Origin of the sequence: Qingrenia yutianensis (assembly GCF_014385105.1) — a bacterium.
GTDB classification, from domain to species: domain Bacteria; phylum Bacillota; class Clostridia; order UMGS1810; family UMGS1810; genus Qingrenia; species Qingrenia yutianensis.
Genome location: NZ_JACRTE010000008.1, coordinates 1 through 55,770, shown reverse-complemented (window position 1 = coordinate 55,770; position 55,770 = coordinate 1). Strand labels below are relative to the sequence as shown.

Genomic DNA, 55,770 nt, shown 5'->3' with positions numbered 1-55,770 from the left:
ATTATTCTGCTTTGGTTTCGGTTCCGTACGTCGCAGGCTTTGAAGCGTTGATTGCGGCATCGTTGGTGAGAATTTTAACACTTTTTGCCCAAGTTAAAATCTCGTCCTCAAACAAAGCGTTCTGAAGCTCCGATTTTGCGTTCTGAATGTCGGAATCGGAAAGTGTAAGCGGAACGCGTTTTATGATGTGTATGCCGTAATCGGTTTCAACAAGGTCGCTTACTTCGTTATCTTTAAGCGCAAACGCTGCTTTTTCAAATCCTTCAACCATTTCCCCTTTGCCAAAGGTGTATCCGTTGGGATACTGTTTGAGTCCCGGATCCTCCGAAAGCTCGTTCATAAGCTTGTCAAAGTCCTCGCCGTTTTTAATTTTATCGAGAGTTTCCTGTGCTTTCTTTTTAACTTCAGCCTTTTTCTCGTCCGGAAGGGGCTGATATGTCTGCTGGTCAAGCGTTGTAAACAAAATATGCTTTGCGGTAATTTTTTCGCCGTTTGCTTTCACATAAGCTTCAACCTGCTCGTTTGTGAGATTGTATTTATCCTCCTCGCCTGTAACCTGCTGTGCAAGCTTTGAGGTGAGGGTGGAACCTTCGAGAATATACTTAACCTGCTCTTTTGTAAGCTTCATCTGCTTTAAAAATTCATCGTTTACATACGAGCTGATATACTGGTCGATACTGCTTTTTTCTTCGTCGGTAAGCGTAATTCCCTTTTCGGCGGCTTTCTGTTTTGCCACAACAAAGGTGATAACATCTCTTTTTGCGTTTGTCAGCGCGGTTTTTGTGTTTTCGTCATTATCCCAGAATTTGTTGATTTCGTCGTTTGATGCCGTGCTCATACCGTTTTTCATAAGGAGCTGATACTGTGCGCGTTCGTAGAAATATTCAAAAAGCGACTTGTCGATTTTTTCACCGCCGATAATCATATCCGCGTCGGGATTTTTTGCAAATTCAATCGACGACTGAATGAGAGTGAAAAGGTTTGTGCGTTTGCTGATAACCTTTGCTTTTTCGCCTGCGTTTACCACCGTTGCGGGTTTGTAAACAGCGTCGTCTTTCTTGAACGGAACAAAAAGCACTGCCGACACAAGCACCGCCGCACCTGCAACCGCTGCGGTTATTGTGATGATTTTTTTCCTTTTCGCCTCTTTTTTGCGTGCCTCTTCTTCAAGCGCGAGAATTTCTTCTTCGCTCAAATTTTCGTCGGATTCCAAGCCGCCGTCGAACGGTTCGCCCTCGCCGTCAGCGTCATCGTCGGTATTTTCGTCGGTTTCGGTGTCGTCCGCCGTTTCGCCGACGCTCATTTCTTCCGCTGTGTTTTCAATTTCGTCAATCGTCAAATCGTCCTGTTCCTCCGCCTGTTCGTTTTCACATTCGGGGCAAATTTCAGCGTCCTCGATTTCTGTTTCAAATTCGCGTCCGCAAATTTTACAAGTTTTCTTTTCCATATAAAAATCTCCATTTCTGCCTCAAAAACCGGCATTGCATAAATTCTTAAATTTAATTATACACAAAAATTACACAAAGGTCAATGAAAATTGAAAAATCGGACAAAATATTTACACTTTATTCATAAAAAATATAGATTTGACAAAACAAGGCAATATAATGTATAATAACTTTTTAAAGGCGGTGATTTTTATGAATATGGTTGAAAGAATAAACTACCTTGCAAAAAAGGAGAAAGAAAGCGGTCTTACCGACGCGGAAAAAGCGGAGCAGGCAAAGCTTCGCAGGGAGTATATCGACAAAATCAAGAAAAATCTGCGCTCGGAGTTAAGCAACGTTTACACCGTTGACGACTGCGGTGTGGAGCATAAATTAAAGAAGAAAGACTGATTTATCAAAGAAAATTGATTTTTGAAAAAATCGTTTCATATATCTAATATGAGGTGATTTTTTTGCGAAAGGTTCTTTGCTTAATTTTGGCGTCGGCGGTTTTTTTGTGCGGTGCGGACGTTTCGGCGCTGTCGGTTTCCGCAAAAAGCGCGGTGCTTATCGACTTTTATTCGGGTGACGTTTTGTTTGAAAAAAACGCGTCGCAGCGCCTTTCTATGGCGAGCACCACGAAGATTATGACGGCAATATGCGCCATTGAAAACGCGGATTTGTCCGAGGTTGTCACCGTGGACAAACGCGCTGTCGGGGTGGAAGGCTCGTCAATGTATCTTGGGTACGGCGAAAAAATTACCGTAGAAAACCTTGTTTACGGGCTTATGCTCTCGTCGGGAAACGACGCTGCGGTGGCGCTTGCGCTTCACGTTTCGGGTTCGGTTGAGAATTTTGCGCGCCTTATGAATGATACGGCGGAAAAAATCGGCGCGGTCAACACGTCGTTTAAAAATCCGAACGGTCTGGACGAGGAGGGGCATTACACCACTGCGTACGATTTGGCAATGATTACGCGCTATGCTATGCACAACGAAAAGTTTTGTGAAATTGTGTCGTCGAAGCAGAAAAAAATGCCGTGGGAGGGCAGAACCTACGGGCGGACGCTCCGAAACCACAACAAGCTTTTGTTTTTGCTGGATTATTGCGACGGTGTGAAAACCGGCTTTACAAAGCGGTCGGGGCGGTGTTTGGTGTCGAGCGCGAACAAAGACAATCTGCGCGTTATCGCGGTGACGCTTTATGCACCCGACGACTGGAATGACCACAAAAATATGATGTCGTATGCTATTGACAATTACAAGGCTGTAAATATAGTTAAAAAGGGCGATTACGCCTTTACCGCGCCCGTTTCGGGTTCGGATAAAGAATATGTAAAATGCGTTTTTGCAGACGATATTTTTGTGACGGCAAAAAAAGATGAAAATGTTGAGATTTCGTTTGATTACGGAGAAAAAATACACCTTGACGCGCCCGTGAAAACCGGTGCGGATATAGGAAAAATTAACATAAATGCAGGAAACAGACGCATAAGCGCAAGGGTTGTATCCGGCGGGAATGCGGATAAGAAAAAGAACATAAAAGAAAAAATAAGCGGCGGCGCGTTTTCCGAAAATGCCGGGAGAATTTTTGAAATCTGGCTCGGGCGCGCTTTTTAGAGAGGATTTGAAACACATATGGATAATGAAATGAGATTGCAGAAGTATCTTGCAATGGCGAATGTTGCGTCGCGCCGTGCGTCGGAGAAAATCATCACCGACGGCAGGGTTAAGGTCAACGGCAAAATCGTGACCGAGCTGGGCACAAAGGTTACGGACGGCGATGAAGTTGAGGTTGACGGCAAGAAAGTTCAGCTTGAAAAGAAAAAATATTATATTATGCTCAACAAGCCGTCGGGATACGTAACCACCGCGAGCGACGAGTTCGGCAGAAACACGGTTCTCGACCTTCTGGGCGACGTAAACGGGCGCATTTATCCCGTCGGCAGACTGGACGCGGACACCGAGGGACTCTTAATTCTCACCAACGACGGCGATTTTGCATACACTCTCTCGCGCCCGTTTCGGGTTCGGATAAAGAATATGTAAAATGCGTTTTTGCAGACGATATTTTTGTGACGGCAAAAAAAGATGAAAATGTTGAGATTTCGTTTGATTACGGAGAAAAAATACACCTTGACGCGCCCGTGAAAACCGGTGCGGATATAGGAAAAATTAACATAAATGCAGGAAACAGACGCATAAGCGCAAGGGTTGTATCCGGCGGGAATGCGGATAAGAAAAAGAACATAAAAGAAAAAATAAGCGGCGGCGCGTTTTCCGAAAATGCCGGGAGAATTTTTGAAATCTGGCTCGGGCGCGCTTTTTAGAGAGGATTTGAAACACATATGGATAATGAAATGAGATTGCAGAAGTATCTTGCAATGGCGAATGTTGCGTCGCGCCGTGCGTCGGAGAAAATCATCACCGACGGCAGGGTTAAGGTCAACGGCAAAATCGTGACCGAGCTGGGCACAAAGGTTACGGACGGCGATGAAGTTGAGGTTGACGGCAAGAAAGTTCAGCTTGAAAAGAAAAAATATTATATTATGCTCAACAAGCCGTCGGGATACGTAACCACCGCGAGCGACGAGTTCGGCAGAAACACGGTTCTCGACCTTCTGGGCGACGTAAACGGGCGCATTTATCCCGTCGGCAGACTGGACGCGGACACCGAGGGACTCTTAATTCTCACCAACGACGGCGATTTTGCATACACTCTCTCGCACCCGAAACACAATGTTGAAAAGGTTTATCACGCTTATGTGAACGGCGTTCCCGACAGGTTTGCGCTTTCCAAGCTTGAAAACGGTGTTATTATCGACGGTGTGCGCACAAGAAAGGCAAAGGCTGACGTTATTGAAGTCGGCAAAAACAGCTCTGTTGTGGAGATAAAAATAAAAGAGGGCAGAAACAGACAGGTGCGAAAAATGCTCGAGGCGGTCGGACACCGCGTTATGCATCTTCAGCGCGTTGCAATTTCGACGGTCACGCTGGGAAATCTTCCGCTCGGAAAATGGCGTCATTTAAACGACGCGGAAATTAAAATTCTTGTCGGAAACGGGGGCAAAAACAGTGATTGAGATTAAGCCTTATATGGAGCTGGACGGTTCTTTTGCGGAAAAATCGGGATTTGAAAAAAAGACGGACAACACGTTTTATATGGTTGCAAAAGATAAAGACGAGCTGATAGGAATAGGCAAAATGAAGGTTTTTGCCGATTTTGCCGAGATTTGCGATGTTTACATTGCGGACGAAGGTTTTAAAATGCTTGCCCACGGAATAGGAAAGTCGATGCTCAATTTTATCGAGCGCCGCGAAATTTATCCCGTTATTTGCAAAAATGAAAATCTTTCAGACCTTATGCGTCTTTTGAGGTTTAAAAAGGTTGACGAAATAACACTCGGCGGCAGGGTTGAAAAAGACGTTTACTATGTAAATCTCAAAGGCTATTTTGACGCAAAATGCCACAATGAAGAAAACTGAATAAAAAATTTTTGAGTTTGCAAAGGAGTGGCTTTATCTGCTCCTTTTTTTGTATAAAAATAGTTTAATTTTTTCAATATCCTTTTATAACTTCTTAAATGCCGTTAAGTCTTTATTTTACAAGGCTTTGCGGCATTTTGGTTTTTAGCCGATATTCTTATAATTTCTTAAATGTTTTTATGTTTTCGCTTTCAAAAGTAGTAAATTAAGTAGTAAAACCTATGTTTACAACTTATGCGGAAATGTATTTCACCGCCCGTTTTGGCAAATTCGTTATCGGCTTCGTACCCGTTATCCTGTCAAATTCATCTTTTGTGGACTCGTATGTAGCGTGAGCGTAATAGTTCAGCGTCATAGTGATATTTGCGTGTCCCATAAGATATTGAAGCGATTTGGGATTCATTCCGGCGTTTGCCATTTTGGTACAGAATGTATGCCGCAGCGTATGAGCCGACATAGCTTTTGGCAGTCCTACATCTGAATATTTCTTAAATCTTTGTCTTGAACGCTTAAACACCGTTCCATAGCAGCAGGAGGTAAGCGGCTCGCCGTTCTGCTTGCAAAATATGAAATTTGTCAATATTTTTCCTTTGTACTCAATTTCATAGCTTGAAGGTCTGCGATTTTCAATCACTCTCGAAAATGCGTCATATACCGTTTCCGACATAGGAATCTGTCTGTCTCCGTTTTTTGTTTTAGGCTCCGAAACATAATATCCGTTATCTGCATCGTAAAGTATCTGATGATTAACATTTATTATGCGGCGTTCCATATCCACATCTTCATAAGTCAATCCGCACAGCTCCGAAATACGAAGTCCCGTACCGAGTAAAATGACTAAATCATAATAATGCTTGCCGAATGTTTTGTCATTTCTTATGAAGTCGAAAAACTGTCGCTCCTGCTCGTAAGAAAGCGCTTCTTTGGGCTGCGTGTCATCTTCGATAACGTCGGCAATTTCAAATTCAAACGGATTTTTTCGTATGAAATCGTTAATCACCGCCGTATGAAAAGCCGCGCTTAACGAACGCTTATAGTTTTTAATCGTCTTAAAAGCAAAACCGTTTTCTTTCATTCTCAAAACCCATTCTTTTGCATCTGCCGGTTTGACATTTTCAATAGCACAGCTGCCCAGCCTGTCCTCGGAGATGATTTTCATAAGATGATTGCGCCCCGCAACGGTGTTTGGTTTAACATTGCCGTTGTGTTTGGTGTGCATTTCGTAAAGCTCGCATACCGTCATCTTTTTGCCGTCAGGGTTTATCCCGTCGTCAAGGTCTCTTTGTATTTCTTTTTCCTTTTCACGAAGCGATAAATCCTCGCGCTTCCCGTTCGGCGTTTTGTCTGTCGGCACAAGCCTCCACGAATAGACAAATTTTGATTTCCCGTTTCTGTCAACATATTTATAAGCATATCTGCCGTCTTGTCTTTGGCTCTCGCCCGTTTGCAAAATACGATTTTTATTATCGCGTCTTTTTTCCGACATTTTGCAACGCTCCTTTCCGCAACGGAAAGAGCCTTTGATATAACTTATAAATATTCTACCGCGCTTTAAGCGAAAAATCAAGGCTCTTCGTTAAATTATGTCAACATCGTCAATTATCTTTTCAAATTTTTTGCGTTTTATCTGAATACGGTTGCCGTTCATAATAACCCAGCCCGAATTTAGATTTTCTTCCGCAAGTTTTCGCAGTTTGTTTTCGCCGATACGAAAATATTTTGAGGCTTCCTCAATCGTCAAAGTGTATTTTTCCCATACGGGTACATCAATAGTAGTTTCCACATATTTCACCTTCCTTGAAAACTCAATTTATTATTTAATCGTAGTTTGCAATTTCATTTTGTTTAACGACAGTCTGACAGCCGATGGCACGGCTCACGGGACTTTCACCCTCTGCGTAGGTCTTACGCAACCGCCCAATGCAGTGACGCGTTCAAGACGGGAGTATCATTATTTCATCATAGCGTCGTCGCAATGCAAAATTGCCTTTTATTTTGCGTTTACGGTAAAAATGTTTCTCGCTCCGGCATAAAGGAAAATGAAGCCCAAAATCTAAGCCTGTGCCATTATCGCGCATTACTGTATAAGCTCTGCTATGACTGAATGTTGAAAGACTGCCTATACTGCGGTCGAGTCGCTTTCTTTGTCAAAGATCAGTAAAAGCTGTTATCAGCCTGTAAAAACACATTTCTTAAAATGTGCTTTTACGGAATGATAAATTGTTGTCCATAGCGGAAAGTGCGGAAAGGGGAACGCACTTCCGCATGAACTAAACTTACTTAGCTTACACGAAAAGCAAGTGTACGAGTAATCAAACGCACTTGCAACCTGTTTCTCATTTCTTCATCTACATAGAAATGGGTATTGCCCGCATCGTCTTTCATCGTACGAGTGCAAAGTTTTGCTATGTAACCCTCATAATGTTTGAGAATAGCGCACATTGCTTCGGTATCGCCATTTGCCGCAGCCGAAATGACAGGGAACGGCAAAAGATTTTTAGATTTCCTAACGGTGTTCATCATCTGCTTTTCCCTCCAAATACTGTTTGATTTTCGCAAGAGCGAATTTCCTGTGCCGGAAAACCGTCGTGCGTACAACACTCAGCAGTTCGCCAATTTCTGCGTCGCTCATATCCAAGAAGTAGGACAAGAGAACAATATCGCGTTTCCTTTCGGGCAAAGCGTTAAGGGCTTCGGCAAGCAGTTCATTTTTGACGAGTACATCAAAGCCGGACACTTGAAAACGGAAATAATCACTTTCATATTCGTCCGTTGTAAAAAGCTGCGCAAGTTCACTTTCGCTCAAATCCGAAAAAGTTACTTCGCGTGCTGCGCGTTTCGCAAGGGTGCGGCGGTAGCTTTTTGCTTCGCCTACCAACGTTTTCTTTGCCAATGCGTCGTACTGATGTTGTATTCTTTCCTTGTCGGAAGAAGATAGCCCCATAGAGTTCACCTCCTTCCCGCGTGGAGTAGAGGACAGGAGTTAAAGGTTTGTCCCCTCTGCCCCTTTCGCTCCGTACCCGTTCGGGAGATGGCTCTTTGTTGCGTTTTTCAACTTCAAATTGAGAAATAAAAAATGCACCTATCCCCAAAATATAGATAGACGCATTAGAATTATATAATATATTTATATGATGTGACAGTTCATATTCAGGACCAAAGTATTCCGTTGACAAGCACAAGTTTTTTTTCAGTATAAAGTTTGTTATATTTTGTTGTGATATTCTTTGCTTCATGGCGATTCCTCCTGTGAGCCGCCACTTTATACGGTCGTCATTAGGGTTTCGAAAACAAAAAATGAAGGCAGCGGCCTTGATTATTCAAAGCCGCCGCAAAATTAGAATAGCACACAAAATGACATCTACTGTACAACGGCTTTTTTTCTTTTTCCGTTGTACGGCAGATATTTGATAATTATGAATTTACAAATTGTTAGATATATTTTGATATTATTTTATCTATCTTAGGTAGTCAGATTCATCTATTGTATGTATAATATAAGTAACATCATCATATCTCGATGAGTCTGATTGAGAACCTAAACTACATATCAAAAACTCCTTATCATACTTTTTATAAAGTATAACTAAATGATAATCATCAGATAGAGAGCCTGTTTTAACCCCAATTACATTCTCGTTATAATATTCTGAATTAGGATCAAGAAAAGTGTTCGTATTTTTCCATGTTTGCGTACTGCCGTCAGGCAAGGTAGCCATATAAGAACTTTGAGATACAATATCCCGAAACCATTGATATTCCAAAAGCTGATTTACAACAGCATTAAGGTCTAAAACATTAGTAAGGGCATCCATATCATATCCGCTGGGATCGTACAGAATAGTGTTACTATATCCTTCCTCTTGTAAGTGGATGTTTAAATTGTCCATAAATACATTGACACGTTCTTGTCCTCTTGCGGCTTGTGGAGAAAGAATACCTCCACAATAATCAGCAACCACATAGGCAGCGTCATTTCCTGAAGGAACTAACATTGCAGCAAATAAGTTATGTAGAAAATAATCTTTTACCTCTATGTCTGCAACAGATGAACCGGGGTTCGTCATTGAAATTGCTTCATCGCTGACTGGAACAATACTGTCCAAATCCGCAATTGTTGCAGCATATTCAATAACAAATAGCTTTGCTAAGCTGGCGGGAAGTTGTTGCTCATTTTCCTTTTTAGAAATGAAAATTTCATTATTTGAACGGTCTACCAATATTAACGATTTTGCATTGTATGAATCTTGCTGAAACCCGCCATATAAAAATGAATAGATCGCATTTTTCTCGTTTCTAAAATTTTCAGGCTTCATCACCCACGGTATGAAAAATACACCTGCTATCGTTACAGCAGTAAGGAAAACAAAAAATATTCCGAAACGAGACGTCCTTCTCTTGTATTTTCTTTTCATAAATTGCACCTCCGACAGTAATCAGTCAGATTTAATAGGTAAATCTAATTGGCATAATTTGCTCTTATACTTTCTGTAAATCCAGAGGGGTCACCTAATTTTGCTTTATCTATATTTTCGCGCAAATAATTACGAGTTGCGTCATCACACCGGTCTATTCCCATATATGGCATGTCGAAGGCTTTTTCCAATTCTTCTAATGCTTTTTCGGCTCGCTCTGGATCTGTATTATAAGTATCAAGCCATTCTTTCATCCATGAATATTCCCACAAATAAGAAGCTCTCGTTTCTCCATAACCAACCTGAAAGGAAGCTCCTGTATCTTCATCTTCCAGTTTATCAGGAAGTGTAATGCCATCAGGCCAATTCAAACTGTCAATGGTTGCAAGATATTCTTCTTCAATGTGTGCAAAATCCGTGAGTCCTCTTGAAGTAGAATTTGTTTCAGAATTTGAACAACCTGTAAACATCAGACATACCAATAAAGAAAGCATTGCTCCTAAAAAAATCGTTGTTTTCATAGATAATATTTTCATGTTTTTCCTCCAATTTTATAAAATTTATTTTATCTAAGCGCCAATGCAGGTTCAAGCTTTGCAGCTTTTAACGCTGGCAATAGTCCTCCAAGCAACGCTACAACAACGGATGTTATAACAGCTACCACTGCCGAAAGAATAGGATATTCCAGTGCCGCTACGGGAGAATCCACAGGCAGAAATAACCCCATGCCTTGAACCAAGAAAAAGGATATCAGGATTGAAACAATACAAACAAACACTGATATAGTTAATTGTGCGCCTAACACTAAAGTAACAATATTCGCACGAGAAGCGCCAATCGCCCGTCTAATTAGTAATTCGTGAGTACGTTGTTCCAAGGATGATAACCCTATGTTAATTTGTCCTAATACAGAAACAAATAACAATAAAAATGATGTTACCAAAAGTCCTAATTGAAGTACAGAAAGTACGGAATTATAAGTATCTCCAATATCACTTTTCCCTATGATATCCAAATTTCCTCCTATTGTATCTTCTAAAATGTCATGTAATGACGAATACATCTGTCTCATGGTAATTCCCGCTTCTGAATGCCAATGAACAGTTGCATTTTTTACTTTCCACATATTCGGAACAAGTAGTTCTATTGAATGGGCGTCAAGATATACAGTTGGTATATCTGTCCCGTCATTCACAGTACCTACCACATTAAATGGTGTTAATGAAAGACTACTTTCTACATTTCCAACAGCATATGAAGTATCAAAATAATTCTGTGCTGCTTTATTTACTACCATGCACAGAGTTTTATTTATTTCCGAAGAATCAAACCAATCCCCTGATGACATAGGCAAATTATAGATTTTGTTATATGTGCTTGTAGTAAAAACAACATCTACGGGTACAGTCTTTTTGTAAACAGTGTCACTTATGTCTTGTAGAGAAGAGACAGACGCTACTGGAGCAACTGTTATCTCTTCCAGCATGGAAAAGGTAACAGCCACAAAATGATCAGTATTGTAAATTTCTCGAAAAAAATTCTCCATTTTAATGGTATCTTGAAAATCTGATCCTGTAATTGAAAAAGAATATGTAGGACTCCATCCATACATCTGTGCATTGACAGAAATCAAATATTCTTTACCAAGCGTTCCCACCAAGACAGAACTAATCATTGCAATAATTCCTACAAACATCGATATACCTGTTAAGATATTTCTTAGAGGAGAGATACGAAGGTCTTTAAGGATCATATTTAACACATTGAATCCTCCCTTCGTCCATCTCATATATAATATTACAAATATTTGCAACATCAGAATCATGTGTTACAAATAGAAGCATTATGTCACGTTCATGCACAAGCTGAAATAAGAGTTCTATAATTTGCTGACCGGTTTTTTTATCTAATGCACCTGTGGGCTCATCGCATAAAATTACTTCCGGTGATGTTGCCAGTGCACGAGCAATAGCAACTCTCTGCTGTTCGCCACCAGATAATTTAGAGGGATAGTCATTTTCTTTTTCTTCCAACCCAACACTTTTCAAGAGACTTTGTATCATTTCTTTTCGTTGCCTCTTATCTAAAAATTTTTTTGCATAAAGTAATGGCAGCTCAATGTTTTCCCAAACTCTTAAATGCTTGATTAAAGAATAATTTTGAAAAACAAATCCAATATTATTAGCACGCAACATAGATAACTGGCGATCTGTGAGCGAGGAAACAGAAGTCCCATTGTAACAATACTCTCCCTTATAAGAACGGTTCAGCAATCCTATAATAGATATTAAGCTCGTTTTTCCAGAACCGGATTTACCAGTAACAGCATAACTATAACCTCTTTTCAATTCCATATTAGCATTATTCACTGTTACTAAAGTATCGCCGTTATTTAATTTAACCGTAGCTGACAAATCTTTTATTTGAATTATATTTTCATTAATGATTTTTCCCATATTATGAATTACTCCTTGGGTCAAGATTTGGGGGAATAGACGAGACCACATCTCCTTCTTCTACGCCGGATAATATCTCTATATATGCTCCGTCTGTTGCACCTAACATTACATCTGTTTGAACACGCTCCCCGTTTTTTATAACTGTTACTGATCCTTTGCCTTGTCTGCCTGCAATCACAGAAAGTGGTAACAACAGCACGTCTTTTTCTGTTTCTGCGGTCAAAACAACCGTAGCACCTTGTCCCGGCTTTACATCAACATCTCTGCCAATCAAACATTGCAATACAATGTTTTGCTGTACGGGAGAGGTCGTTGATATATTTTCATTATTTTCTGATACCGGTGCTACAACAGCGACTGCATCTGTGGGACCAACACCGTCAAAAACTTGAAATTTTGCTTTTAATTCGGCATTTTCCGGTAAAGTGTTTAAAAAATTTTCTGCTTCAATATTTAAAGCAAATCCTGTATATCTTACAGTTGCTATCGGATAATTATTGGGAACAGTTTCATCAGATGAAATGACAGATATAATTGTTCCGTCAACAGGGGATCTGATTTCTGTTTCGGAAACTTTTCCAATTATGTCTCCAGCAGCAATTTTATCTCTGCTTGTGACATGTGCTTCAAAAACGCCATGTTCAGAAGAAGATACAACAAAATCCGAAGATTTAACAATCATAGTTTGAGATGATAGTGTTGGTGTAAGAGTCCCTCGGTTAACTGTTACTGTATCGTCAAGTTGTTTAGTATTAACTGAATCAACATTTTGTTCTGTTTGTTCATTGACGGAACATGCAGACAGAATAATTGCCGTACATAATATTAGCAACATTGCAATTCTTTTTTTGCTTTTTTGCATCATATACCCCCTTGTTATATATTCTTTGAGAAAAAGCAATAAAGGCTTTTGATCTAATATAGTAATTATATCAGATTAAAAGCCTTTATTTATAAAATTGCCCACAAGAAAACTCTCTTTTTTACTATAGAAATTCTTACGATTTTCCTACGAAAGAGGGAGTGTAACTGTAAATATAATTTTTTCATCTTCGCTTTCTGCAAGAATAGTTCCTTTATGAAGTTCTATAATTTGTTTTGCTATGGCAAGCCCCAGACCAGCGCCGCCGCTACTGGTACTTCTCGCACCATCAAGCCTATAAAACTGTTCGAATATTCGTTCCAGCTTTTCTTCCGGAATGGTGTTTCCATGATTTTGGAAAATGATCATAGCATCCTTTTCTTGAACTTCAACATTAATCAGAATTTCTGTATCATTGAAACTATATATTACAGCGTTGCGCAAAAGATTATCAAATACACGCTGAATTTTATTTGCATCACATTGTAGTGTTATATCCTCTTTAATTTTGAGATTACAAGTCAAATTTTTTTCTTTTAGCAATGGCTTAAACTCATATACAAGCTGCTCCAGTAGTCGTGTAAGATTTATTTTACTATATTGTAATGTAATATTTGACAGATTAAATCTTGTAATTTCAAAAAATTCATTGATTAAATCTTCAAGTCGTTCCGCTTTGTCTAAGGCAATTGAAAGATATTTTGTTTGCAATTCTTTTGATATTTGTGTTTCATCACGTAATAAGGTAAGATAACCAATAACAGATGATAGAGGCGTCTTTAAATCGTGCGCTAAGTACATTATCAAATCGTTTTTTCTTTGTTCATTTTCTTTTGCAAGTCTTGCGTTATCTTCCGATTCTTGCTTTAAATGATTCAATTTTATTGCTATGTCACCAAGCTCCGGTGATAATTCGACATAATTTATATCTTTGTCAAATATCTGACTCATGGCATGCTGCAGCTCATCCACATAAGCAACAACTTTTTTCAGAAGTTTATAAGTAATATTTATAATACAAATTACCAATACAACGATAGCTGCCATGCCAAGATAAAGCGATCTGTACACAAGATAATAGTTTGGAACATATTTATCAAGAACTTTTTGCAAAACTGATCCTAAAATAGTAGCAACAACAACAATAATTACTGTCCAAATCACACATTGTATAATATAACTTTTGAAAAGGTTAGTCAGCAAATTGTTTTTCTTATTCAATTTCATACCCAACCCCCCAAACTGTTTTGATAAATTTTGGCTTTTTGGCAGGTTCATTCATTTTCTCTCTAAGTCGACCGATGTGAGCCATTACAGTATTGTTATTGTCCAAATATTTTTCCTTCCATACAGCTTCAAATAATTCCTCAGATGAGACGACCTTACCTTGATGTTCACACAGATACCAAAGAATCGAAAACTCAATAGGGGTTAATGATATTTCTTTCCCAAACAAAAAACATTTATGACTATCCCTATTGATAATTAAACCTCTTATGTCATATTCATTCTTTACAATAGTTTGATTTTGTTTAGAATTATTATATCTTTGATAACGTCTCAGTTGAGTTTTTACTCGTGCAACAACTTCCAGAGGATTGAATGGCTTTGTGATATAATCATCTGCACCAATAGTAAGCCCCATTATTTTGTCGCTATCGTCTATTTTGGCCGTGAGCATAATTACCGGAAAATAAAATTTCTCCCTGATTTTCTGACAGATACGGAATCCGTCAATATCCGGTAGCATTACATCCAAAATTGCCAAATCAATTTCTGTTTCCTCAATGCATTTTAACGCATCAACACCATTATAGAATTTATAAACAGTATATCCATCATTATTCAGATAAACTTGAATTAAATCGGCTATCTCTGTTTCATCATCTACCACTAAAATTTTTTCGTTCATTATCAATGCTCCTTTTTAACCTCTTATCAATAGGCTTTTCTGAATTTTTCGGAATCAGCCACATATAGCCGATTTTTGAAACACCCGGTATACGGTTTTCCTCGCAAAGTTTCTGTACCCGTCTTTCAGAAATTCCCCATATTTTTGCCGCTTCTGGACAAGACATATATTCCATACTACAACCTTCTCCTTGTTATAGTTTATCAATATTTATTATATACGGACATACGAATAAAGTCAATAGAAAATAAAAGAATATTCGAATTATTTAAGCTAATAATAAGAACTGTATAGACATATACAAAACATAACATGAACTGTAAAATATAATAGGGTGAACAAATATGTCAAAGCGACCATTACCATTATACGATTTTAGTTCTTTCGGGGCAGCTATAAAGGCCGCAAGGAACGAGCGTGGAGAGAGCCGAAAAAAAGTAAGTGACGCACTATATATTTCTCCTCGTTATCTTGCTAATATCGAGAATAAAGGACAGTAGCCAAGTTTACAGGTATTTTATGACCTTGTAACCCGTTATTATATTTCAGTTGATCAATTCTTTTTTCTTGATAATGCTGCTGAAAAGTCAACGCAAAGGCGACAACTCGACAGTCTGATTGATACTATGAACAGCAAGGAATTAACAATTATGACAGCTACTGCGAAGGGAATATTGAAAGCCAAAGAGCCGGAGGAATAAGTCTCCGGCTTCCTTTTGTCATTGCAAAGTCATTTTTGAAGATTATAGCCGATTACAGGCTATTTTTTTATTGGTTTTAACCGTAATTTGCGCAACAAAATCAAGATTTTAAGCAGATATTGAATATAGGGGAAAAACTAATTTTCACGGAATAGCAAGCAAAGCGAGTGAGTACCCACTCACGATTTTTACGGCGGTCATTTCTCTAAAATTGCCGTAAAAATATTTTTGGGATATTCCCAAACCCTTTAATCTGAAAATGCGGAGGTTTTTATGAAAAACAGGAAAAGAAATATACAACTGAAAATATGGGTGACGGCAGAGGAACGAAAGCTGATTGAACATAAAATGTCGCTTGTGCCGACAAATCAAATCGGGGCATATTTGCGGAAAATGGCGATTGACGGATATATCATATACACCGATACGAAAGACATTCAGGCTATGAATAAGGAATTGCAGAGGATCGGCAGAAACATAAATCAGATTGCAAAGCGTGTTAATTCCACAAGCAGCATGTATATGACCGATATTGAGGAATTAAAAGAGGATTTACAGAATATATGGCGGTTACAAAGAACACTCCTATCAACTCTACGCTAAAAAAAGCAATTCAGTATATCTGCAATCCCGAAAAGACCGACGGAACGCTGCTTATCGACTCATACGGCTGCACACCCGAAACTGCCGATATTGAGTTTGAATGGACGAGAAAAAAAGCAAAGGACAACAGCAAAGAAAGTCATCTTGCAAGACACTTTATACAATCATTTTCACCGGGCGAAACAACGCCGGAACAGGCTCACGAAATCGGAAAAAAATTAGCTGATGAAATTCTGGGCGGCAAGTACGAATACATTTTAAGTACGCACATTGACCGGGGGCATATTCACAACCATATCATTTTTAATGATGTGAATTTTGTTGATTACAAACACAGTCATATCAATAAAAAATGGTATTACGATACACGCAAAATAAGCGACCGTCTTTGTAAGGAATACGGGCTATCGGTTATTCCGCAGAATGAGAATAAAGGCAAAAGCTATATCGAATATACGGCGGCAAAACAAGGTACAAGCTATAAGGCACAGCTTAAAGCGGATATTGACAGAGCTGTCCGAAAGTCGCTCGACTATTCCGATTTTCTGCTGCGTATGGAAATTGCCGGATATGAAGTAAAACAAGGTAAATATATTTCATTCCGAGCCGCAGGGCGAGAACGGTTTATACGGGGCAAAACTCTGGGCGGTTATTATACAGAGGATTCTATAAAAGAATGCATTGCAAAGAACGCTATACACCGTCCGAAAAAAGAAAACCGCCGTATCAACCTTATTATCGACATTCAGAATTGTATCAAGGCACAGGAAAGCAAAGGCTATGAGCATTGGAGCAAAATATATAATCTGAAACAGGCAAGCCGAACACTTAATTTCTTGACCGAAAATAATCTGACTACCTATAAGGATTTAGAAGCTGCCGCAAATAAAATACATTCCGATTTTGACAGTACGGCACAAAAGATAAAGGCGGTCGAAAAAGCTATCGGCAAAAATGCGATACTGATAAAACAGCTTGAAATATATCGTCAGTATCGACCTATATATCTGAAACTGCAAAAGGTAAAAAACAAAGAAGGCTTTACACGAAAATTCCAAAGAGAACTGATTTTATATGAGGCTGCCGAAAGAAATCTGAAAGGCAAAAATCCGCCGCCGCTTGAAACTCTTATAAAGGACAACGGGGATCTGTCGGAACGGAAAGCGAAACTGTATGAGGAATACAAAAAGTTGAAATCAAAATCTGCCGAAATCGAGGTTATCCGTTCAAATGTTGATACGCTTCTTAACCGTCCGAGAGAACGCAATCCCGAAATCGAAAAATAAATTGTAGCGCAAATGTAGCCTTATAGGGCTGGGCGCGGCAAAAGTAATATGGTATAATGAATATAACTAAAAAGGTTTAGGAGGTACAGCCTTATGAAGAAAATCAAAACATTTTTAACGGCAGCGGCAATTTTAGCCGCAATTACACAGTCGGCATACGCTGCAGAAATCCCGGTCGAGTGTGCGCCGGAAAACGCAACGGCTGAAAGCATTGCAATAACGGAAAATCTGATTAGCCCGATTCTTGATGAGGTGCAAAACGGTTTAGGTTATCAGCCTGCTTGGTGCAATGCTCATAACGCAGTATTTAACGCCGTGCTTGCCGGGAACACAAACGGTTACGGTTATCTTGATTTAGCCGCTGTCGCACGGAATGCACTCATATATTACCGCGATGTTTATTTAAGACCTGAATACTATGCGGAAAAGGAAGCGGCCGCAAAAACTCTTTTGTCAGACTTGATATGTGAGGTTGAGAATGGCACAAAAAATTATGATACCGCACTCAAAGAGGCATACACAAAAATCTATCAGACAATAAATCCCACCTATGTTCCGAATGAGGAAATCGGTATTGACCGAATATATTTAGATATTCCCGCCGCCGATACCGTAATGTTTACACAGGCAAGAAAGCTGCTCAAAGAAGCGCAGACAAGGAGTGTTCAAAAATGACGAGAACGGATATTTTAATACGGTTTATCAAAAAGAGCATAGCTCCGATAATAACCGCCATACTTTTGTATAACCTGTTCGCCGGGCTTTGCATAGCAAACGGATCGGTCAATTATATGTATCTTTTAATGCTTTGCGGAATACCTTTCGGAATACGGTTTATGTTCACACTGCCGGTCTTTATCGGAAATCCGGGCGTCGGCATTTTTATGACTGCTGCCAACATAGCAATAGGCACCGTAATCGGCGGCATAATCTTAATATGGAAATTGCTTGTCGCCGTCTGCTATGTGCCGTACACGGCTGTTAAGCTGATAACCGCATAAAAAAATAAACCGTGATACGCCTATCGTTTAAGATAGAATGTATCACGGTATTTTTATAGCAATATTCACTTTTCCTCGATTCCGCAGGTCTTTGCATAAGCCTTAACCATTTCCAAAAGGTTTGTTGCCTGCTCGTTTGTCATTTCTTTAATGTACTTATTCAGTATCGTTTCAACATTATGAGTTGATACACCGAAAAGAATATAGTCGGCGTCAATGTCAAGTGCCGTGCAAATATCCTTAAACTTTGCAATAGACATACCCGACAAACCTCTTTCGATATTGCTTATCTGCTGGGGATTGCAAACACCGGCTTTCTCTGACAGCGTTTCCTGCGTCATACCTCTTTTTAATCTGACTTCCTTTATTCTTTCGCCGATTTCAGCATTGTTTTTATCAAATTTATTCATTCAACCACTCCTATCATATCGCAAATCTAAAAAAATAATGCTTACAGTATTTATTATAAACTCAATACCTTTATTTTAGAATGTGCCGTAATAATGAATACTAAACCTCTGACTTGACTTAAAGGGCGGAAAATGGTATAATGCTAAAAGTACATACCAAAAGGAATGGATATAATGAATGATAAATTACATTGCTGCTGCTTTTTCGGGCACAGGAAAATTAAAGAAACAAACGAACTGAAAAAAGCTGTTTATGACGCTGTTGAGGATTTAATCACAACGCACGGCGTCGATATTTTTTTGTTCGGGAGCAAAAGCCGCTTTGACGATTTATGCCACAGTATCGTTACGGAGCTGAAAGAAAAATATCCGCATATAAAAAGAATATATGTGCGCGCTGAATTTCCGTACATAGACGATTCTTACCGAAACTATCTTTTGGAACGCTTTGAAGATACATACTATCCCGAAAAAATGATAGACGCCGGAAAAGCCGCATATATAGAGCGAAACTATGAAATGATAAACAAAAGCAAATATTGTATTGTGTTCTATGATGAAAACTATGTACCGCCCAAGCGGAAACACAGCCGTAAAGATTTAATAGAATATCAGCCGCAAAGCGGTACAAAACTTGCATACGAATACGCTGTCAAAAAATGCGTGGTAATCAACACAAAAAAATAAACCGTGATACACCTATCGTTTTCGATAGAATATATCACGGTATTTTTGTGTTTTGGATTGAGCAAATAGAGGTCTGTTTTTAAGGGTACAAGGGAAATTGTATTACCCTTGTATTTTTCACGGTTAAAATCCCTTATTTTACGGCATTTCATAAGCCCTATTTGCTCAATCTTTACCCTTGTTTCTCTTGTACCTTTGCTGATACTGCACCTGTTTTCTGCGCCGTACATATATTTTGCATACGGAACAGTATTTTGCTCTGTTTCCCTTTGAAACAAAGCCTTTGCCGCAGACAACGCAGTTTTTTGAATTTTTCGGTCTTGCAAGCTCAATATACAAATCCTTATCTGCCGGAAGTACGGCAATTCTAAACCATTTACAGATAATATGCGAATAAGTAATACATTGAACGCACACGCACGGATCGCCGTCGTCAAGCCTTATGCAATTTCCGTTATCATAATTACAGCATAGCCGTTTTATAAGGGCGTTTACCTTTCTGCTTTGTTTCGGAGTAAGGTCTATTCTGTCGTTCATAGCTCCGGCGGCTTGTGCGAGGGCGGTTTTTTGTCCTCTCGTTCGCCTTGCTCCTTTTTCGCTTGATTTAACTGCTGCTTGATAGAGGGCTTTTTGCTATCCTCCGACGGCTCATTATTGATAATGCCGTCGATTTTATTATAATTTTGCTCTGTCTGCTTTTCAGCCGTTTCAAGATAATTAAAGGGCTTATCCGCAAATCGTATTTCTCTTATCTGTTCAAATTGAGATAATACACCCTTTTGCAGTCTGTCAAACTCTGCATAAATTTCTTTTGTAAAGCTGCCGTTATCGAGCATTTCCTGCTGACTGCATACCCAGCCGCTTCCGTACAGGAACGGGTAAAGCGTTAAATTATCCGTTATGTAGGTGAGCGATTTATCGCTGTTATCATAGTATGCAAAGCCGTTATCGCCGAAAAGATATTTTTCGCTTTTACCCAAATACAGCTTATTATCATAACCGACAAATGCCGTCATACCCTTGTAATTGCTTATCGCCGCCGAGCGTGTGTGAACATAATCGAAAAATTTATCGACCTTTTCCCAGCCTGCTTTATCGCAGTAATAGGCGTTATTTTTTCCCTTATCGGACAATACAACAATATCCGAAACGCTTAAACTGTGCCCGTAAAAATCATAAGGGCGGTTTGTGTTAAATTCCGTGAAAATGCTTTCCAATGTTGTATCGGCTTTCATTTGTGCGGAATAAATAAGCTCATAGTTTTCGATAACGGGCAGCTGCTTATCTTTTTTAATCTGCTCCAAGCTCTCAAAGCGCAGTCCTCTTGTGCTGTCGTCATCTTTGAGCTGATATATCATAAAAAGCCTTTTCGGATAGTTTTTCTCAAATTCGCACAGGCTCTTATACGGCTCATCGGCAGAGGTCAAGCCCATTTCATTAAAAACCTGTTTTAATCTGTGAGTTTTACCGTGCAGAATATTGTCCGACAAGTCCTGCTGCATTTCAATAATTTCAGAATACACACGGTCATAGTCGAGGTGATTTGCCCTTAAATACTCGTCAATCCGAACAGCCAGCCCCATAGAATCCTCAATTTCGATTTCCGATAATGCGTCTGTTGTTATGGAATATTCTTTCGGAATTGTATTTAAGTCGCCGTTGTATTTTTCGGTAAATTCCGCACAGCCCTTTTCCAAAACTCCGTAGCTGTCAAGAAATACGGCTTTGTTGTCTTTTTTGCACCATTCGCCATAGTCCCAAAAGTTCACAAAGTCCTCCAAATCGCCAAGCTCGCCGATTTTTATTCCGCTTTCTTCAGCCTTGTATCTGCCGTAGTCGTCATAGTCGGATATATCGGGAATAAAGCTGTAACACTCTGTATTCAAGGCAAGGTTTATAAGGTCGGCAGCGCTCCTTGTATGCTCCTGCGCCCCGACCGCAGCTGTAAACACCTGATATTTGTTGTCGTCAAGATTAGATAAAATATCCGCCAAGTAATTAAGCTCGTCAATGTTTTCGGTTTCCTTGAACAGTCTTTTTGCATTGACACCGGGTAAATAAAAATCCGCAATTTCAAAAATATACTCACCGGGCTTTGCGTCAAGCTCAAGCCCGATTTCCTTAAAAATATATGTCAGTTCCTCTTTGTTTACGGGTAATTCCATTAAAAAATGCCGGTAATTATCCGGCGTATTCCTGTATTCGTAGCCGTTTGCGATTGCCGCCGTAAAATAAAATTCCGCCATCATCACACCTCCAAATCCGCAAACTCTTTATCGGTCATACCGACCAATTTTGAAACAATATCTGCCGCCGTATCTTTCAAATCAGTGTCCTCAATATACGGAATTGCTTCTTTGATTTTAACGATAAGCCACACACGGTCAGCGGTATTATACATTCCGATTATGCTTTTTTCTTCGTCCGAAAATTGTGTCATAGTGATATATCCTCCTTTTTCCTTGATTTTGCCGGCTTTTTCGGCGCTTTTTCAGTTTTAGCCTTTTCTTCATTAAGCTGCTTGCGGATTGAGGGCTTTTTTTCCGTTTTCTGCGCCGTCTTTGCTTTCTGCTCTGATTCTGCCATAGTAGGTGTACCGATAAAATCCTCTTTTTGCGGCGGCTCCGGCAATTTAACCTCACCGAGAGAAGTATTCAAAGTTACTCTGCTGTTGTGAACATAATCACACATTGCGCTGTAATACGCCTTATCCGTTTCGGGAACGGTTTTATCTTTCAATGCCATATTTGCCGTTTCCTCAATTTCAGACATACTGATATGCAGACGCAGATACGGAACGAAAAGGTTTAATGCCGTATTTGCACTGTCCGTCACTTCATCGACGCCCTTTTGTCCTGTTGCCTGCCGTACAGATTCCAAATACTCCGGCGTAAGACTTCCCTTAAAATGATTTTCTATATGATTGATAAGCCCATTTTCTCGGTCGCCTATATCGTATCTGCCTATATAATTATCACGCATGCCGTTATACATATAATCAATGCGGAATTTTGTTTTATCGTAGCCTTGATTTTCGGGATAGCTTTCGTCAAGATATGTAAAAAGTTTATCAGCCTTGTTAAGCGGCATTTTCTGTCCCGTTTCAAAATGCGGACTTTCCGACCACAAAATTGTAACTACCGGCTGTTTTGTGGGATTTAACATATCGGGAATTTCCGCATTAAGCCACTTTTCATAAATAACCGAATAATCAACCTGCATAAGCTCGGCAAGTTTTGAAAAACACCGTTCTCTGACTACTGTATCGTCAATTCCGATAATACTATATAAATCATTAGAGGATAACATATCATACAGCTTTTGAAAAGAAACACCCGTGTAGATTTCATCTTTCATCTCGTCGTCCGAAAATTCCGCAGCGTACCAAGCGGAAATATCGGAATTTAAGTCAACGGATTTTTCCTTTTCAAGCTCCTTTAATTTTTCGGATATATCCGTAATCATTTCGTCCGCAGTAGTGCGTATCACTTCAAGCGACGCCTTTAATTCCTCCGTTTCCTTGCCGCTGCTCCAGCCTGCCACATACCCGAAAGAGTAGTCGGAAGTGTCAATTCCGAAATGCTGACATACGGTATATGCAACGCTTTCCGCCTGCACTTCACGGGTGCGGTTATCCGGTCTGTCGTCCTCGATAACCTCGTTTTCTTCCTTTTCGGGAAGTGCGTGCAGCTTTGCGTGGGCGATTTCGTGAATGGCGGTTTTTATCGTCTGCATTTCCGACAAATCATTACGCACGGCAATTCTTTTTTCGGTCAGGTGATAATATCCGTTTGCCGCACGGTCTATCTTTTCAAGCTCAATGGGGACGGGGGATATTTCCTTTAACGCTTTGAAAAACTTTTCGTAGTCCTCAACATTGCCCGTAAGCTGATTCGCTATTGTGGGGATCTCTTTTCCGTCCGTCTGCGACAGGTCAAATACCGTTGTTATCTTAAACGCCGGAACGGTGATTGTTTTTGTGGTTGTTCTGTTGCTGCCGTCTGCGTTCAATATCGGATTTCCGTTTTTATCGTGTGCCGTTTCCTCAATTTCTTTTTTGTACGGAGCAGGGGCAAGAATTTTGATACCCTTTTCGCCCTTTCTGACCGCACGCTTAAATTCATTTTTCCAAGTGTTAAAACCGGCTATGTACGAAGCGTCCAGCTTCTGCATTAAAATCAATATTGTATTCCGAAAGCTGTAATTATGGAATTTTGACATTGCCGACAAATACTCCTTGTATCTGTCGCTGTTAAACAAGTCCTTAATGCCTTGCTCCAATTTGTCGGTAATTTCCTTAACTTTCTCTTTTTGAGATTTGCCTGTAAATTCAATGGGCGTTACCGATGAAATATTTTCTGCCATTAAATCGACCTCCTTTATCAAATCTGAAAAAGGCTGCTCCCAAGCTCTGCCGAGTCCACGAACAACCGTATTTTTTCTTGCTCCGTTATTCTTAAACATTTCAAGCGTATCAAACGCCTTTTCAAAAAGCGTGATATTTTTTTCGGAAACAGACGGGGCAAAATGAATTACCCCGTCCGTATATTCCTTGCTTGTGCCTATCCAGCCGCGAACAAAATCGTCAAACGGCTCGCCTGTGCCTGCGCTTGCGTATTCGCCCGCGTGTGATGAAACAAGCTCGCCGTTTTTGTACTGATAACCTAAAATCAGCGTTGCCGTTTTCGGATTGAACATAAAGCGGCGGTTTTCAATATCCTGCATATTAAAATTATCTCTGTTTGTATCAATGCGCATTATACTGTCGGTGATCGGAATATTCATTACAAACATTCCTCTCTATGTTTTGATTTTTTCGGCTGCTGTAAATTTTTCGCCTGTTTTAGCTGTTCTTTTATGGAGTTCGGCTTTGTTTTTTCAATGCCCTTGCACTTTTCAAATCTTGCAATACGGCTTAAAAACGGCTGTATATCCGATTTATCCAAATGATACTCTTTCATAAAACTGCCGAGCTGATGGCGTACAACATCTGTACTGCCGTTTCTCAAATCGTATGCAATTTTATCTTTTGCCTTTGCGGGATCGCCTGCAAGCCAACCGTAATCTTCGCTTAAACTGCGGAAAAAGCTATCCAAATCAACCGCAAGTATTTCCGTTGTGTCAATAAGCCTGTCGTCAATGCCGTTTTGTTTTAACGGTTTCGGCTCAAAATTCTGCAAACAAACATTGTGCCATTCGTCGCCAGAACGGGAAATGTAGCCTTTGGAAGTGAAAATACCCTGTTCCGCTTCGGCTATATACCTGCCAAAGTTTTCAGCCTCGATTGCGTCCCTATACATTGTCGGTAAGCTCTCAAATATCCCGGAGGAATAAACAAGATTTATGCCAAGCTCCTTTACATTGCTTGCGTCGGAAATTAAATCATAATAGTCGGTGTTATATGCAAATTCCGTAAGTTCCGCAAATGAATTACATTTTGCGTTTGTTTCCATAACGGCGTTGAGCTTTAATATTTCATAGTTTGGAAGCTCGTTTAATTTTTCTGCGGTGTCCTGCAAATCGGCGACAGATAAATCCTTAGCAAGCAGACTTTCAATAGATTTAATATTGCTTTTGAAGTCGTCAAAAAAGTATTTGCCGCTGTCTGCGTCCGGCGAAAGATCTATACTTTCAAACGCGGTACGGACTTCGTTTTCTTTTGCCGGAAAGTATATCCACACGCCGGAGGTTTCTTTATTTCCGTCGTCATACTCGGCAGCGTTTACCAGAAAGCCTTTATAGATATAGCTGTAATCTTTTTCTTTGAAATCAATGCTGCCCGATATTACGGCTCGGTCAACTTCCGCCTGCGACAGACTGTAAAGAAATTTACCGGGCTTGCCGTTTTTATCTGCTTCGTATGCAGAATAACGGTCGCCGACTCTGTAAACATTCGTAAAAATATGTTCTGTGCCGGCTATATTGATTTTATAATATCGCTTGTCAACTTCACGCATAATCACACCTCCAAGCTGTTATTTTTGGTTTCTGACTTAAACGGATTTTCTCTTGCGCTGTCAAATTCACGGTATCGCTCTGTAAGCTCGGTTATCATACTTTTAATGCCCTGCATAAATTCTTTCGGACTTGATTTGCCTTTGGATATTAAAGAAAGCTGATTTTCCCATTCCGCCGTGAGCTGCGCGGATATGAGAGTATCGGGCAGAACGGAAATAAGCAGTATTCCGTTTTTGGTGGGTGTTATCTGCCGTCCGTTTCTCTGCACAAATCCTGTTTGTACCAGCTTTTCCAAAATGGCGGCTCTGGTTGCCGGAGTGCCAAGTCCCTTACGCTCTGCACTGTTGGTGGTTTCTTTTGCTCCCGCCGTTTCCATTGCAGATAACAGCGTGTCCTCCGTGTACGGTTTCGGAGGCTGCGTATATTTTTCTTTAAGCTCCGGCGCTGCCCCTGCGAATAGCTGTCCTTTATAGAATTTCACAAGCGGCGCTGATTCCGCATTATCCGTCTTTGGATATATCAGCTTTTCTATTGCACGAAATCCCTCCGAAATAATTTCTTTGCCCTTTGCCGTAAAGGTATATCCGCCGCACTCGAAAACTGCCGTAGTATTTTCATAGACATAACTTTCCGCCGACGCTGAAATTATCCGGCAAAAAACAAGTTTCAGGATATTCAGCTCACCCGTCGGGATTGCCGACAAATCTGCCTTTTCAATTTCAAGCGTGGGAATTATGGCGTGGTGGTCTGATACTTTACCGTTATTTATCATACGGGATATTTCGGGGAAGAAATCGGGCGCTTTGTCAAACGGCGGTATATCCGCGCCAAGACGAATAACCGCCGCTGCCGTTTCCGCCATATCCTCAGTCAAATATCTGCTGTCCGTTCGGGGATAGGTAATAAGTTTCTTTTCGTACAATGCCTGTGCGTAGTCAAGTGTCTGCTTTGCGGTATAGCCGTAAATCCTGTTTGCCGCCCTTTGCAGCGTTGTTAAATCAAACAGCTTCGGCGGCTGTTCGGTTTTGGTTTCTTTGCTTACTGAAACGCAAACGGCCTGTGAATTTTCACAAGCCGTTATAATTTCTTTTGCAGTATTCTCATTGTCAAGCCGTTCGGTTTCAGCTTTCACGCCGCCGAGCGTGAGTTCAACCGTAAAATACTTTTCTTTTCGGAAATACGCTATTTTGTTATGCCTATCACAAAGCAATGCAAGCGTAGGCGTCTGCACTCTGCCGATATTTAAGGTCTTGTTATACAAAATCGAAAACAGCCTTGTTGCATTGATACCGACTATCCAATCCGCCCACATTCTGCAAAGTGCGGAATAATACAAATTGTCATACTCGCTGCCGTCCTTTAAGTTTTCAAAGCCCTCACGAATTGCTGCATTTTCCATTGATGAAATCCAAAGTCTTTTGATAGGTTTTTTGCAATTCGCCATATTGTAAACAAGCCGGAAAATAAGCTCGCCCTCACGCCCTGCGTCGCAGGCGTTAATAACCTCGCTCACGTCTTTTCCGGTCATAAGGCTTTTGACGACATTAAACTGCTTTTGCTTATCGCCGTAAATTTTGTACTTGAAGTTATCGGGAATGATAGGCAAATCCGCATAATTCCACTTTGAATATTTTGCATCGTATTCTTCCGGGAACGCTGCCGCTGCCAAATGCCCGACGCACCAAGATATGATATATTCGCCGTTTTCAATATATCCGTCACGGCTGCCCTTGATATTAAGCGCTTTTGCGATTGCAAGGGCAACTGACGGTTTTTCCGCTATAATCAGTTTCAAATTAAATTCCTCCTTTGAACACAAAAACAGCACCCAAGTTAATGAGTGCTGTTTTGATTGATATTAAATTAAAGTCCCAATATGTCCTTGTGATGTCCTATGTCTATCAGCAAAATTATAACGCCGTTTTCATAACGCCATAAAATGCGAATATCCATATTGACACTCATTTCAAACACATTGTCAAGTCCCTGTACCTTTTTTGTACGAAGCGACGGATAAAAGGGATTTTGCATTAAGAGCTTTAATTTATTTGCTGTCTGCTTTTGTTCCGCCGCAGACAGCTTTTTCAAATCCCTTTCAAATTCCTTTGTATATTTGAGCTTATACATTGTCTATATCAATCCCCATATCGGAAAACATATCCTCAACGCTTTCAAATGCTGTCCGGGTTTTCGTATCATTTTCCGACTCTTTCAGTATTTTTGCGATTTTTGCAATTTTGTCTTTCGGGTAGACAACGACAGGGCAAAGGAATATCCCGCCGTCCCTTTCCATAATGTCAAATTTATCGCCCTCCGAAATACCGAGCTTTTTTATAATCTCCGACGGTATGGTTATCTGGGAACGTCCTCTGATTTCCGCTAACATAAAAACACCTCTTTCTATGTTTCTGATTTTCTGAATTTCTTACATTTATATTATATGCTATTTTCAGAAAAAAATCAAGTGGAAATCAAAAATTTAATAATTTTTTTATTCGTCCGTTTCGTCGTCCTCGTTTACAACGGTTTCGGTGTCCTCGTCCTCAAAATCGAAGTCGTCCAAATCGTCCGCCTGTTCAAGTTTCTTTTTCGGCAAGATTACCTTGTAATAATAGCCGCCAATTCCGGCAGCCGCCGCAAGTGCAAGAATAATAAACAGGCCGGAATTGTTTTTCTGCCGGTTTTGCTCCGGCTGTTCGGATTTTTCGGTCTTATCTTTTTTATCTTTTGTATCATTCTCTGTTGAATCCGTTTCAGCCGTATTTTCCGTCTGCTCCGGCTTTGCGGTTGCTGTCGGTTTCTTGTCCGACTTTAGGGCGAGCGCCTCAAGGTCGCTTTCGTCAACTGTATTCAAAAAATACACATTTTCGCTTTGTGCGCCCTTGTCAATCACGAAGTAAAAAACATTTCCGTCCCGTGCGGTTACGGTGATAAACTGTAAATTTTCATTATCAGAAATATCATCTACAAGCTGGGCGTTGCCCTTTGGCGTCAATGTTCGGTTGTCCTCAATTACGGTTTCGGCAGGTGTTTCTGCCGGAGCGTTACTCTGTGCAAACGCCGTCATTCCCGATAAAGCGAAAACGGCGGTAAATACCGCCGCCGCAAATTTAATTCTGTTCATTTTCATTATCCGTGTCCTCCTTGTTTTCAAGCTCTGCCTTGTATTTTTCGGGCAGTTCAAACTCGCCCGTTGCGTAGGCTTTGAGTAGTGCCGTCAAGGTCTTGTTGTCGATATTGACCGTCTTAACCAGCTTGACAATCTGCAAGTTTTCAGCCTCGACGCGCTTTGTTTCAAGCTCTCTGATTTTCTTTTGCAGCTCCGCAATTTTTGATTTTGCCGCCGCAATGTCCTTATCAATTTTTGTTACTGTTGCCATTGTATAAAATACCTCCGTTAAATTTATTTTTTAGTTTAATCGCCCGTAGGCGTAAAAGTGCTGCGTCCAATAATTTGAGTTGACGCTTGCGTACTGAATGGGATTGCCGCAATGAATCATCATACCGTTACCCACATAAATACCGACGTGCGATACCGGGAAGCCGCTGTTGTATGTCCCCGTGAAGAAAATAATATCGCCGGGCTTTGCGTCCGACGGTCTGACGGGAGTACATTGGTCGAAAATACCCTGCGCCGTTGTTCTGCCGAGAGGATATACGCCGGAGTTTTTGAATACCCAGCAAACAAATCCCGAACAGTCAAACGAAGTCTGCGGACTGCTGCCGCCCCAAACATACGGATAGCCTAAATACTTCTCGGCTTCGGTTATCAGCTTTCGGAATGTTTCGTCCGTAAGAGCTTCACCCGGTATTGTGTAATCATTATATGGGTTTTGCGTTATGTTAGAATAAATATCGTCCGCAAACAGATAATCACGGTTTCCCTTGCTCACAAGGTAAATATCGTAAAGCTCTCTTTGGTCTGCCGTGAGCGTAGTTGTCATACCCTCGTTCACAAGTGTAACATTGAGAATTTTATAGGTGTATTCGTTCCCGTCCTCGTCTGTCTGCTGCCGGCTTGTTTCGGTAATCTGCAAATGATATTGTGCATTGAATAAAGTATCAAGAGCAGATTTAATGTCATTGAATTTGAAATCCTGATATACTGCTGTAAGATATGAAATAAGCTCATATGGGTTATGTCCGATACCGGCCAAATTGTAGTTGTATTCATCATATCCCGAATACTCATTTTCAATATTATCAATTTTGCTCTGCAAATTCTGCTCCAAACCGTTGTAGTAATTTTCAGCCGCATAAATATCCTCGTCCTCCGCAAAGTATGACGATACCATTATTGAATTAAATCCTGTTGTACCGATAACGGAACAAGAGGAAAGAGCTGTACCCAGCCAAGCAATCAAAAGTACGATTGCAAGAATAACACCGAAAACGGCTTTATGCCGCCATACAAAAGCCGCGAGCCTTGACGCTGCACGCTCGGCGTTCTGTGCCGCCTTTTTTGCCTGCTTTGCCGTCTGTTCGGCTCGCTTTGCCTTTTGGTATTTTTTCTTTATCTGCTGTTTTTGACGGAATTTCTTTAACGCCGATTTTTTCAGCGACGGATTTTCCGCAAGCGTTTTTTCATACGCCGCCTTAATTTCCGCTTTTTCCGCCTTGACCTTTAAGCGTGCAGCTTTTTTGTACGGTGCAGCTTTTCTTTGACCGTCAATGTATTTTGCCGTTCTGACGCTGTACCGTGCAAGACTTTCCGCCTTTTGCTCCGTTTGGTGTGCCGCTTCGACGCCCGTGTTTTCGTTTTCAACCTCTGCAACCTTTGAATGAAGTTTGTTAAGCGCTGTATGCTGCAAGGCATCACTGCCTGTCTTGACGGTGGATCGGTGGTACAAATCCGATTGAGGTCTGACCTCTTTTTCAAACTGCAAGCGGTTTTTAGGCTTTTGATTTTGCTCGTCATACAGCCGCTTGCGTTTGATTTTCCTTTTGTGCGGTAAATCTTGTTCGGCTTTTTCAGCTTTGGATTTTGCTTTTTCCGCCTTTTTCTCATACTTTTCAACGTGCCTGTTTACCCTGTCAAAAGGAGTGTCGCCGCTGTCGGATTTAGGTGTATCGGATTTTGTGTTATCGGCTGATGAAGCCGATTCAGCATTTTCGGTTTTATCCGATTTATCAAAAGACAGCTTTTGCCGCTTTTTAGAGTAAGTTTTTTTATCCGTTTCGGTTTTTGTGTCCCTCACGCTGTCAAACGGAATATTACTGTCCCTTTCGGCTTTGCTTTCCGAAAAATCTATATCCGTATTTTTTGAAAATTCCGTTTTGTTTTCCTGTGCCTTTTCGGAAATATCGTAGTCGTTTGATTTTTGCGTTTGCTCTGCAAAATTGTAATTAACGCCTTTCGTCTGCTTTTGCATACGATACATTTTACTGCGGTATTTCTTTTTCTTTGCGGCAGAGGAATAGGAAGGCCCGGCTTTCGGAATATCCGGCTGAATATCCTGTGATATATTTTCCGTTTCGGTCGGCTCAATATTCCTGTCGGTAAATTGAGCCGTGTTGTCTGCCGGAACGGGAGCATTATTATCTGCTGTTTTAGAAACGGAAATATCAATCTTTGCTTCAGCAGAAGTATTTTCGGAATTAGCAGCCGTGTTTTCAGTTTGCCTTGCCCGATACATACGGTTTTTCTTTGACGGTGTAAGAGGCGGTTTTTGCTTTTCTGCCTTTGTATGCCGTCCAAGCTGAATATCCGGGCGTTTATCCTTTACATAGCTTTCATCACGGTTTTTCGCCTTAAATTCTTTATCATTCCGCATATAGACACCGCCTTATCCGATTTCATTTTCGGGGCGTGTTTTCTGCAGCTCCTGCGGATTTTTCTTTTGGTCGGCTTTCAGCTCATTTAACTGCTTTCGGATTGACGGCTTTTTCTCTGCCGGCTTTTCCGCTTTTTCCGCCTCTGCTTTCTGCATTTCCTCCGTAACATAGCCCGGCAATAAATAACCGTGTACCATAAAGGATTTTTCCAAATCTTTCGGTATAGGCGGCGATATTTCCGTGAACAAGTGCAAATACGCCTTAATTCTGCCTTGTATGTATTTCTCGGCTTCCACGCGTGTAGCACACACCCGTTCCTGACCTGCAACCTTGTATGCATTTGTATAATCGGGTCTGTTTGTGTAAATATTCCACCTGACATCATATTTTACGGTATCGTTCCGCCAGCTTGAACGCTCATATATATTGTAAGTCATTTTATATACCTTGTTGCTTATGGTAAACCTGTCAGTGCCGTCCTTTTCCCATTTGTTTGAGGTATGCGAAACCTCCGGCACATTTTTATAATCAAGCGCCTTTTCATATTTTCTCGTATTTGCCGCAAGCGCTTCCCAATCCTTTAAGGCGTCGATAGCTTTTTCGTATGCCGCCTGTTCCTGTGCAATGTTTTTTTCTTTCAAAGCGGAAATATCGCCAACCGTTAATTTTAACAGGTCTGACAAATCGGACTCACTGCCGCTATACACGGTATGCTCGATTTTAGCCTTATAACCCGGTGTAAGCGTATCATTGTCATACACCGTATAATCGTTTCCTTTTCTCATATACTGACCTCCTTTGTGCGAGTTTTTAACTGTTTCCGTTCCGTAGGCTTATCTGCTTTCAGCTCATTTAACTGTTTTCGGATTGACGCCTTTTTCTCTTTTTCTTTCTGCATAGAAACTGTTGTATATCCCGGCAGCAATACGCCGTTCACACAAAAATGGGATTTATCAATATCGGGAATAACGGGGGATATTTCCGTAAACAAGTAATCATAGGCTTTAATTTTGCCGTCGATATACTTTTGTGCGGATTCCTCGCTTGAAAATGTTTTCTCACGGCGTTCAAGTATAACAGCGCTTTGCCATTGTACGCTTTGAGTTTTAACACTTAATTCAACGTCCCATTTTATTGTTCCGTTCCGGCTCTGCCGCTTGTCAATTCTGTATTTCATAAGATAAACCATATTGCTGCGCACTTTGTAATCGTAATCATCAACAGTCCATTGATTGCTTGTATGTTCGATAGGCGGCGCAGTCAGATATTCAAGCGCCCGTTTATGTCTTTTGGTAACAAGCGCCGACTTTTCCCATTCCGCAACCGCCTGTAACACCTTTTCGTATGCCGCGTTTTCTTTGCCGATACTTTCATCACGCAAATTCTCAACCTCTTTTACGGATTTTGTTATTAAGTCCGAAATATCGCAATCACCTTTATAATAAACGCTGCGGTCAATTTTAAGACCGGCGCCGTGAAAGAGCCTATCGTCCGAATATCTTTCATATTCGCCGTAATCTGTTGTGCAATCGGTTGTTGTCATACCATATCCGCCTCCTTAATTTCTTTCAAATCTATACGGCAGTCAATTTCATAGCCGTACCTTGCGGCGAGCTCTTTTATTTCCGCAATCAGCTTTTTGCGTTCCTCACGCCGAACATTCTTTATCGCTTCAAATGCGGTTTTATCCAAGCAGCCGCTTGAATTTACTTTTTCATTATCCAATCGCCTCACCTCGATATATGTTTTGAGGTATGGAATTTATGGAAAACTTTTTAAGTTTACACACAAATACCACACCGTTTTTTTACTGCGGAAGTTATGGAAAACTCGTTGAGTTTACGCACAAGTCCCGCAGTTCTACTGCTAATGCCCGGAGGCAAACACACAATTATTTATACACACTCCCGTTTCAATATCCGCAATACATTTGAGTATGGGGAAAACCTGCGGAGGGCAGACGGCGTTTCCGAGCGTTTTTAATCTGTCGGCTCTGCCTGCTGTGTCCTCTGTTATACGGGGAACGCTGTCAGGCTCCCGTTGCCATAATTTATGTCCGTCCAGCAGGCAGCGCCTGCAAGCAATATTATCAAAGTTTTCCGTAAGCCATTTTTCAGAAGCGCAACGGTAAATATCGTCTACACCACAGTCCAGCCAAGAGGAAAACCCATTAACCATTCCACCCAATCGGGATTGAGCGCTGCCGTTTCCGAGTGCGGATTTTCCAGCCGTATAATCTGTGCCGCCAAGTTCGCCTTGTCCTTGCTGTTTAGCATTACTTCCGGCTTGAACGTTGACCTCATTCCGTCCGACGCTATCGGCGTCAGGTAAAACACCGCCGCCGACAGAGGAAGGCTCCATTTTGTGCCGTTCCTGTTCACCTTGCGGAATATCCCATTGTCCGAGAGGTACACGTTCATACTCATTGCTTCCTTTACAGTTCTGTCGTCGGAGGCAAGGGGTGTGGGAAACATCAGCGCCCACGATAAAAGTTCTTGTGCGCTCGTGCCACGCGCCGACGCCGCAAGCCGGATATACGAATGTTTGAACAGCGTAGCCCGCACGCTCCAAGTCAAATATCGTTTTGTCGAGCCCCATATTGATAAACCCGGCAACATTCTCCCCAAGCACCCAATGGGGCTTGATTTCGGAAATAACTCTGACCATTTCAGGCCAGAGATACCGAGTGTCTGCAAATCCCTTTTGCCGTCCTGCCGATGAGAACGGCTGGCACGGGAAGCCGCCGGATATGAGGGTAACTGTTTTTCGTCCTGTTTTTTCAAAAAATCCCTCCTTTGTCAAAGTAGTAATATCACGAAAGCGGGGAACGGCAGGCCACCGCTTTTCAAGTACGCTTGTCGGATAGTCCGCCCATTCGCACTGGCACACCGTTTCAAAGCCTGCCGCTTCCGCCGCCAAATCAATTCCGCCTATGCCCGAAAACAGGCTTAAATGCGTTAAATTATTCACTGCCTGCCACCTCTTGCGGAATAGTTGTCATAAGTTTATAGAGCTTTGTATCTTTCGGGAAACGGTCTATAAACGGAATTATGGTATTGCCATAGAATAAAAGTCCCTCACCGGCTCCCGACTGTGTTACATAAGAAAGCTGCTGCGGTGATATGCCTAATTTTTTCGCAAGGATTTCTCTGTCGCCCTGTGCCTGATTCAGCATATAAATGTAGTCGCTGTTTTCAAATATGTTTTCGATTTCAGCGCTTGAAAGCAGGTCTTTCACATTTTGAGTTATGCCTGTCGGAATGCCGCCCCATTTTCTGAAACGCTTCCAAATCTCAACCGAGTATGCCGCCGTTTGCTCATCTTTGAGCAGTAAATGAAATTCATCACAATAATAGCGTGTGGATTTATGCTCGTTTCGGTTTATCGTAACTCTGTTCCATATCTGGTCCTGCACAACCAACATTCCGAGTTTTTTAAGCTGCTTTCCAAGCTCCTTTATATCAAAACAAACGATACGGTTTGAAATATCCACATTCGTATGATGATTAAAAACATTAAGGCTGCCCTTGACATACAGCTCCAAAGCGGAGGCTATACGCCCGGCTTCCTGTTCCGGCTGTTTCTTTATTTCCTCATACAAATCTTCAAGGATAGGCATATTCTGCGGAGTGGGATTTTCAAAATATTTTTGATAAATCCGTGTTACGCTCCTGTCAATGACCGTCTTTTCGATAGGCTCCAAACCGTCACGCCCGCCGATTATGAGTTCGCAGAACGAAAGCACAAAATCGGATTTTAACGCAAGAGGATTTTCCTCGTCGGAATAGTTGATATTTATGTCAAGCGGATTTAGATAGTCCTTTGATGTGGGCGACAGTTTTACAACCTGCCCTTTAAGCGCGTGTATCAGCGGATTGTATTCCGCTTCGGGATCACAAACATAAATATCGTCATTCGTAACCAAAAACGCATTTGTCATTTCACGCTTTGCGGAAAAACTTTTACCGCTGCCCGGTGTTCCGAGTATAAGCCCGTTAGGATTTTTCAGCATTTTTCGGTCAACCATTATCATATTGTTTGAGAGTGCATTAAGACCGCAATAAAGCGCTTCGGGACTGTCCGAAAAAAGCTCCTGCGTAGTGAACGGTACAAAAATAGCGGTGCTTGAAGTTGTCAAAGCCCGCTGTATTCCGATATTGTTTATTCCGATAGGCACGCTTGCCATTAAACCGTCCTCCTGCTGATAGTCCAATCTTCTTAAAGGACAGTTTCGCTGTTGTGCGATAGACTGTACCTCAAATATGGCGCTGTTTAATGCTTTTTTTGTTTTCGCCGTACTCATAATGAGTACGGTAACTAAAAACATTCGCTCATTGCGCCCCTGCAAATCTTCCAGCAGCTTTTTAGCGTCAATACCGAATGTGTTTATATCCGACGGAATTATATCCATATCGTAACCGGCTCTGACGGCTTTTTTCTGTTCCTCGATTTTCATTTTATCAAGGTCGGTGATTTTGCGTTTTATCATTTTTATTGCTTCCGACTGGTCGATACTTTTAATGTGAATATTGACAGATAAAGCAGATTGTATTTCAAGAAAGTTTTTCAGCATTTCGTCCGTAAGCTCCGGTGCAAGTATATGCAAAAATGAAACGGCGCCTATCGTGCCGCCCATTCTGAAACACCGACCGTCCGAAAAATTGAACGAGGTCGGAGCAATAAAGTCCTTTGTCGTAAGTCCTGTTTTGTAAATCAAATTCCAAGAGAAATTTAATTTATTCTCGCCACCGTTAAAGCACGAGTGCAGAAGCTCCAAGCGCTCCATACCGTTTAATGAAAACGCCCTCACACCCAAAATCTTAAAGTTATTGATTATATCGGTTTCGATACGCTCCAAACGCTGTTTTGCGTTTTGGATATTATCGGCTTCAATTCCGAATGTGATATATTTCTTTCTCACAATTCCGTTGTTGCCCCTTGCAAGCTGATTTTTCAGCATTTCGGTGTATTCTGCTCTTATCCCGTCAAAATCATCATTCTGCGGTTTTATGGCAATGGACTTTTCAAAGTCGGATATATCCATTGTCTGATTAAGAAATGAAAGCTGCACCGATATGGATTTATCAAAGTAATTGAGAAAATCGCAGTAATTTTCAAAGATTATATTTTTGTCCTCGTTTCTTGCAAGCTGATAATTTATATCATAAAACTGTATTGTTTTCGTGAAATAATTGTCCCTGACAATGCAGATTCCGTCGGGGCGCATTTCCTTATATGAAATTGTGTCCTGTGCGCTCATTGCGATTTTACCCTGCATTTTTGCCTTTTTCACGGCGTCGGCTATCCGCTTTCGCTGTCTTGACGTCAGCGGCTTTTCTGCCGAAAGCGTGATTTTCTTTTTGTGTTCCGACAATTTTATCAACCTCCTGTTCCAATAAAATTTGTTTTTCTATTGCCGAATAAATGTTATTCGTTACATACGGCCGCACCTGCGGCTTTCTGTATTTTGTCGTTATATAGTTTTTCAAAATCTTTTCAAGTGGCTGTCCGTTCTTTTCATACATTGCAAAAAAGAAAAACGGCAGCGCTGCCGCAAGTAAAAGAAAAACGGCTCCCGTTGTGCCGAGTATTCCTCTTGTCAGAAAATATATCGGTACGCCAACCGCCGCCGCAAGCGAAAAACATATGAGCTGCCTTTTTGTAAGGTTAAAGGCTACCTTTGTTTTGACCGTGTTTAAGTCTTTCGGTACGGGTACATAAGGCAAAATTTATCACTCCTTTACTCAATCCAAACATCATTTAATACTTCATTGCCCCAAACGTCCCAGCCGGGCGGCGCCTGTCTTGCAAACAGTTCCACTCTCGGCAGGTCGCCCATAAGCTCGATTATCTTATCTCTCGTTATATCGGGCTTTTTGCTGTGTTCCTCAACGGGCGAGATTATGAGCTGATGTACTTTTCTTGAAATCCGTTTCGGGTGTCCTCTTGTTGCGACGAGGCAAACCTCAGCGTTGTTTCTCGTCCACCAGCCCATACCCATAAACCAGCTATCCGATTTTTTGTTTTTCTTTACCCACACGAAAGCAACCGTGCTGTACTTAAAGCCCCAAGCCTTAATAACCTCAAAGGCTTCTTCTAATTTCGGGAAGGTCGCCCACATAAACAGAACGCAGTCGTCCGCCGCAAATTTTGGTACGGGCAATTCGCAAATTTCCTCAACCGTCATTACGGGGTAGTGATTCGCCGGACTGCCGCGCAGAAGCCCGCCCCTGTACTTTCACGGCGGATCGGCATATATGATATTGTATTTTTTCATTTCGTCCTCCTTAATGCGCGTTAAATATTGATTTTGAAATGCCGCCCGTCTTAAACAGGGTAAAGCATAAAACAACGGTATATGCCGCAACGCTGAGTAATGTTGCCTGAATATCTGATGTGAATGTCAGGCTGTTTACCAGCGCCGCATAAATTCCGACGCATACCATTATGAAAAAGCCCTGAAAGCCGAGAGCGACAAGTCCTCTTAAATAGTTGTTTCCCATTTGCCCCCATTCACGGTTTGTCATAGTGGCAAACGGAATTGCCCCGACGGAGCTATACAAGTAAATTTCTATCATTCGTCCGAATATTACGACGGTAATGCAGACGGATAGAATTTTCATACAAAGGCTAATCAATGACGATTCAAGCATAAGCAAAACAAGCTCGCCCGTGCTCATTGCTTCAAGCGTTGAATGAATATCGGTTATAGCCGACGAAATATCGACGCTTGTATTTGAGCCTATCACGCCGGAGCTTTGCCGGACAACGTACTGCGCCAAATCGAACACACCCATAATAATGTCAAAGGTGTGCGTTGCGATTACAACCGCCGCGCACGCCTTGAACAAAAATTTGAAAAACATAAATGTGTCAATATCGTGCATATTGTTTTTCTCTGTTATCATTGTGATTAGTTCATAGCAAAGAATAAATGTGATGATAAGCCCCGCAATCGGGAGTATTACATTTTCCGAAAGCGTCTGAATTATCGAAAACACGCTTGCGTTCCATTGCTGCGGAGTTTTGCCTACCTCCGCAGCAATAGTGCCGACTTTCTCGTTTACGTCGTTGAACATTGTAGATAAGCTGCTCTCGATAACCGACATAAGAAAGTCATTGATTGCCTTTGTAATTTTTTCAAAAATGCTGTCCACCGATTAAAACAATCCTGACAGCAAAGGAATAAGGGAAGTACCAATCAGCACGACACCGCCGCCTGCCATAAGCTGTTTGATACCTTGTGATTTTGCTGATGTGTGATAAAGAAGTAATAGAAGTGTAAAAAATTTTGCCGTTCCTATCCGGCACTTGCGCATTGTGTCGGATAGGTCGGGCGGTTATTCGGGCAAGTCCACCTTGCCAACAAAAGAATAATAAATCTCAATGTCCTGTCTGCGGGTCTTGTTCTCGTCATAGCTGCACTCATGCACAACGATTTTCTCTACAAACTCCCGCAACAGAGTAGGGGTAAGTTCTTCAAAACTGGTATGCCGCCGGACAACATTCATAAACTTTTCTGCGTTCACGGTGGCTTCCTGTGCTTTGGAAAGCTCCGCTTGGATAGCGGCGGCTCTTTCTTTCAGTTCCCGTTGTTCTGCTTCATAGTCTGCCGACAGTTCTGTGAAACGCTCGTCTGATATGCGCCCGGTCACGCTGTCCTCATACAGCCGCTTGAAGATAGCGGATAACTCGGCTATGCGTTTCTCGGCGGCTTCCAGTTCCTTTTTCTTGGCGGCGTTCCTGCGTTTGCCCCCGTCCTCGTTCTGCTCAATCAAGAGCTTCATAAACCGGGCTTCATGCTTTGCCGCATAGCTGGTCACTTTCCGCAGATTGGAGAGTACACCAGCGGTCAAGAGGTCGGTGCGGATAAAGTGCGCCGTACAGTCATGGGTGCGCTTCTTGTAGCTGCCGCAGATATAACAGTCCTGCTTGCGCTTGTCCGTCTGGTATCGCTGCTGATACATGACGCTGCCGCAGTCTGCACAGAACAGTATGCCGGAGAACAAGCCCACTTCATCATAGCGGTTGGGGCGTTTGCGCTGCTTGCGAAGCTCCTGCACCCGTTCCCATGTTTGGGTGTCTATGATAGGCTCGTGGTGATTCTCGAAAATCACTTGCTTTTCCGGGGGATTTTCTACACTGTGCTTGACTTTGTAAGAGAGTTTTTCCGTCTTGAAGTTTACCAGACAGCCTGTGTATTCCCGGTTTTCAAGGATATGCACAACGGTATTGGTCGCCCACTTGCACTCATAGCCGGGGTGGTAGCGGCGGGTGCTGCCCGTCCTGCGGTATTCCAGCGTCCCCGGCGTGGGGATTTGCTGCTCTGTGAGCATACGGGCTATCTTGGTCGGACCATTCCCGGCAAGGCAGAGGTTGTATATCTGCTTGACTACGGGTGCAGCTTCCTCGTCAATAATGAAATTTTCGTCCTCGTCCATGAGGTAGCCATACACAGGCTTGCTTGTGATGGGCTTGCCACTCATGCCTTTTGAGCGTTTTACTGCTTTGATTTTCTTGCTCGTATCTCTCACCAGCCATTCGTTAAAGATATTCCGCAGCGGGGCAAAGTCATTGTCGCCCTGTGCGCTGTCCACTCCGTCATTGATAGCGATGAAGCGGACACCTTTCTGTGGGAAAATCATTTCCGTGTACATTCCCACTTGCAGGTAGTTTCTCCCTAACCTCGACATATCCTTTACGATAACTGTCCCGACTTTTCCTGCTTCAATGTCCGCAAGCATGGCTTGAAAACCGGGTCTTTGAAAGTTCGCACCAGAATAACCGTCGTCCGTGTACCAGCGCAGATTGGAAAAGCCGTTCTGCTTTGCATAGGTTTCAAGGATACGCTTCTGATTGGAAATGGAATTGCTCTCGCCTTGCAGCTCGTCCTCATGGGAAAGTCTTGGGTAAAGGGCGGTAATTGGTTGTTGGTTGGTCTGTCTTAACATAAAATCCTCCGTTTCCGACAGCCAGCCCCACTATTCCGTACCTTGATTGTACCACATGGGGCGGCTGTCTGTATAGCAGCAAAAGCGTCAAATCTGCTTCTTTATGGTCGGTCAAATCGCCGTTTTTTGTGTAGCAGCTTCCGCTTCCAGCACTTTCATCATCTTGTCGGCTGCGGTGTCGGTTGCGCCCTGCTTGAAGAAGCCGGAAACGGTAAGGACGGAGTTGCCCATGCGGATTTCCGTCACACAGTCCGGGCGGCGGTCTGTTTTGGTGGTGCTTGTCTGTTTCGTTTCTGTCATAGGCTCTCCTTTCGCTGCTTCATCAGTTGCTTTAAGCGTTCCAGCTTTTCCTGTGCGGTTTCCTTTCGGAAGTTGCTGCCCGTGAAGCGGACGGGGGCGCACATGGAAGTCAGCCTGTCATAAATACGGGCGTGGGGCGTGTCCTGCGGGTGCTGCAATTCCTCCAGCGTGAGGTTGGTCGTGGCGATCAGCGGCTTGCCGCTTCGGTAACGGCTGTCAATCACGCTGTAAACCTGTTCCAGCCCGTATTCTGTCCCTCGCTCCATACCGAAATCATCAAGTATCAGCAGGGGGTAGCTGCAAAGGCGGGAAATATATTCGTTCCTGCCCTCAAAGCTGGCGGCAAGGTCACCCAGTATCGTTGCAAAGTTTGTCATGCGAACGGCAACCTCTTTTTCCATAAGGGCGTTGGCGATACAGGCAGCAAGGTAGCTTTTTCCTGTCCCCACGCCGCCCCAAAACAGGTAGCCGATATTTTCAGCCTGCATGGTTTCCCAGCTCTCCACATAAAAGCGGGCGGTTTCGGTCTGCGGGTTTCTGCCGTTGTCATGCTCAAATGTCCAATTCCGCATAGCAGGGTCGGTAAATCCCCGGCGTTTCAAGTCCTCCACTGTTTCAAGGTGCTTCTGTCGGCTTTCGGCGGCTTGCTGCTTTTCACGGGCTGCCCGCTGGCAGTCGCAGTCTGTTGGGTGTCGGTCATGCCCTAACCATTGGGCGGTTTCTTTTGAAAAGTAGGCTTCTTTGGGCGTATGGCACTTGCCGCAGTATAAAAGCCCGTCCTCGCCTGTGTAGTCCTCCGCTTCGGCGGTAGTGGTTGTAATATCCGTAATCATAGCTTCAATCTCGTTTTTCATAAGCTCTCGCCCTCCTTACATGAATAATCGGGTATGCCCTGTTTCGGGGCAGCCTTGCCTTTGGCAGCGTCCTCCTGCGCCCACTTGTAAATGGTGGCTGCATGGCTCTGGTACTGCTTCCCGGTGGAAGCGATATGGCAGGAAAGCCGGTCAATATAATACTCCCACTTGTCGGGCAGCTCTGTTTTCAGCCCGGAAAGCTCTGTATCGGTCAGTATCACATTGTTGTATCTGCCATAAGCGGCGGGGGCGGGGTGTCCCGTTTCTCCCTCTCTCTCTTTTTCTATCTCTTTCTCTAACTCTATCTCTATCTCTGGTGGACGAATGTCGGACAAATGTCCGCCTTTTGTCCGGGGCGGTAAAAGTGCCTTGTTTTCCAGCCTTGCAGCCCGTTTTCTCTCGGCTTCGGTAGAGGACTGTCCTATCATCAGCTCAATATCGGTCATATAAAAAGCCCCGCTGTCAAGCTGCTCCACAAGCCCCAACTGCCGGAAAATCTCTAAAGCCCTTTCAACCGTCCCTATCTGGTGGCGGGTCAGTGTCGCTATCATCTGCGCTGTGTAGGGGATATGCTCGTCAAGCTGCAACTTCCCGCCGTTTTTCAGAGATTTTAAGTACAGCTTCAAGAGGATATTGGAATATAAAATCCCGTCTTTCATATCTTCCAGCAGCACAATGGAGTCGCTGTCAAAAAAATTCTCTTTCAGCTTGAGGTAGTAATACTTGCGGTTATCTGCCATTGTCCCTGTCCTCCTTTTTCCGGCGTTTGGAGTAGTAGCGGGGGCAAAGTATGATAACCGCCCGGAAGCTCTGCTTACAGCTATAGGTACAGCCCCGGCAGAGGTCGTTGTATGTGATACGGTCGCAGGTGGTATTCCCGACTTTTACTTGCCGCAGGAAAAAAGACCATTCCAGCCGCCGTTTCTTGCTCATTCTTGGCATGGGTGCGCTCCTTTCTGCCGTTTCCGCTGGTGTGGCGGTATCGACGGTAATTCTGTATCATCTCGGTATCATTTTCGGGGTTTTTCTGCCCTGTAAGCCCGTTAAAAAATCCTTTGGTATTGCGGGTAGAGTACGGGGCAGCCCCCTTGTTCTGTATGGGTTCGGGTACATTTTGGGGTGGTTTTTATCGTTCCTGTTCCTGCCTTTTCACAGGCTTGCGCTCCCGGCGTAAAATCTGGTCGATATTGCCCTTGACAGTCTGTAAGCGGCGGTATTCCTCCCGTTTTGCCCGGTAATCGTTGTAGCCGCTGTTTTTCTCTTTGATAAGGGCTTCAATCTCTGCTTGCAGGGCTTTATAGCTCGGCAGCTTGGAAATGCCGTTCTCCTTGAAATAACGGGCGGCTGCGTCTGCTATGATAAAGTCGCTTTCGTGCTTCTGTCGGTAGGCTGCTTTTGCTTTGGCGTTTTTCTGCTGTTTCAGCCCGTCCCGGACAGGGCGGGTCTTGGAATAGGCAAGCACCTGCCGTTGCAGCTCCTTTTTCCCGTTCAGCGTCTTTTCCACCTGCTTCAGCTCTGTAAGGCTTTCCTGCATGGCGGCATAAGCGGCAGAACAGGCTTCGTCCAGTTCCTCCGGGGAAGAAAAGCCGTACTGTTGATAGGCGGTAACAGTAGCTGCCATTTGCTTTAGGTTGTGCTTTGCCGCCCAGCGGTCATAGCCCACGCCCTTGCCCTCGGCTCGCTTGGCTTCCCGGTCAACCATGCGCTGCAAGGTGTTGTCTGCCGGGGTGGTTTTTGCGGCTTTTTCCTCCCGCAAGCGTCCCTTTTGGGTGTGGGGGTATTCGGGTATGGCTTTGGTCTGTTCGGCGGCTCTGTGGGCGTTCTGCGTGAGCAGGGCAAGGACAGCAGCCTTGTCAAAATCGTCCCCCAGCTTCCGGGCTGTGATAGGCTTTGTCCTGTCCGGCGTGAGGTAGGAAAGCCGCCCCCGGCTCTCCTTGACAGTTACGCCCTCCCGCAGCAAAAGGGAAGAAAACTCGTCAAAGCTGCCAGCTTGGGAAAGTGCCTGCCGTATCGTCCGGCGCAGCTTCGCCTTGTCCGTTTCAAACTTGGTGGGCTTGGTCGGCTGTCCTGCGGCTTCTCTGACAGCGTTCTCTTTATCAAGGGCAAGCTGCCCTTTCTTTGCCGCCCAGTATTCCCGTTCCGTTATCCGTTCCTTGCTGCCGTTCAAGAGGTCGATTTGGTAAAGCCCCTCCCGGTGGCACATCTCCATGACTTCACTCTTGAAATATTCCATAGCGGCGTTGGTGCAGCGGTGCTTGCAGCCCGCCCGTGTGTCGGCTGGTCTGTCCATGTAGGGCAGAAGCGGGACTTCGTAAATCCGCAGGGAGTTGATGACGATATGCACATGGATATTGCCGCTGTGGTTATGCCCGTCCGGGTGGGTGCATACAAGGGCTTGGTGTCCGGGGAAATGCTCTTTGCAGAACTGCTCGCCCAGCTCCTGCGCCCGGTCTACGGTCAAGCCGTTGTCTGTCCCGTCCCGTGGGTCAAAACTGATGATATAGTGGTGGCTTTTCACATCTTCCCGTTTTTGGTTTTTCTCATAGCGGAGATTGGCTCGCATACAGGCAACGGCGAAATCCTCGCCCCCGCAGTTGAGGGAAGAAATGCGGTAATCCTCCCTCGGTATCAGCCGCCCGTTTTCATCAAGGGTGGGCTTCATGGTAAACTCGTCATGCTCAAATGTGAGGTAGGCTTCCGCTGCGCCATAGTCGGCATTTTTAGAGCTGATATGTTTGAATGTTGCCAACAGCGTCACCCACTTTCTGCAAGACTTCAAACTTTAGGGCAGCAAGGTCGGAAATCGCCGCCCGTACCTCCCCGGCAAGCTGCGGGTAGGGGCTGTGCCACTCATTCAGCGTCCGGGCTATCTGGTTTAAGTTGCCGCCGATCCTGCCGTATTCGGCGGTCAGCTTCCCGACAGCGGCAAGCAGCTCGTCATTGACGGGGGAAACGGTTATGATGGGGCGTATGGCTGCCCCGGTTATGGCTTGCCGGATAAACTCGGCTTGGCTCATGTGGTAAGCAGAAAGCCTTTCCGCAAACTCGGCGTATTCTTCCTCGGTCATGCGTGTCTTGACTACCCGGCTGCGGTGCGGTGTGTTGTATCTTTTCATGGTCGGCAGACCTCCTTTCTGTGCGTGGTGTTCTCTCACTAATAGGAGAAAAACAGGGGGTAAAACGGAACTGTTTTTGAAAAAATCCGAAAAAATATTTTGAGGGATTTTTAAGCGGCGCAAGCCGCATAAGCAGGGTTTGGGGAAGGCACTCCCCAACAAGATTCCCGCAGGGGCAAAATGAGCGAAAAGCGAATTTTGGCACCTCGGTAGAATCTTGCTCTGTAACTGCCGCAGACTGCCCCTGTCGGTTTTTTCCGTACATAGAACGGACAGGACAGGGCTTCCGACTCGCTATGGGCGGTCTTTTTTCCTTTCCGCTAAAGATACATTTCAAAGGCCGCCAGCTACCCGCTGGACGGGGATTTTTCAAAATTTCTTTCGCTTCTGTAATCCGGGTAGCAGGATTTTGGCAACCGGCGGGGCAGAGAATTTTTCCTTTCACTCCCTACACCACCGCGCTTTGAAATTTGCCAAACGGAACGGCTTATTTTCTCTTTGCTTCTTACTACGGACAAAAATCAAAAATGCCAAACGCCGGGGCAGAAAAGTTTCCCCCTCACTTACTACTACAATCTGAACAGGGCGAAATGGCCGGAAGCGGAACCGGGCAACAAAAAAAGCAGTAAATCTTTTTCAGACTTACTGCTTTCGCTGGCCGCGCCGGTGGCGGCTGGTATTCAGTTTTGAAAACTCATTTCATATTGGTATGATAAACGGAGAGTTATTGCGTTATGTTTTCAAAAGGAAATGATTGCTCCTTGAATATATCCCACAAAATATGCAATCGCTATACTTATCGCAATGCAGCATATACATAGTATTTCAGCAATAACCTTTTTCCCGGTTATTTTGTTTACAGACTTGCCGTAGTCAATAGTAGCCCATACCATTGAAAGTAAAAATAGAATTGCAATCCAATGAGTATGAAACGACAGTCCCATGCTAACAAATACATAGTTTGTGATGATGTAAAAGATGCTTCTAACTACAACTTCCGTCACTGTTGAAAGCTGATTTTTCATAAAACCTCTTGCCTCCTTAATTTCCTGTTTACTATCGGTCAAAGCGAAACTTGAACAGTGCGGCAATTAACTTCTGCTTCACATATTCCTCAACCTCGGCGTTGACTTTCCCGTGTACTTTGGAACAGTAGCGGATATATCCGGCGTAGTGGGAAAGAATGGTGTCGATTGCGTCCGGGTCGCCCTCATGCGCCTTGACGATTGTTTCATAGGGGAGAAGTTTATTCATACCGGCTCACCTCCATTTCCTTCCGAAGCCGTTGCAAGGCAAGCTGGATATGCCGCCCCGCTGTGCTGCGTGTCCGGCCGATATGTACGCCGATCACTCTCTGCGGCTGGCGCAGGAAGTAATAGCGGAAAATTTCTTCCTGTGCCTGCTCCGGCAAAAGGGCAAGGGCAGCGGCAAGTTCCGCATGGTACAGAACGGCGGTCTGGCCGCAGGCGGTAAAAAGGTATTCTTCAAGCTGTTCCGGCTCGGCAAGCTGGACAAACTTCTCATTCATCAAATAGTCAAGGGAAACTTCCCGTTCCCACCTCCGGCGCATCTTCAAAATTTCATCTATGGCGGCGTGACGAATGACAACCTTGCAAAAGGCGTTAAAGGTGTACTGGATATGCACTTTGTAGGCTTCATCTTCGGTCATGGAAATTCCCCCTCTCTGATAATAGTGCGGGGCGGCAGCACTTTTTGCTGTCGCCCCTTGATTGCCTGTCTGCAAAGGCGGGCGGGGCTGTCAACGGCGGCGCGTATGCGCCGTTCATCTTGACCGTTGACTGGCTCGACTGGCTTTGCTATTCCGTTATCTCTTTCAGTTATTGTCAAAGGAAATGTAGATAGTTAGACTATTGGGTATGTAGCTGATACTTAACCACTTTTCGTCGTTTGATAAAAGCGTCCCGATAGAAACATAGTTTTCTCCCTCGATTTCCTCTGATACATTTTCAATTACGGAAAAGCCTTCTTGGTTCAAAAGCTCCATATACTCGTTATAGTCGTTTTCGCTAATGCCGGTAAGGTTGATATTGCAATTCTCATGTTCTGTATCAAGTGTAGCCCATGCAACCGTACCAGGCGCAACAGGAAGCCCCTCTGTGTACTCATTCGCAGGCCAAACACCCTCGTCCAATTTTGTAACACTATTAGATTGCGTATTGTTCTCATTGCTTGTCGGTGTAGATGATGTATTTTGATTAGAACACGCAGCCAAAAAAATCATAACCATGATTGTGAATACAGAAATATACTTCTTCATTGGTTACCTCCTGTTTTTGTGTATGGTTCGGATAATTAACAAAATAGCAATAGCTGTTGCTGCAAACCCAATAGCCAAAAGGATTTGCGAAATATCAAAGGCAAACGCGCCCTCAATCTGTATATTTGTTGTCGCGTCGGCTTGTCCGATTGCTCCTTCTGGCACTTTTCCTGATTGCGTAACAGCATATACCGAAAAGGCAGCAACCGCGATAACAAGCGTAGCAAGAGTAGAAATGATGCCGTTCCTTTTTTTCGATTTGGTGTTATCAATACCAAACTGTTCTGCGGTGCTGTCTGCAAATTCTTTTGGCGTCCCCAAACGCTGGATAATCTGCTGCTCTGTTTCTCCATGCTCCATAGCAGACGCAAAAACTTCATTCAAGTCACGCACAACCTCTTTTTTCATTTTGCGTGGTAAAGATAGTTCCTTTTCAACCTGTTTGATATATTGTTCTTTCATTTGGACACCCTCGCTTGTTGATAACTTTCTATAAAGCCATTTACGCAGTTTTCATAGCTTGACCAAAATAAGATTAGTTCATCAAGTACATTCCTGCCTTTATCAGTTAAAGAATAATACTTTTTTGAGCCGCCATTTGCCGCAGCCGGAGCCAACCGGCATTTGATTAGTTCTGCTTCCTGTAAACGATACAAAATGGGATAAATGGTTCCCTCTTTCGCATATCCCAAAACAGACGCACTATTGTTCAATTCGGTTATAATTTCATATCCATAAGTTTCCTTGCGTCCGATTAGGCATAAGAGTATCATTTCCAGAGAGCCTTTTTTGAATTGCTGGACATATTTGTTATTCATATCGTCGCCTCTCTTTAGTTTCGCTATTTAGGTTAGCTAAGTAGCAACTATATTATATCTCTTCCGAAGTATCAGAGTCAATAGGCTTAACGAAAAAGTTACAAAGTGTGTGCGTAAGATAATAACGGAATAGTGGGTTGCTGTCTATCAATTCTTGTATGTTACTTTATGGCACATGAGCATTTGCACCGGGGTTGTCGTTGCCGTAGCCCTCCAAAAGATTGACAACGCCCCAGACCGCAAGACCTGCGCCGAGCGCAATTACAAGTGTTTGCAGTACATTGACCGCTTCTGAAAAAAACTGCATAATTAAGTTTCCTCCTGTTCGTTATTTGTATTTTTGTTTTCTGCCGAAAGATGCGCTTCTTCCGGCAGGTCAATTTTGTAGTAGTCAAAAACCTCGTCTTTTGCTACAACGGGTTTCTTTCGTTTCATATACTTTTCCATATCAAACGCATTTCTCTTGTCGTAGTCCGACAGCATTTTGTAACGGGGGTGTTTTGTTATATCGTATTTGTCCGATAAAAACGGCCGCACGCCCCGAAGCTGTAAAATACATTTGCCGCCGTCCATTACAGATAATTCATCTTGGCTCATCAGCTCCTTTCCGATCTTTTGATAATTAGTTCCGTAAGAGTTCTGATTGCTGCGTGTTTCGGAAGTGTTATACATATCAATCGTTTCTTTTCCCAAAGTTTCCGAAAGCTCCTTGAGCGTGGATTTTTCCTTGCCGCCCAAAAAGAGCGTTGTATCACAGTTTCCGATAATTGTGTCGGCATTATCCTTGTAAATAGCTTTTAGCTGACTCTGCGCCTGCAAAATAATACAAGCGGATATTTCACGGCTTCGGATAGTGGAAATCAGCTTTTCAAACTTCGGTATTTGCCCGATATTTGAAAATTCGTCAAGCAAACATCTGACGTGCACGGGAAGCCTGCCGCCGTATTCGTTGTCCGCCTTGTCGCAAAGCAGATTAAAAAGCTGGGAGTACATTATAGCGACAACAAAATTGAAAGTGTCGTCCGTGTCGGAAATGATAACAAATAGCGCCGTTTTCTCGTCGCCCAATGTGTCAAGCTCCAATTCGTCATATTCCATTAAGTCCCTAAGCTCCTTAATATCAAACGGTGCAAGCCTTGCACCGCACGAAATTAAAATCGACTTTAAGGTTTTGCCAGAGACGAAAAGTCAAGGACTTTTTCATCAAATTCAAAAAGAAGTCACATTTTGCGGACTTCCTCACGGAGCAGACGCTTGATTTTGTCCTCCATTGTCTCCTTGGCGGTCTCGCTGAAATGCACACGGACGATATAGGTTGTCTTGCCGATCTGCTTTCTCACAGTCGGGCAAGGGGTACTGTTGGTTGCGGTATTGTTCATTCAAAATCCTCCTGTAAATGAAAAATGCCCGGTGACTGTTCATCATCGGGCGGTGTCAGTATGAGGGAACAAGGCAAGGCGGCAACATTAAGGTATCTATAAAACCCTTGCCGTCTTTGCCACGCTTGCCGTGTTCCTGTTGTCAGTTTCGGAGATAGCAGACCCATGCGGTGCCGTCTTTCTCGGTCACAAGTCTGTCCCCGATACGGCTCTTTGCCGTTCTCATGGTGCGTGAGGAAATCCCACGCTCATTGACTGCCTTTTCCAGCTCTGCGCTCGGCATACGCTTTCCATCTGCAAGCAGTTCCAGAATGAGCATTTGCGCCTGTGCGGTCTTGCTTTCGGTCTTGGCGGTGTCCGTCCCGGCAAGAAGCTCGTCAGCGGTAATGTCATAAGCTCCTATCCATTCAAAGCCTTTCTCGTCTCCCAGAGAAAAGGCAAGGGACTGTCCGGGCGGCGCAAGGGAGCTTTTCTCATGGATAAGCACCCTTGTTGTGGGGCTGTCCTTCAGCTTACCGATAAAGAGCAGACTGCGGACTGCCGCCGTAATGTCGATAGACCCCAATCCCCGGTAGGTGCTTTGCGTTCCTGCGGCTTTGTTCAGGTGTCCAATCAGCACGATAGCGCACCCGGTAGCCTGTGCAATGTCTCCCAGACTGCGGAATATCGGGCGCACCTCGTTTGCCCTGTTCATGTCCACATCTGTGCCCAGAAACGCCTGTACCGGGTCAATGATAACCAGCCTTGCGTTGTTTTCCCGGATTGCCCTTGCTATGCGCTCATCGGCAAGGGTCAGCGGTGTGTCCCTATCGTCAATGACAAGCACTCTTTCAAGGTCTGCTTCCGCTTCCATCAGTCGGGGCTTGACGGTATCGCCCAGACCGTCCTCTGCGGTCTGGTAGATGATGTTGAAAGGCTCAAGGGTCTCCATACCGGGTAAAGGCTTTCGGTTGGTACAAGCCGCCGCAAGACGCATGGCAAAGTAGGTCTTGCCCTCGCCGGGGTTGCCCTGTATAATCGTCAGCTTTCCAAAGGGGATATAGGGAAACCATAGCCAATCCACGCTCGTCAGCTCCACATCTGCCATGCGGAGCATGGGAACAGGCTGGGCGGTGGGCAGCTCTCGCAGCGTGATTGTTTCGGCTATGAATTTGCGGCTGGGAATGTCCCCTTGCTGACGGAGAACATCGTTCCAGTCTTTCCTTGCCGGGACAAGGCGAATGACGGCGATCTCGCCGGGAATGGACTGTGCCAGTCGGGTACAGGCTTCGCTTCCTGCGGTGTCGCTGTCAAGGCAGAGGAACACTTTTCGGGTGTCCTTGCGTTCAGAAAGAAAACGGTCAAGGGCTTTGCCCGAAACGCCGCCCAGGGCAAGATAGCTCCTTGTCTGCCAGTCCTGCGGATAAAGGCAGATGAACGATAACAGGTCAATCGGTGATTCAAAGGCAAAAAGCTGGTTGCCGTTTCCCTCGTATCGGAACGGATAGGACTTGTCAGACCCGACAATGTCCTGTCTGAATGGGTCTGCTGTTCCTCTCACATGGGCGTATCTCGGCGTACCGCTTCGGTCTCTGCCGACAAACACAACATTGTGCCGCTTTGCGTCCTCGTAAATATCCCCGGAAAGAAGAAAAGCCTCAACAAGCGTTTTGTTGAGACCTCGGCTTTCTGTGAGATATTGGATTGCTCTGTCGGCTGTTCTGTTGTGCAAGGGCAAGTGAAACGCTGTGGGCGGTGCTGTGGCGGCTTCGGTCTGCCCCTCGCCGCTTTCGCCGGTCAGAAGCTGGACGGCTTCGGGAAAGGACTTGCCGTAAAACTCCATGACAAAATCAATGGGATAGCCGCCCTTGCTCTGGCTGTGTCGAAACCACTTGTTTCCACGGACGGTCAAGCTGTCATGTTCTTTCCAGCGGTATTCTCGTCCGCTTTTGATTAGCGTCTCTCCCTGTGTGCGGAGAAAATCTTCCAGACTGACGGCGTTTGCCCGGTCAATCTGCGCTTGGGTATAATTCATCGGGATAGTTCCTCCTTTTTGTGTCGTGTTTGGGGTCGATTTTGGAGCTTTTGTTCCTCTGCGCGCTCGTTAAATCGGGTGGCAGTATCTACGCATGACTTGACCTTCCAAAGACGGTGTAAATCGTCTCTTACGGTCTTGAACTCGCCGTAGGTGGTTTCATGCGCCTGTTCCAACTCGTCATACTCTTCGGTCAGCTTTTTCATATCCACCTTGCCGTCCGGGAACTCTCCGGTCAGCTTTCGTCTGGCGGCGTAGAACTGTTTCAGTTTCGCTTCATGCTCTGCCTTGTACTTGGCTCTGGGCTTCTCAAACTTGATTTTCTGCAAGCCGTCATAGACAGGCTTCAAGCTCTGGAAAGCAGCGGAGCTGTCATAGAGCTGCTTAATTGCTTTCATTCGGGCGGTCTGTTCGTCCAGCGTTTTCTTCAAGCTCTCTGTGGCAGCACTGTGTTCGCTGACACGGTGTTCCAAATCTTCAAGGGAGTAAATGCCGTTTGCCCGGAGATAATTGAAAGTTTCGTTCATCTCCTTTAGGTTGCTGACCTTGCCTTTCTGCGAATAAGCCCCGGCTCTGCGCTGGGTGTAATAGGCGTTCAGCAGAGAAACAAGGTCGGGTGCCTGCGGCTTGGCAAGCTCCGCTTTTGCTTCGGCAATCCAATCAAACAGGAGAGCGATTTTCTTCTTAATGTCCCGGATAACGGCATTGGTCGCTCTGATCCAGCGATTGAACTCGCCTTTCTCGGTGCGTATACCTTTCTTCTCCATTGCCCGGACGGTTGCGCCCTCATGGACGGTGGGAAGAAGCTCTACGCCCTGACGCTCATAGCTTCGGTGGTCGATACGAACGTCAAGCCCCTTTTCCGCAAACTTGGCGTTGCATAACTCTGCCCATGTCTGCCGCCAGTATTCCAGCGTTTCGGGACTGCCCCAGTCGGTAGTGGGAACGGCGTTGAAAACAAACTCGCCGTTCTGGTCCCGGATACGGTTGCCGTCCTCGTCCAGCTCATACACCCGGCGTTGCTTTAGCCCCCATTTGCCGTTCTGCTCGATGGGGCGGATAGGGCAAAGCACATGAAAATGTGGATTGGGTATGCCGCCGTCCTCCCGGTCTGGCTGGTGTACGGCGAAGTCAACCACCATGCCCCGGCTCACAAAGTTCTCCAATAAAAATTGCCTTGCAAGAGCGATGTTTTCCTCAAGGGAAAATTCATTCTGCAAGGCAATGTCAAAGCTGTATGCAAGCTGGGCGTTCTTTCCACGCTCGGCTTTTTCCACGGCGTTCCATAGGGTCTGGCGGTCTGCGTATTCGGGCGGTGCATGGGACGGCAGGAGAATGTCAGAGCAGATCACGCCGCCCTTGCGGGTGTAGTCGCTGTATTCGCCGTAATACTCGCTATACAATCGCTCCCCGGCACGGTAGGCGGCAGAAGCAATAGCGGACTGTCCTGCGCTTCGCTTAGTCTGCGTGACGCTCAGATGAAATAGTGCCATCGGCTTTCAGCTCCTTTTCTCTGTTCGCTTGGTTGGTGTGAGTAATCGCCATGTGCCGGACGGCTCGCTGGACTTCGGACAGAGAAAAGATGTGTTCCATCAGCTCTGTCATTTCGGTGCGTGTGAGATCTTTGACCTCCGGGGCAAGGCTCTCAATCGTGCCGCCCAGATTGCAAAGGCGGTGGGTGCGCTTGGTGCGTTCGCCTTTCTCCAGATACTTCTTTCTGTTCTCCAGACGCTCCAGCTTGTGCTTCTCCTGTGCAAGCTGCGTCTCAGCTCGTTCCTTTTCGGCTCGAAGCTGATCGAGGGTTTTCGGTTTTGTCATTGTGATTGACCTCCTTTTTTGATTTCTGGGATAAAAAAAGACCGTCAACTTTTCGCACATTGCGACCAGTCAACGGTCTGATTTTCGGTATTTATTTTTCCAAACTTGCTGGCGGCGAACAGCATTTCATGCTGTTTGCGGACGGCAAGTCCACAAGGGATAGACGCACAAGCGTCGCAAGGGAGTGTAGCTCCCTTGACGGAACGAAGTGACGAAACATTTTCGGTCAAGCAGTTTTTCTCTGCTGACCGGGAATGAAGCTCCGCAGGACGCACATACTCCCGATAGGAGAGTATAGAAGTGCGCCCTTTAGTTCCTAAAGGGATTTTCTTCTGACCCAAATTACATAAAATGTAGATCAAGACATTTCTAAGAGGTACTCTCAGATTTTCACAACATAAGGTTCATCTTCAATAATACCCTGATCGTGGGTAACAATGATAACCGTTTTACCTTCTTCATTGAGTTCGTGCAATAACCTCATAACAATATCTCTATTTTTCTTGTCAAGTGAGCCAGTAGGTTCATCTGCCAAAACAACAGAACATTTTTTCATCATAAGACGAGCTAAAGCAACTCTCTGTTGTTCACCACCGGAAAGCTGATAAACTTTTTTGTTAACTTCCTTTGATAACCCCACACGATTAAGAGCTTCTTTAAGTGATACTTTAGTTCGGCTTGATTTTTTAATCAAACTTAAATTTTCTTTAACTGTCTTATTTTCAAGCAGTGCAAAATTCTGAAAAAGAAACCCCACTGTATCCGCAAAAAAACTGTTTTTATTTTTAAGCCGGGTAATATTCAGCCCTTCGATTATGATACTGCCGCTATCCGGCTTTTCGATACCACCAATCATATTGAGCAAAGTGCTTTTTCCACTGCCGCTATCCCCGCTGATTACTACAAAACTTCCATCCGGAATTTCCAAATTAAAGTTGGAGAAAATTATTTTCTCTCCAAATGCTTTATTTAAGCCACGAATTATAATCATAAACATCCACCTTTCAAGGACTTTGAGATATTTGTTTTTTCAACCCACATAACATTTGTGAAAATGATTGCCATTTCAATAATGGTGAGCAATGCTCCAACCAGTAAAGCAATCCCGACACTTGCGTTAGATATAAAAAGCGAAACAATGCAAATCAATATCACAACGGCTATATTTTCTAAGAGATTAACGGAAATAAATCTTTTGTGCCTTTCATAAAAGCGATAGCCCAAAACCTTTTTGAGGGAGATTTCCATCGCATTAAGTCTAAATTCCATTTTCACTTCAGATATGATGATAGCGATATCTAACAGCAATACTAATACGCAAAGAGAGCTTATAAAGCCAATCAGTTTCACGAGGAAACTATGACTATAAGTATAATCCTCCCCGACATTCGTCAGCATAAAATAGTGTGGACCAAGCTGTTCTGCATATTTTTTCGCAGCATTACGAATTGTGCTTTCATCGCATCCGTAGATCACCTCACCATTATATGTTCCTGTTTCGATATAACTTCCATTCAAAGCAACAGCCTCATTTGCCTGATAAATAACAATCGGATTTGTTGCTCTTGACAATCCGTCAATAGCCTCTTCTCTGTTCGAATTGAGATAATAAAATTGCTCTCTGCCAGAATATTCTTTATAAACAACACGCAGTTCTTCTGCATTTTGGGTAAGAGAGTCAATTTCCTCTTTTGCGATATCTTTGTATGATTCCGCATTTTTTCCCTTTGGCACGAAGACCACGATATCCTCTTTTTCATCATCTTCAGTAAGCATATCAGAAAACCCTTGCAGCATATCTCTGGCATTATGATTTATAAAAATATAATTATCCGTATCGCTTATCCGGCTGCCTATGCAGACCACCGGATTTATAGTGTTGTATTCATTTTCGTAAAGGTCATTCCAAAATTCGCTCTCTTTGGATTCCTCCTCATTTTCTTCAAAAGGAGGTTCAATCTGCATAACTCCAAAATAGTAATCATTATAATGATTTTCTAAAAGAGTAGTGTTTGTAAGTAAATTACCTTGAATGCTACTGAGATTTGTAGTTATTGTAAAAATCGTCATAGCAGTAGCAAATACTTTAAGACCGTTCAGAAGATAAAACATACCTTTTTTATCTGAAGCATTGGCAAAGGCTTTTTTTACATCAAAGCGGACAAAAGCAGCATAAGGAATTACGGAAAGAACTGCTCCGGCACAATACACTGCCAAAATGAGATGATCTTCATACGCTCCCGATATAAATTGAGAAACAAGCAACTTTGCTAAGACGAATAATGCAGCATATGAAATCATATCAGCCACTACAGCTTTTAGAGCAATCACAGCAGCATTTTCGCCCAGAGAAGCTCGTACAACTACTTCCTTTTGTCTGCGTATCACCTCAATCATATTAAGTACAATCATCAATATGGCAACCAGGCCCCAAACAATGAACATCATATCAGTTTCGGTTGATTGCCAAAACTCTGGCTGCGATATAGAATATTCTTTTGCCAAATCTTGATATGTGGCAATAATGTCATCATCGTCACCGATATAGCTGACCATTATTTCCTGTCCATTGCCTGTGTTTTTTGCTTCTCTAAAATCTTCAAATTCTATTACGGTGATTCCGCCTATCAAAGCCGTATATGTTTTTTCCTCAATATCCATTGTGCTTTTAAGACTATCCCGAACAACGGTATCATCACCATAAATATAAAGTCTTGTCTGATAATTAGAAACTCTCTGATTAAAAGTCGAAAAAATATGAACACCATGCTTCTCAGCTGTATCTTCTGCATTGGCTAAAAATGAATCCATATCGTCATTAGTAGTTGTGTATCTGGACGATAAATAATAAGCACCATTAAAGTTCCAGAGCATATTTTGATATACTTCAGCTTGCATAACAAAAGCAAAAATAATCGTAATCAACAGCAATATATTTCTTATATGTTTCATTTAAGATTCTTAAACCTCCTTTGAATAGGTAACAGACACACGATTGCCCAAAATACTAATATGGATTTTTTCATACAACCACATTCTCTTGTTAGATTCTAATTTTCCGTTTTCTTTATTCGCATAAATTGTACCATAAAACTCGTGAACAATTGTGCCATCCCAGTAAAAATAGACACAAAAAAGCTCCAAAAAACGAAATGAATCGCAGTATTTCGTTAATTTACGCAAACCGACCGCATTTATTCCACGGTTTGCTTGACAATGAGTAGCCGGTATGATGCACCGGCGAAAGAACGAAGTAGCCCA

General features: G+C 43.3%; 64 protein-coding genes and 5 pseudogenes. 13 read left to right on the top strand and 56 right to left on the bottom strand.

The genetic code is table 11. From position 1 onward, the window contains the following. Position 1: 1 nt before the first annotated feature. The gene (locus tag H8706_RS07970; RefSeq protein WP_262432182.1) at positions 2–1,447 is read right to left on the bottom strand and encodes a peptidylprolyl isomerase; all 1,446 of its coding nucleotides are present in this window, start codon (positions 1,445–1,447) and stop codon (positions 2–4) included. Between the two features lie 193 nt (positions 1,448–1,640). On the opposite strand from H8706_RS07970, the gene H8706_RS07965 reads away from it, so the two are divergent. From H8706_RS07965 to H8706_RS07940, 6 genes are all read left to right on the top strand, one after another. Then, positions 1,641–1,838 carry a DUF896 domain-containing protein gene (locus H8706_RS07965; RefSeq protein WP_178347643.1) on the top strand — a complete coding sequence of 66 codons (198 nt, stop codon included), beginning with the start codon at positions 1,641–1,643 and terminating at the stop codon, positions 1,836–1,838. 62 nt (positions 1,839–1,900) lie between these two features. Next, positions 1,901–3,046 carry a D-alanyl-D-alanine carboxypeptidase family protein gene (locus tag H8706_RS07960; RefSeq protein ID WP_262432181.1) on the top strand — a complete coding sequence of 382 codons (1,146 nt, stop codon included), beginning with the start codon at positions 1,901–1,903 and terminating at the stop codon, positions 3,044–3,046. A gap of 18 nt (positions 3,047–3,064) precedes the next feature. Further along, positions 3,065–3,475: a pseudouridine synthase gene (locus H8706_RS07955; protein ID WP_316636817.1), complete on the top strand. Its 411-nt coding sequence runs from the start codon at positions 3,065–3,067 to the stop codon at positions 3,473–3,475. Between the two features lie 26 nt (positions 3,476–3,501). Then, a complete protein-coding gene (locus H8706_RS07950) occupies positions 3,502–3,756 on the top strand; it encodes a hypothetical protein (protein ID WP_262432180.1) in 255 nt (84 codons plus the stop codon). A gap of 18 nt (positions 3,757–3,774) precedes the next feature. Further along, the gene (locus H8706_RS07945) at positions 3,775–4,509 is read left to right on the top strand and encodes a pseudouridine synthase (RefSeq protein ID WP_262432179.1); all 735 of its coding nucleotides are present in this window, start codon (positions 3,775–3,777) and stop codon (positions 4,507–4,509) included. Then, positions 4,502–4,912, top strand: coding sequence for a hypothetical protein (locus H8706_RS07940; protein ID WP_262432178.1), 411 nt, complete (start codon positions 4,502–4,504; stop codon positions 4,910–4,912). The genes H8706_RS07945 and H8706_RS07940 overlap by 8 nt, the downstream gene beginning before the upstream one ends. Positions 4,913–5,144: 232 nt before the next feature. Here the strand turns inward: H8706_RS07940 and H8706_RS07935 are convergent, their stop codons facing one another. The 12 genes and pseudogenes from H8706_RS07935 to H8706_RS07880 form a co-directional block, all read right to left on the bottom strand. Beyond that, the gene (locus H8706_RS07935) at positions 5,145–6,398 is read right to left on the bottom strand and encodes a site-specific integrase (protein ID WP_262432177.1); all 1,254 of its coding nucleotides are present in this window, start codon (positions 6,396–6,398) and stop codon (positions 5,145–5,147) included. Positions 6,399–6,488: 90 nt separating this feature from the next. Continuing rightward, positions 6,489–6,695 carry an excisionase gene (locus H8706_RS07930; RefSeq protein ID WP_262432176.1) on the bottom strand — a complete coding sequence of 69 codons (207 nt, stop codon included), beginning with the start codon at positions 6,693–6,695 and terminating at the stop codon, positions 6,489–6,491. 497 nt (positions 6,696–7,192) lie between these two features. After that, positions 7,193–7,435, bottom strand: a complete 243-nt coding sequence (locus tag H8706_RS07925) for a helix-turn-helix domain-containing protein (protein ID WP_178352388.1) — start codon at positions 7,433–7,435, stop codon at positions 7,193–7,195. Further along, positions 7,419–7,856: a sigma-70 family RNA polymerase sigma factor gene (locus tag H8706_RS07920; protein ID WP_178352387.1), complete on the bottom strand. Its 438-nt coding sequence runs from the start codon at positions 7,854–7,856 to the stop codon at positions 7,419–7,421. The genes H8706_RS07925 and H8706_RS07920 overlap by 17 nt, the downstream gene beginning before the upstream one ends. A gap of 514 nt (positions 7,857–8,370) precedes the next feature. Then, positions 8,371–9,327: a D-alanyl-D-alanine carboxypeptidase family protein gene (locus H8706_RS07915; RefSeq protein WP_178352386.1), complete on the bottom strand. Its 957-nt coding sequence runs from the start codon at positions 9,325–9,327 to the stop codon at positions 8,371–8,373. A 44-nt stretch (positions 9,328–9,371) separates the two neighbouring features. After that, positions 9,372–9,863 (bottom strand): hypothetical protein, encoded by a 492-nt coding sequence (locus H8706_RS07910; RefSeq protein ID WP_005422940.1) that lies wholly within the window; start codon positions 9,861–9,863, stop codon positions 9,372–9,374. A 29-nt stretch (positions 9,864–9,892) separates the two neighbouring features. Then, positions 9,893–11,080, bottom strand: coding sequence for an ABC transporter permease (locus tag H8706_RS07905; protein WP_005422943.1), 1,188 nt, complete (start codon positions 11,078–11,080; stop codon positions 9,893–9,895). Beyond that, the gene (locus H8706_RS07900; protein WP_262432175.1) at positions 11,070–11,783 is read right to left on the bottom strand and encodes an ABC transporter ATP-binding protein; all 714 of its coding nucleotides are present in this window, start codon (positions 11,781–11,783) and stop codon (positions 11,070–11,072) included. Before H8706_RS07900 ends, H8706_RS07905 begins: the two co-directional genes overlap by 11 nt. Position 11,784: 1 nt before the next feature. Further along, positions 11,785–12,648 carry an RND family efflux transporter gene (locus H8706_RS07895; RefSeq protein WP_262432174.1) on the bottom strand — a complete coding sequence of 288 codons (864 nt, stop codon included), beginning with the start codon at positions 12,646–12,648 and terminating at the stop codon, positions 11,785–11,787. Between the two features lie 136 nt (positions 12,649–12,784). Further along, positions 12,785–13,875: pseudogene (gene vanS, locus H8706_RS07890) on the bottom strand (vancomycin resistance histidine kinase VanS). After that, the gene (gene vanR / locus H8706_RS07885) at positions 13,862–14,560 is read right to left on the bottom strand and encodes a VanR-ABDEGLN family response regulator transcription factor (RefSeq protein ID WP_262432172.1); all 699 of its coding nucleotides are present in this window, start codon (positions 14,558–14,560) and stop codon (positions 13,862–13,864) included. Before vanR ends, vanS begins: the two are co-directional and overlap by 14 nt. Then, positions 14,532–14,735, bottom strand: a complete 204-nt coding sequence (locus H8706_RS07880) for a helix-turn-helix domain-containing protein (RefSeq protein WP_178471259.1) — start codon at positions 14,733–14,735, stop codon at positions 14,532–14,534. The genes vanR and H8706_RS07880 overlap by 29 nt, the downstream gene beginning before the upstream one ends. 169 nt (positions 14,736–14,904) lie before the next feature. On the opposite strand from H8706_RS07880, the pseudogene H8706_RS07875 reads away from it, so the two are divergent. From H8706_RS07875 to H8706_RS07855, 5 genes and pseudogenes are all read left to right on the top strand, one after another. Then, a pseudogene (locus H8706_RS07875) lies at positions 14,905–15,261 on the top strand (helix-turn-helix domain-containing protein). Between the two features lie 273 nt (positions 15,262–15,534). Next, the gene (locus H8706_RS07870) at positions 15,535–15,864 is read left to right on the top strand and encodes a MobC family plasmid mobilization relaxosome protein (RefSeq protein WP_262432171.1); all 330 of its coding nucleotides are present in this window, start codon (positions 15,535–15,537) and stop codon (positions 15,862–15,864) included. Further along, complete coding sequence (locus H8706_RS07865; RefSeq protein ID WP_262432170.1) at positions 15,825–17,150, top strand: relaxase/mobilization nuclease domain-containing protein; 1,326 nt, start codon at positions 15,825–15,827, stop codon at positions 17,148–17,150. Before H8706_RS07870 ends, H8706_RS07865 begins: the two co-directional genes overlap by 40 nt. A gap of 93 nt (positions 17,151–17,243) precedes the next feature. Further along, complete coding sequence (locus H8706_RS07860; RefSeq protein ID WP_262432169.1) at positions 17,244–17,825, top strand: hypothetical protein; 582 nt, start codon at positions 17,244–17,246, stop codon at positions 17,823–17,825. Continuing rightward, positions 17,822–18,151: a DUF6050 family protein gene (locus H8706_RS07855; RefSeq protein ID WP_262432168.1), complete on the top strand. Its 330-nt coding sequence runs from the start codon at positions 17,822–17,824 to the stop codon at positions 18,149–18,151. The genes H8706_RS07860 and H8706_RS07855 overlap by 4 nt, the downstream gene beginning before the upstream one ends. A gap of 65 nt (positions 18,152–18,216) precedes the next feature. Here the strand turns inward: H8706_RS07855 and H8706_RS07850 are convergent, their stop codons facing one another. Continuing rightward, entirely contained in the window at positions 18,217–18,561 is a 345-nt protein-coding gene (locus H8706_RS07850) for a helix-turn-helix domain-containing protein (protein ID WP_262432167.1), read from the bottom strand. Positions 18,562–18,735: 174 nt separating this feature from the next. Here H8706_RS07850 and H8706_RS07845 point away from each other — a divergent pair, with 174 nt between their 5' ends. Beyond that, on the top strand, positions 18,736–19,248 hold the full coding sequence (locus H8706_RS07845; protein ID WP_262432166.1) for an SLOG family protein: 513 nt from the start codon (positions 18,736–18,738) through the stop codon (positions 19,246–19,248). 165 nt (positions 19,249–19,413) lie between these two features. Here H8706_RS07845 and H8706_RS07840 read toward each other — a convergent pair whose 3' ends face one another. The 27 genes and pseudogenes from H8706_RS07840 to H8706_RS07710 form a co-directional block, all read right to left on the bottom strand. Next, a complete protein-coding gene (locus tag H8706_RS07840) occupies positions 19,414–19,785 on the bottom strand; it encodes a cysteine-rich VLP domain-containing protein (protein ID WP_262432165.1) in 372 nt (123 codons plus the stop codon). After that, positions 19,782–21,494 (bottom strand): YodL domain-containing protein, encoded by a 1,713-nt coding sequence (locus H8706_RS07835; protein WP_262432164.1) that lies wholly within the window; start codon positions 21,492–21,494, stop codon positions 19,782–19,784. The genes H8706_RS07840 and H8706_RS07835 overlap by 4 nt, the downstream gene beginning before the upstream one ends. Before the next feature lie 2 nt (positions 21,495–21,496). Continuing rightward, positions 21,497–21,688, bottom strand: a complete 192-nt coding sequence (locus H8706_RS07830) for a transposon-transfer assisting family protein (protein ID WP_262432163.1) — start codon at positions 21,686–21,688, stop codon at positions 21,497–21,499. Then, on the bottom strand, positions 21,685–24,033 hold the full coding sequence (locus tag H8706_RS07825; RefSeq protein WP_262432162.1) for an LPD25 domain-containing protein: 2,349 nt from the start codon (positions 24,031–24,033) through the stop codon (positions 21,685–21,687). The genes H8706_RS07830 and H8706_RS07825 overlap by 4 nt, the downstream gene beginning before the upstream one ends. Further along, the gene (locus H8706_RS07820) at positions 24,033–25,205 is read right to left on the bottom strand and encodes an antirestriction protein ArdA (protein ID WP_262432161.1); all 1,173 of its coding nucleotides are present in this window, start codon (positions 25,203–25,205) and stop codon (positions 24,033–24,035) included. The genes H8706_RS07825 and H8706_RS07820 overlap by 1 nt, the downstream gene beginning before the upstream one ends. Positions 25,206–25,207: 2 nt before the next feature. Then, complete coding sequence (locus tag H8706_RS07815; RefSeq protein ID WP_262432160.1) at positions 25,208–27,001, bottom strand: DNA topoisomerase 3; 1,794 nt, start codon at positions 26,999–27,001, stop codon at positions 25,208–25,210. Between the two features lie 68 nt (positions 27,002–27,069). Then, complete coding sequence (locus tag H8706_RS07810) at positions 27,070–27,333, bottom strand: type II toxin-antitoxin system RelE/ParE family toxin (RefSeq protein WP_177526172.1); 264 nt, start codon at positions 27,331–27,333, stop codon at positions 27,070–27,072. Further along, a complete protein-coding gene (locus H8706_RS07805) occupies positions 27,326–27,592 on the bottom strand; it encodes an AbrB/MazE/SpoVT family DNA-binding domain-containing protein (RefSeq protein WP_177526173.1) in 267 nt (88 codons plus the stop codon). Before H8706_RS07805 ends, H8706_RS07810 begins: the two co-directional genes overlap by 8 nt. 105 nt (positions 27,593–27,697) lie before the next feature. After that, on the bottom strand, positions 27,698–28,336 hold the full coding sequence (locus H8706_RS07800; RefSeq protein WP_262432159.1) for a DUF4366 domain-containing protein: 639 nt from the start codon (positions 28,334–28,336) through the stop codon (positions 27,698–27,700). Beyond that, positions 28,317–28,586, bottom strand: a complete 270-nt coding sequence (locus tag H8706_RS07795) for a DUF4315 family protein (protein ID WP_178471666.1) — start codon at positions 28,584–28,586, stop codon at positions 28,317–28,319. The genes H8706_RS07800 and H8706_RS07795 overlap by 20 nt, the downstream gene beginning before the upstream one ends. Positions 28,587–28,616: 30 nt before the next feature. Continuing rightward, on the bottom strand, positions 28,617–30,980 hold the full coding sequence (locus H8706_RS07790; RefSeq protein WP_262432158.1) for a C40 family peptidase: 2,364 nt from the start codon (positions 30,978–30,980) through the stop codon (positions 28,617–28,619). Positions 30,981–30,992: 12 nt separating this feature from the next. Beyond that, positions 30,993–31,766: a hypothetical protein gene (locus H8706_RS07785; protein ID WP_262432157.1), complete on the bottom strand. Its 774-nt coding sequence runs from the start codon at positions 31,764–31,766 to the stop codon at positions 30,993–30,995. Further along, positions 31,763–32,524 carry a hypothetical protein gene (locus H8706_RS07780; protein WP_262432156.1) on the bottom strand — a complete coding sequence of 254 codons (762 nt, stop codon included), beginning with the start codon at positions 32,522–32,524 and terminating at the stop codon, positions 31,763–31,765. Before H8706_RS07780 ends, H8706_RS07785 begins: the two co-directional genes overlap by 4 nt. Continuing rightward, complete coding sequence (locus tag H8706_RS07775; RefSeq protein WP_262432155.1) at positions 32,521–32,706, bottom strand: H-NS histone family protein; 186 nt, start codon at positions 32,704–32,706, stop codon at positions 32,521–32,523. The genes H8706_RS07780 and H8706_RS07775 overlap by 4 nt, the downstream gene beginning before the upstream one ends. 141 nt (positions 32,707–32,847) lie before the next feature. Continuing rightward, positions 32,848–33,951, bottom strand: a complete 1,104-nt coding sequence (dcm, locus tag H8706_RS07770; RefSeq protein WP_262432154.1) for a DNA (cytosine-5-)-methyltransferase — start codon at positions 33,949–33,951, stop codon at positions 32,848–32,850. Further along, positions 33,944–36,364 (bottom strand): VirB4-like conjugal transfer ATPase, CD1110 family, encoded by a 2,421-nt coding sequence (locus H8706_RS07765; protein ID WP_394354545.1) that lies wholly within the window; start codon positions 36,362–36,364, stop codon positions 33,944–33,946. The genes dcm and H8706_RS07765 overlap by 8 nt, the downstream gene beginning before the upstream one ends. Next, complete coding sequence (locus tag H8706_RS07760; protein WP_262432153.1) at positions 36,249–36,707, bottom strand: PrgI family protein; 459 nt, start codon at positions 36,705–36,707, stop codon at positions 36,249–36,251. The genes H8706_RS07765 and H8706_RS07760 overlap by 116 nt, the downstream gene beginning before the upstream one ends. 14 nt (positions 36,708–36,721) lie before the next feature. Beyond that, a complete protein-coding gene (locus H8706_RS07755; RefSeq protein ID WP_262432199.1) occupies positions 36,722–37,201 on the bottom strand; it encodes an MT-A70 family methyltransferase in 480 nt (159 codons plus the stop codon). Positions 37,202–37,268: 67 nt separating this feature from the next. Beyond that, entirely contained in the window at positions 37,269–38,138 is an 870-nt protein-coding gene (locus H8706_RS07750; protein WP_262432152.1) for a VirB6/TrbL-like conjugal transfer protein, CD1112 family, read from the bottom strand. A 3-nt stretch (positions 38,139–38,141) separates the two neighbouring features. Then, positions 38,142–38,234, bottom strand: a pseudogene (locus H8706_RS12430) (Maff2 family mobile element protein); the annotation flags it as partial. An 87-nt stretch (positions 38,235–38,321) separates the two neighbouring features. After that, the gene (locus H8706_RS07740; protein ID WP_012744300.1) at positions 38,322–39,932 is read right to left on the bottom strand and encodes a recombinase family protein; all 1,611 of its coding nucleotides are present in this window, start codon (positions 39,930–39,932) and stop codon (positions 38,322–38,324) included. Between the two features lie 111 nt (positions 39,933–40,043). After that, positions 40,044–40,232: a transposon-encoded TnpW family protein gene (locus H8706_RS07735; RefSeq protein WP_002569233.1), complete on the bottom strand. Its 189-nt coding sequence runs from the start codon at positions 40,230–40,232 to the stop codon at positions 40,044–40,046. Next, positions 40,229–41,086, bottom strand: coding sequence for an ATP-binding protein (locus H8706_RS07730; RefSeq protein WP_195255629.1), 858 nt, complete (start codon positions 41,084–41,086; stop codon positions 40,229–40,231). Before H8706_RS07730 ends, H8706_RS07735 begins: the two co-directional genes overlap by 4 nt. Next, complete coding sequence (locus H8706_RS07725) at positions 41,083–41,826, bottom strand: phage replisome organizer N-terminal domain-containing protein (protein ID WP_109215853.1); 744 nt, start codon at positions 41,824–41,826, stop codon at positions 41,083–41,085. Before H8706_RS07725 ends, H8706_RS07730 begins: the two co-directional genes overlap by 4 nt. Then, positions 41,816–42,028, bottom strand: coding sequence for a hypothetical protein (locus H8706_RS07720; protein WP_118371690.1), 213 nt, complete (start codon positions 42,026–42,028; stop codon positions 41,816–41,818). The genes H8706_RS07725 and H8706_RS07720 overlap by 11 nt, the downstream gene beginning before the upstream one ends. A 184-nt stretch (positions 42,029–42,212) precedes the next feature. Continuing rightward, positions 42,213–43,835, bottom strand: coding sequence for a relaxase/mobilization nuclease domain-containing protein (locus tag H8706_RS07715; RefSeq protein WP_109215852.1), 1,623 nt, complete (start codon positions 43,833–43,835; stop codon positions 42,213–42,215). Continuing rightward, positions 43,807–44,202, bottom strand: coding sequence for a plasmid mobilization protein (locus H8706_RS07710; protein WP_109215851.1), 396 nt, complete (start codon positions 44,200–44,202; stop codon positions 43,807–43,809). Before H8706_RS07710 ends, H8706_RS07715 begins: the two co-directional genes overlap by 29 nt. 498 nt (positions 44,203–44,700) lie before the next feature. On the opposite strand from H8706_RS07710, the gene H8706_RS07705 reads away from it, so the two are divergent. Then, entirely contained in the window at positions 44,701–44,892 is a 192-nt protein-coding gene (locus H8706_RS07705; protein ID WP_262432150.1) for a hypothetical protein, read from the top strand. Between the two features lie 50 nt (positions 44,893–44,942). On the opposite strand, the gene H8706_RS07700 is transcribed toward H8706_RS07705, so the two are convergent. The 15 genes and pseudogenes from H8706_RS07700 to H8706_RS07630 all read right to left on the bottom strand — a co-directional run. Beyond that, complete coding sequence (locus H8706_RS07700) at positions 44,943–45,227, bottom strand: hypothetical protein (protein ID WP_227135515.1); 285 nt, start codon at positions 45,225–45,227, stop codon at positions 44,943–44,945. Between the two features lie 31 nt (positions 45,228–45,258). After that, on the bottom strand, positions 45,259–45,456 hold the full coding sequence (locus H8706_RS07695) for a helix-turn-helix domain-containing protein (RefSeq protein WP_195380276.1): 198 nt from the start codon (positions 45,454–45,456) through the stop codon (positions 45,259–45,261). After that, positions 45,449–45,871 (bottom strand): sigma-70 family RNA polymerase sigma factor, encoded by a 423-nt coding sequence (locus tag H8706_RS07690; protein ID WP_195380277.1) that lies wholly within the window; start codon positions 45,869–45,871, stop codon positions 45,449–45,451. The genes H8706_RS07695 and H8706_RS07690 overlap by 8 nt, the downstream gene beginning before the upstream one ends. 165 nt (positions 45,872–46,036) lie before the next feature. Continuing rightward, complete coding sequence (locus H8706_RS07685; protein ID WP_117499030.1) at positions 46,037–46,480, bottom strand: hypothetical protein; 444 nt, start codon at positions 46,478–46,480, stop codon at positions 46,037–46,039. A 3-nt stretch (positions 46,481–46,483) separates the two neighbouring features. Next, positions 46,484–46,942 (bottom strand): DUF1700 domain-containing protein, encoded by a 459-nt coding sequence (locus H8706_RS07680; RefSeq protein WP_117530251.1) that lies wholly within the window; start codon positions 46,940–46,942, stop codon positions 46,484–46,486. After that, positions 46,939–47,298, bottom strand: coding sequence for a PadR family transcriptional regulator (locus H8706_RS07675; protein ID WP_015534245.1), 360 nt, complete (start codon positions 47,296–47,298; stop codon positions 46,939–46,941). Before H8706_RS07675 ends, H8706_RS07680 begins: the two co-directional genes overlap by 4 nt. 178 nt (positions 47,299–47,476) lie before the next feature. Then, positions 47,477–47,605 (bottom strand): annotated as a pseudogene (locus H8706_RS07670) (Maff2 family mobile element protein); the annotation flags it as partial. A 2-nt stretch (positions 47,606–47,607) separates the two neighbouring features. Next, a pseudogene (locus H8706_RS07665) lies at positions 47,608–48,477 on the bottom strand (VirD4-like conjugal transfer protein, CD1115 family); the annotation flags it as partial. 41 nt (positions 48,478–48,518) lie between these two features. Continuing rightward, entirely contained in the window at positions 48,519–48,677 is a 159-nt protein-coding gene (locus tag H8706_RS07660) for a transposon-encoded TnpW family protein (RefSeq protein ID WP_002593332.1), read from the bottom strand. A 142-nt stretch (positions 48,678–48,819) separates the two neighbouring features. Further along, positions 48,820–50,691 (bottom strand): AAA family ATPase, encoded by a 1,872-nt coding sequence (locus H8706_RS07655; RefSeq protein ID WP_015559841.1) that lies wholly within the window; start codon positions 50,689–50,691, stop codon positions 48,820–48,822. Next, the gene (gene mobQ / locus H8706_RS07650; RefSeq protein WP_055266756.1) at positions 50,688–52,184 is read right to left on the bottom strand and encodes a MobQ family relaxase; all 1,497 of its coding nucleotides are present in this window, start codon (positions 52,182–52,184) and stop codon (positions 50,688–50,690) included. The genes H8706_RS07655 and mobQ overlap by 4 nt, the downstream gene beginning before the upstream one ends. Next, a complete protein-coding gene (locus tag H8706_RS07645) occupies positions 52,150–52,509 on the bottom strand; it encodes a DUF3847 domain-containing protein (RefSeq protein ID WP_002593329.1) in 360 nt (119 codons plus the stop codon). The genes mobQ and H8706_RS07645 overlap by 35 nt, the downstream gene beginning before the upstream one ends. A gap of 382 nt (positions 52,510–52,891) precedes the next feature. After that, positions 52,892–53,500: an ATP-binding cassette domain-containing protein gene (locus H8706_RS07640; protein WP_002593328.1), complete on the bottom strand. Its 609-nt coding sequence runs from the start codon at positions 53,498–53,500 to the stop codon at positions 52,892–52,894. Then, complete coding sequence (locus tag H8706_RS07635; RefSeq protein WP_117657600.1) at positions 53,497–55,461, bottom strand: DUF1430 domain-containing protein; 1,965 nt, start codon at positions 55,459–55,461, stop codon at positions 53,497–53,499. Before H8706_RS07635 ends, H8706_RS07640 begins: the two co-directional genes overlap by 4 nt. Positions 55,462–55,470: 9 nt before the next feature. Next, positions 55,471–55,770, bottom strand: a 300-nt coding sequence (locus tag H8706_RS07630; RefSeq protein ID WP_262432148.1) for a hypothetical protein, incomplete at its 5' end; no start/stop codon positions are given.

Coding starts and splice junctions, on each gene's coding strand:
- H8706_RS07680 (WP_117530251.1), bottom strand. CDS start 46,942: ATGAAAGAACAATATATCAAACAGGTTGAAAAGGAACTATCTTTACCA.
- H8706_RS07855 (WP_262432168.1), top strand. CDS start 17,822: ATGACGAGAACGGATATTTTAATACGGTTTATCAAAAAGAGCATAGCT.
- H8706_RS07910 (WP_005422940.1), bottom strand. CDS start 9,863: ATGAAAATATTATCTATGAAAACAACGATTTTTTTAGGAGCAATGCTT.
- H8706_RS07635 (WP_117657600.1), bottom strand. CDS start 55,461: ATGAAACATATAAGAAATATATTGCTGTTGATTACGATTATTTTTGCT.
- H8706_RS07655 (WP_015559841.1), bottom strand. CDS start 50,691: ATGAATTATACCCAAGCGCAGATTGACCGGGCAAACGCCGTCAGTCTG.
- H8706_RS07895 (WP_262432174.1), bottom strand. CDS start 12,648: ATGCAAAAAAGCAAAAAAAGAATTGCAATGTTGCTAATATTATGTACG.
- H8706_RS07880 (WP_178471259.1), bottom strand. CDS start 14,735: ATGGAATATATGTCTTGTCCAGAAGCGGCAAAAATATGGGGAATTTCT.
- H8706_RS07965 (WP_178347643.1), top strand. CDS start 1,641: ATGAATATGGTTGAAAGAATAAACTACCTTGCAAAAAAGGAGAAAGAA.
- H8706_RS07640 (WP_002593328.1), bottom strand. CDS start 53,500: ATGATTATAATTCGTGGCTTAAATAAAGCATTTGGAGAGAAAATAATT.
- H8706_RS07795 (WP_178471666.1), bottom strand. CDS start 28,586: ATGGCAACAGTAACAAAAATTGATAAGGACATTGCGGCGGCAAAATCA.
- H8706_RS07810 (WP_177526172.1), bottom strand. CDS start 27,333: ATGTATAAGCTCAAATATACAAAGGAATTTGAAAGGGATTTGAAAAAG.
- H8706_RS07735 (WP_002569233.1), bottom strand. CDS start 40,232: ATGACAGAAACGAAACAGACAAGCACCACCAAAACAGACCGCCGCCCG.
- H8706_RS07925 (WP_178352388.1), bottom strand. CDS start 7,435: ATGATGAACACCGTTAGGAAATCTAAAAATCTTTTGCCGTTCCCTGTC.
- H8706_RS07660 (WP_002593332.1), bottom strand. CDS start 48,677: ATGAACAATACCGCAACCAACAGTACCCCTTGCCCGACTGTGAGAAAG.
- H8706_RS07860 (WP_262432169.1), top strand. CDS start 17,244: ATGAAGAAAATCAAAACATTTTTAACGGCAGCGGCAATTTTAGCCGCA.
- H8706_RS07865 (WP_262432170.1), top strand. CDS start 15,825: ATGGCGGTTACAAAGAACACTCCTATCAACTCTACGCTAAAAAAAGCA.
- H8706_RS07850 (WP_262432167.1), bottom strand. CDS start 18,561: ATGAATAAATTTGATAAAAACAATGCTGAAATCGGCGAAAGAATAAAG.
- H8706_RS07820 (WP_262432161.1), bottom strand. CDS start 25,205: ATGCGTGAAGTTGACAAGCGATATTATAAAATCAATATAGCCGGCACA.
- H8706_RS07785 (WP_262432157.1), bottom strand. CDS start 31,766: ATGAGAAAAGGAAACGATTATACGGTGTATGACAATGATACGCTTACA.
- H8706_RS07900 (WP_262432175.1), bottom strand. CDS start 11,783: ATGGGAAAAATCATTAATGAAAATATAATTCAAATAAAAGATTTGTCA.
- H8706_RS07675 (WP_015534245.1), bottom strand. CDS start 47,298: ATGAATAACAAATATGTCCAGCAATTCAAAAAAGGCTCTCTGGAAATG.
- vanR (WP_262432172.1), bottom strand. CDS start 14,560: ATGAACGAAAAAATTTTAGTGGTAGATGATGAAACAGAGATAGCCGAT.
- H8706_RS07710 (WP_109215851.1), bottom strand. CDS start 44,202: ATGAAAAGATACAACACACCGCACCGCAGCCGGGTAGTCAAGACACGC.
- H8706_RS07690 (WP_195380277.1), bottom strand. CDS start 45,871: ATGACCGAAGATGAAGCCTACAAAGTGCATATCCAGTACACCTTTAAC.
- H8706_RS07870 (WP_262432171.1), top strand. CDS start 15,535: ATGAAAAACAGGAAAAGAAATATACAACTGAAAATATGGGTGACGGCA.
- mobQ (WP_055266756.1), bottom strand. CDS start 52,184: ATGGCACTATTTCATCTGAGCGTCACGCAGACTAAGCGAAGCGCAGGA.
- H8706_RS07800 (WP_262432159.1), bottom strand. CDS start 28,336: ATGAAAATGAACAGAATTAAATTTGCGGCGGCGGTATTTACCGCCGTT.
- H8706_RS07915 (WP_178352386.1), bottom strand. CDS start 9,327: ATGAAAAGAAAATACAAGAGAAGGACGTCTCGTTTCGGAATATTTTTT.
- H8706_RS07840 (WP_262432165.1), bottom strand. CDS start 19,785: ATGAACGACAGAATAGACCTTACTCCGAAACAAAGCAGAAAGGTAAAC.
- H8706_RS07695 (WP_195380276.1), bottom strand. CDS start 45,456: ATGAATAAACTTCTCCCCTATGAAACAATCGTCAAGGCGCATGAGGGC.
- H8706_RS07780 (WP_262432156.1), bottom strand. CDS start 32,524: ATGACAACAACCGATTGCACAACAGATTACGGCGAATATGAAAGATAT.
- H8706_RS07945 (WP_262432179.1), top strand. CDS start 3,775: ATGGATAATGAAATGAGATTGCAGAAGTATCTTGCAATGGCGAATGTT.
- H8706_RS07685 (WP_117499030.1), bottom strand. CDS start 46,480: ATGAAGAAGTATATTTCTGTATTCACAATCATGGTTATGATTTTTTTG.
- H8706_RS07805 (WP_177526173.1), bottom strand. CDS start 27,592: ATGTTAGCGGAAATCAGAGGACGTTCCCAGATAACCATACCGTCGGAG.
- H8706_RS07645 (WP_002593329.1), bottom strand. CDS start 52,509: ATGACAAAACCGAAAACCCTCGATCAGCTTCGAGCCGAAAAGGAACGA.
- H8706_RS07935 (WP_262432177.1), bottom strand. CDS start 6,398: ATGTCGGAAAAAAGACGCGATAATAAAAATCGTATTTTGCAAACGGGC.
- H8706_RS07725 (WP_109215853.1), bottom strand. CDS start 41,826: ATGGCAGATAACCGCAAGTATTACTACCTCAAGCTGAAAGAGAATTTT.
- H8706_RS07830 (WP_262432163.1), bottom strand. CDS start 21,688: ATGACACAATTTTCGGACGAAGAAAAAAGCATAATCGGAATGTATAAT.
- H8706_RS07740 (WP_012744300.1), bottom strand. CDS start 39,932: ATGTTAAGACAGACCAACCAACAACCAATTACCGCCCTTTACCCAAGA.
- H8706_RS07700 (WP_227135515.1), bottom strand. CDS start 45,227: ATGAAAAATCAGCTTTCAACAGTGACGGAAGTTGTAGTTAGAAGCATC.
- H8706_RS07790 (WP_262432158.1), bottom strand. CDS start 30,980: ATGCGGAATGATAAAGAATTTAAGGCGAAAAACCGTGATGAAAGCTAT.
- H8706_RS07835 (WP_262432164.1), bottom strand. CDS start 21,494: ATGGCGGAATTTTATTTTACGGCGGCAATCGCAAACGGCTACGAATAC.
- H8706_RS07905 (WP_005422943.1), bottom strand. CDS start 11,080: ATGATCCTTAAAGACCTTCGTATCTCTCCTCTAAGAAATATCTTAACA.
- H8706_RS07825 (WP_262432162.1), bottom strand. CDS start 24,033: ATGAATATTCCGATCACCGACAGTATAATGCGCATTGATACAAACAGA.
- H8706_RS07845 (WP_262432166.1), top strand. CDS start 18,736: ATGAATGATAAATTACATTGCTGCTGCTTTTTCGGGCACAGGAAAATT.
- H8706_RS07720 (WP_118371690.1), bottom strand. CDS start 42,028: ATGCCAAGAATGAGCAAGAAACGGCGGCTGGAATGGTCTTTTTTCCTG.
- H8706_RS07730 (WP_195255629.1), bottom strand. CDS start 41,086: ATGAAAAACGAGATTGAAGCTATGATTACGGATATTACAACCACTACC.
- H8706_RS07955 (WP_316636817.1), top strand. CDS start 3,065: ATGGATAATGAAATGAGATTGCAGAAGTATCTTGCAATGGCGAATGTT.
- H8706_RS07920 (WP_178352387.1), bottom strand. CDS start 7,856: ATGGGGCTATCTTCTTCCGACAAGGAAAGAATACAACATCAGTACGAC.
- H8706_RS07970 (WP_262432182.1), bottom strand. CDS start 1,447: ATGGAAAAGAAAACTTGTAAAATTTGCGGACGCGAATTTGAAACAGAA.